This is a genomic window from Arthrobacter sp. AG367 (genome assembly GCF_007828995.1).
In the GTDB taxonomy this organism is placed as follows: domain Bacteria; phylum Actinomycetota; class Actinomycetes; order Actinomycetales; family Micrococcaceae; genus Arthrobacter.
Genome location: NZ_VIVE01000007.1, coordinates 1 through 57,671, shown reverse-complemented (window position 1 = coordinate 57,671; position 57,671 = coordinate 1). Strand labels below are relative to the sequence as shown.

The window sequence follows — 57,671 nt, the reverse complement described above, 5'->3', positions numbered from 1 at the left end:
TCGAACCGCAGCGCCTTCATCCTCTTGGAGGTGAGCTTGGCACCCACCATGTCGTGGTGCCGGAAGCTCACCGCGCCGCCCGGTTCGAAGCGGCGCGTAGCCGGCTTCCCGACGTCGTGCATCAATGCAGCGAAGCGCAGCACGAAGTCCGGTCCGGGCACCGGACCCTCCGCGTCGGTTTCGAGCTCGGCTGCCTGCTCCAGGACCTGGAGCGAGTGCTGGTAGACGTCCTTATGCCGGTGGTGCTCGTCGGATTCGAGGCGGAGGGCGGAAACCTCGGGCAGTACATGCTCGGCCAGCCCGGTTTCCACCAGGAGGTCGATTCCCGTCCGTGGCCGGGCACCGCAAATCAGCTTGACCAGTTCATCCCGCACGCGCTCGGCGGAGATGATTTTGATCCGTTCCGCCATGCCTGTCATTGCGTCCCGCACGTCATCGTGGACCGAGACGCCCAGCTGCGCGGCGAACCTGGCGGCCCGCATCATCCGCAGGGGGTCGTCGGAGAAGGACGCTTCCGGCGCGCCGGGGGTGGCCAGCACGGAGGCGTGGAGGTCGCGGACGCCGCCGAAGGGGTCCACCAGCTCCATGGAGGGCAGCTTCAACGCCATGGCGTTGATGGTGAAGTCGCGGCGCAGCAGGTCATCAGTCAGCGAGGAACCGAACGCCACCACGGGCTTGCGAGAATCGGGATCGTACGCCTCGGCCCGGTACGTGGTGATCTCAATCTGGAAGCCGGCCTTGCGCATGCCAATGGTGCCGAAGGCGCGCCCGATTTCCCAGAAGTTGTCCGCCCACTTTTTGATCAGGGCCACGGTCTGGTCCGGCGTGGCGTCGGTGGTGAAGTCAAGGTCGGGGGAGGTCCGCCCAAGGAACAGGTCACGCACCGGACCGCCCACCAGGGACAGCTCGTGGCCGGCGTCCACGAAGCGCCGGCCGAGCTCCAGGACCACCGGGTCCACCTTGAAGTCGACAGTGTGGGAATCAATCTTGTGATGTGCGTGCGACATAGTTCCTTAAGCTTGGCAGAAACCAGCGCCGCGGCAGTCCAAAAAGCGTCACGATCCGGGCCAATTGACCTTCGCCGCCGGAAAGTGCGTCATATCCTGTCCATGTTGGTGTCATGTTCCGGTCATCACGGAAGGGCAACAGTCGTTAGAGTGGACTCCATGGCCCATCCAGTACCGAGCGCTCCAGGCAGGAGGACGAACGCACCATTGCCGTCGGCAATCGGGGCGCACGTTGCCCCTGCCCAGCAATCGGCACCGGCGTCGCTGCCTACGGTCGAGGAAGTCTCGGCCGGCGGTGTCGTGGTGGATACGTCCGACGCCGGGTTGAGGGTTGCGATCATCGCCCGCCTTAATAGGGGTGGCCGCCTCGAGTGGTGCCTGCCCAAGGGCCATCCGGAGGGCAAGGAAAACAACGAAGAGGCCGCGGTCCGTGAGATTGCCGAGGAAACCGGCATCGAGGGCACCATCCTGGCGCCGCTTGGCAGCATCGACTACTGGTTCACCGTCAGCGGCCACCGGGTCCACAAGACCGTGCACCACTACCTCCTGCGGGCCACCGGCGGCGAACTCACCATCGAGAACGATCCCGACCAGGAAGCCGTGGACGTGGCGTGGGTCCCCATCCAGGAACTTGCCCGGAAGCTGTCATTCCCCAACGAACGCCGCATCGCCGACCTCGCCCGTGACGTCCTGCCAGGACACCTCTAAGCCCGGACGCCGCCGTCGCCATTGCGGTGTTAAGTGCCGGTGGGTGAGACGATGAAGTCGATGTCAGCTACCAACTTTCCTTCCGACCGGTCCGGCCGGCCCGATGACGCGGCACCCGACGGCGTGCCCCCGGAGCCGGCCGCTCCGGACCTGGCCCAGCCCGTGGCCGCTGGCCCCAGCGAAACCCGTTCCAGCGCCATCATGGCCGCCGGAACGCTGGTTTCGCGTTTCCTGGGCTTCGGCAAGACCTGGATGCTCGGTACCGCCTTGGGCCTGGGCTCAACGGTCAATGACACGTTCATCAACGCCAACAACCTGCCCAACCTGATCTTCCTCCTGGTGGCCGGCGGCGTGTTCAACGCGGTCCTGGTCCCGCAGATCATCAAGGCCAGCAAGGCTCCGGACAGGGGAGCGGACTACATCAGCCGGCTGCTGACGCTGGCTGTCCTGCTCCTGTTCGGCCTGACGGCCCTGGTCACCCTGGCAGCTCCCGGCGTGATCGAACTGACCACCCAGGGCTATTCACCCCAGCAAAAGGCCCTGGCGGTCACCTTCGCGTTCTGGTGCCTGCCGCAGATCTTCTTCTACGGCCTTTACGCCCTGCTCACCCAGGTCCTGAACGCCAACGGCGCCTTTGGCCCTGCCATGTGGGCGCCCATCATGAACAACCTGGTGGCCATCGCCGGCCTGGGCATGTTCATCTGGATTTTCGGCAGCAACGAGGTCAACCCGCACAACCTGGACAACTGGGGATCAACGCAAACGCTCCTGGTGGCAGGATTCTCCACCATCGGCGTGCTGTCCCAGACAGCCATCCTGCTGGTCCCGGTCTTCCGGCTGAAGCTCGGCCTCCGGCCACGGTTTGGCTGGCGCGGCGTGGGGCTGGGCCACGCAGCCAGGCTGAGCGTATGGACGCTCCTGACGGCCGCCGTCGGGCAGCTCGCCTTCCTGTACGTCATGCGCATCGCCACCATTCCCGGCGCCGAACGCATCCGCCTGCAGCAGGCGGGGGACCCGTCGGCATACACCCTGCCCGGCAACGCGGTCCTTGAAGTGGCCAGCCAGCTGTACCTGCTGCCGCACTCGATCATTGCCCTGTCGCTGGCCACCGTGCTCTTCAACCGGATGACGCGGGCATCGCAGGACGGCAACCGGGCTGAACTGCGCGATGCCCTCTCCCACGGCCTGCGGACCATGGCCGTGGCCACTGTGTTCGGGGCGCTGGCACTGTTTGCCCTGGCCGGTCCGCTGGGCATGTTCTTCTCCGGCGGACTGCGGCAGGACGGCGTCATGCTGGCCCAGACGCTCACCATCCTGGCCCTCAGCACTCCGTTCATGAGTGCCAACTTCATGATGTCCCGCGTGTTCTACGCCAACGAGGACGCCCGCACGCCGTTCTATGTCCAGCTGCTGCTCGCCGTGGTGTACGTGGCGGGGGCGTTTGCCATCCAGTTCCTGCCGGTGGGCCAGATCATCTACGCCATTGCCGTCCTCTACATGGTGGGCAACATCCTCTCGGTGGTCATCAGCGCGTTCTTCCTGCGGCGCATGCTGGGCCACCTCGACGGCCCACGGATCGCCAACTCCTACATCCGCATGGGGTACGCGGCCCTCGGTTCGGCAATCGCCGGTGCGGGCGCCCTGTGGCTCATGGGCAGCTACAATCCGGACGGTTTCGCATGGCAGAACCGGATCACTGCCCTGGTCACCGTCATTGTGGTGGGACCCGTCATGCTGGTGGTGTACTTCGTCCTTCTCAAGCTGTTCCGGGTCTCAGAGCTCACCGACATGCTCCGGCCCCTGCTGGGCAGGTTTGGCCGCGGCAGCCAGGCCCCTGCTCCGGATGCCGGGGACGCGCCGTCGTCCCCTCCCGCTGAAGCTGTGGACGGGGAGCGCGGTCACCGCCCGGAGCGGGCCACCACGTCCGTTGATACCGGCCTTATCCCCCGTATCTCCGGTGAATTCGACGCCGTCTCCTTCCGTGCCGGCCCGGACCCGCAGCGTGGGACGCACCGTCCGCAGATGTACGACGGCGGCACGGCCCAGGGTGCCGAGGACGCCTACCTGCCGGGGGAGGACCAGCCCGGCACCGCCCGCGGCGGCCTGCTCAGGGAACAGATCCCGCTTCCCGGCCGCCGCACCTACCAGGGGAAGCCCGGCGAGAACCCGTATTTCAAGACCAGGCGCAAGCGGAAAAAGTAAATTCCGTCCGGTCTGGCGCACGTCTTCTCCGCAGCCGTTTGGGGCGGATCGGCTAGGATCGAACAGGTACAGGGGTAGTTGCATTACGGGTTTGCCGTGCGCGGCACCCGAACGGCGGTTGCGTCATCAGACCGGCAATCCCGGACAGTCTAGGAGGAACACGTGTCCAACCCGATCGACGTCGGATCAGTACTGGGCGGCCGCTACAAGGTCACCGCCACAGTGTTGGCCTCGCACGACCACGATCTGGTGCTGGACGGTGTGGACCAGGTCCTCAACCGCCCGGTCAGCATCCTGGTTGCCGGCCCGGAGAACACCGAACAGGTTGCGCAGAGCGCCCGCGAAGTCGCCACCGGCGAACGTCCCGGCACCGTTCAGGTCCTGGACCTTGGCGTCACCGAGGACGCCACCTACCTCATCACCAACCACACATCCGCCGCCGACCTGCTGGACTTGGTGGTTGCGCCCAATCCGCCGTACGTGGAGCCATTCTTCACGGACACGCTGGGCAGTGAAATCTTCGGCCAGCCGCGGTCGCACGAGCCGGAGCCGTACGACGAGGAAGACCACGTCGACGCCGGATACATCAACTACGCCGATTCGCACCCCAGCCAGGTTGATCCATACCGTTCAGCGCCGGCCGTACCGCCCAGGCCGTCCGTTCGTCCCGCTGCCCAGCAGCCCGCCGCACCAGTGCGCGCTGCCGGGGCCGCTCCGGGCGCTGGTGCGGCCGCAGCGGCTGCTGCTGCAGCGGCCGGTGGGGCTGCAGGTGCTGCTTCGAACAAGGGAAACGGGTCCTCCCGGACGGATCCGGATGCCACTGCAGCGCAGCCGGTGGCAACCAATGCCCAGTCCCCGTCCGGACGCGCCAGCGCTGCGGAGGCGGACACAGGACCCAACGATACCGCTGCCGCAAGCACCCTACGGCAGCAGGTCCAGCCAACCGCTGAGGACCGGACGCCCAAGGTTTCCCTGTGGTCCGACGACGACTATGCGCAGTCAGGGGATCAGGACCACTACGAGGAAACCCACGAATCCCCGCAGGAATCGCATCCAGTCAAGGGGAAGGCAGCCCTCTTTGCACGTGCGGCTGCGCCCGCTGCCGCCGGCGTCGCCTTCGCGGACCGTGCCGAGGATGACGACGACGATCGTGATGAGTCCGAAAACCAGCCCCGATCCATGCGCTGGCTGGTGGGCGGGCTCCTGGCCGTTGTGCTGATCGCCGGCCTGATCTTCGCCGTGACCAACCTGGGCAGCCTCTTTACGCCGGGGCCTCAGGCCAAGCCGACAGCTGGCCCCGCAACCACCAACTCCCAGGCATCAGCGCCTGCTACTCAGGCAGCACCGTCGGCGCCGCCCGCCGTTCCGCCGGCCATCGAGAGCGTCAGCCGGCAGGGGAACTTCGACTTCGCCGCCACCTTCGATGGCGATCTGGTCAAGGCCTACGACGGCAATGCCGCCAGCTACTGGTCCGATATGGAATTCGCCACGGAAAACTGGGGTGGCCTGGCCCCGCAGGGCGTCCCCCTCGTTGTGAAGCTGAAGAGCGCTGCCACTGTCTCCTCCATCACGCTCTCCCAGCTCGGGGGATCGGGGGGCAACATCACGGTCTACACCAATGACCGGCCCACCATGGACGGAGCCAAGGCAGTAGGAACCAACAGCTTCACGTCCACAGACCTGAACATGCCCCTTCCGGAACCGGTGCAGGCACAGTACGTGATTGTCTCCATCAATTCCCTTCCCAAGCTGGCGGCTCCCAAGACCCGCTACGGCTACGGTCTCCGGCTGGCTGAAATCAAGGTCCAGTAGGCGTCTTTCCGCCTACGGGTGTTACCGGCGCTGTTACTGCCGCCCACCGGCACCCGCAGCGGGAATGTAGTCTGGAAAGAGCGCCCTGCGACGGCTGGTCCTCTGACTTCCCCGATGGTTCACCTTGCCCGGGCGCTGGAATATTCAGCACGCGGGCACAGTTGTGCCATGTGGCCGGCCTCCACGGGGAGGCGAGTCGAACAAGGAAGAGGTTCACGGTCCAGTGACCATCGAAGAGAAGACGGCGTCCGGCGTTCGTGACGTCATCATTGTGGGCTCCGGCCCGGCGGGCTACACGGCCGCCGTCTACACAGCCAGGGCGAACCTCAAGCCTCTGCTGCTGGCGGGGTCAGTGACCGCCGGCGGGGAGTTGATGAACACCACCGACGTTGAAAACTACCCCGGCTTTCCGGAAGGGATCATGGGGCCGGACCTCATGGAGAACTTCGAGAAGCAGGCGGCACGCTTTGGTACCGAGATCCAGTTCGAGGATGTAACCACGCTCGAACTTGAGGGCGCCATCAAGACGGTGACCATCGCCACGGGGGAGACCTTCAAGGCGAAGGCGGTCATTCTCTCCACTGGTTCCGCATACAGGGAACTTGGCCTGCCTAACGAGAAGCGCCTGTCCGGGCACGGTGTCAGCTGGTGCGCAACCTGTGACGGTTTCTTTTTCAAGGATCAAGACATCGCCGTAATCGGCGGTGGCGATTCCGCCATGGAGGAGGCCCTGTTCCTCACCAAGTTTGCGAAATCGGTAACGGTTGTTCACCGTCGCGATTCGCTGAAAGCCTCAAAGATCATGGCGGACCGGGCACTGGCACACGACAAGATCAACTTTGTGTGGAACAGCACCGTGGACGATGTGCTGGGAACGGACAAAGTGACGGGTATTCGGTTGAAGAACCTGTTGGACGGATCTTTGTCAGACCTCGCAGTGACAGGTGTCTTCGTCGCTATCGGCAACGATCCCCGTACGGACCTCGTCAAGGATGTCCTCGCGCTGACGCCTGAGGGAACCATCGCCGTGGAGGGTCGCAGCTCCCGTACCAGCCTTCCCGGCGTCTTCGCTGCCGGAGACGTTGTTGACCCTACCTACCGCCAGGCCATCACTGCCTCCGGTTCCGGCTGTGTCGCGGCAATAGACGTCGAGCACTACCTGGCCGACCTGACGGCATAATCTGCCCCCACTGTTATCCGAAGAGAAAGATAAGGTTATGAGCAACGCTAAAGATGTAACTGACGCAAGTTTCGGCTCCGACGTTCTGTCCGCCGAAAAGCCGGTAATCGTGGACTTCTGGGCCGAATGGTGCGGGCCCTGCCGCAAGCTCGGACCTATCCTGGATGAGATTTCCGTGGAGTATGGTGAAAAGGTTGACGTCGTCAAGGTCAACGTAGACGACAACCCTGCCATCGCCGCTGAGTATGGAATCACTTCCATTCCTGCCGTTTACCTTTTCCAGGGTGGCGAAGTGAAGAGCACAGTTATCGGTGCCAAGCCAAAGCAGTTCTTCGAAAAGGAATTCGCAGACGTTCTCTCCTGAGCACCCGTCCCTGCGGTAGGCAGGAAGTGGGATCTGCACAAAGTTGGCCATCGCCCCGGGGCGGTGGCCAATTTTTGGTCTGCGCCCATTGAGATGGGACGGGTCAGACAGGGTTTCACGTGAAACATTCGTTCGACAGGGCATGAAACGCCTAGTCTGCACTATCAGGGCCTTTTCGCTGGCGACGAACTTCGTACGGGACTGTGGACCAACCATTCGGGCCGCACAACGGGTTACTGCCTCCAGCTACTAGTAGGTCGCGTTTCACGTGAAACATCCGTCTGGGTGGACTGGGTGGCGAACTTGAGCCATGCTGCCCTGGGTAAGCAGGACTAGGCGACCGTAACTTGCGTGGCAATGAATTTGTGCGTCCCCCCTTCTTGAGAGCGTGCGAGCCGTGTTCGCCTCGCTTGACCGCCCGAGAAATGGGGTGCCGGTGTGGAGCTTTAGCTGCCCACAATTCGGTGAGCAGCTCTGAATCACGCTTGTCGCGATCCGGTGGGTCATTTCTGGTTCCGATCCTCTACATGTCAGGCAGAGCACAACTATCGAAACTATTCCCAAGGCCGCGAAGCTTGTTCGACCAGAGAATTCATTACGTGCAGCCGGAGACCCTGACGCGCGGGGAGGGTGGAGCTGCGGTCCTCCCAGCACTTCCAGGTCGCTTTGGAGCGTCACGAGGGGACGAAGTTGCAACCGGACCGAAACCGGCACAGTAGGGCCAGGAATTGACCATCTTGACGCGGGGTGAAGGAGAACGGTGATAGTTCCCCGCTCACAAACTATAGGCACAGCCGATCCTGGCCCGACCACAGAGAGTTGGGCATGATGTGAGGTGCAGTTGTGGGCATGTACAGAATCTGACGTTTAGTGATGCTGGCCCAGCGAGACCGCTGCATCTGTTGTCGCCCATGTCCGGGCTACTGTCGGTGCACCCTGGTCCTGCGGCGGCCCGTAGAGGTCTCACGTACTCCGGAACACTTGGAAATTCTATGGCAGGTCGTTAGCCATATAGAGGCATCCGGGCTCCCGCGGAGCGCAGAAGTGTTTCACGTGAAACATGACAAGCACAGGGGAGTGCGCGGCGTTTCACGTGAAACATCTCCACTCTCGGCCCGCGACTCAGACCGGAGATGGGCAGTAAGGGCAGCCCCGCACCAGTGAAGGAGTAACGGAAACCCTACGGTGCAACGCGGTATGAGTATCGGTACGTAGGACCCCCTTGCTTCGTTTATCCAAGCGCTTATCCGACCTCGGTTACCGAGATGCCGCAATGACTTACTGGACAGTCGCGCGCTGATCGACGCGACCGTCCGCCCCCAGCTCGCGGTCGGCAAAGGCAACAAGGATCGTACTAAGGGCCAAGCGCGGCAATCTCACCTGGTTCACGACGCATTCACACTGTGTGTGCGTCTCGACACCACGGCCTGGGGGCACCAGCCGGCGGCACGAGCCGATGCAGCAGCAGCTAGACCGCCAGGCTGATGGCCCAGTGTGGACATGTGGATCGAAGCCTCCCGTTCAGCGTCCCACGAAACGATATCCACTGTGAATTGGAGCAGGGGCATGTCCCTGTCCCGGTCGGAAACTCCACGCATTCGCGCCTGCGGCCGAGCGCCCTGCGACCCGTCACCCCCACCGTGCGCGCAGAGTTATACACAAAGTTTTCCACATGCCAATCGCGTCAGTATCCACATACTTATCCACAGCCGCTGCAGCTTCCGCAGATCTGATCCCCATCACATGGCAGACTTTACTGCCGGCAGATCCGGAGTTGTCCCAGCGGTTATCCGCGTGAAAATGCAGGCCGAACGGTTCCGAGATGGGGAGGCGCGTCCACGAAAGCCACCAATCAACCAGTCGGGTGCTATCTCCAAGCGTACGCGGGGGCTGCAGACGACATTGAGGATCGTTTCACGTGAAACGCATACCCACGCTCCGAGTCGGATGGCGCGCGCGGCGGGAACGGTCGTCTTGGACCCCCGACTGACGGTTTAGCACATTGAGTCTTACCCACACCTGCCGCCAGAGTTATCCACACCGTTATCCACAATGATATCCACCGATGAAATTGGTCACACAAGCCCGTGGCATCCCAGTTCTGCTCCGCCGGCAACTGCGCCAAGGGGAGCCACGGGACCTCCTGCCGGCCAACAGGAAAGGGATATGTGCCACCCGCGATGGGGCTTTTGGTTAGTCACCTCTGGAAGCGCAAGAAGCCAGTACCGTGATGACCCTATCCAGCCCCTCTCCTGGTCCTCAAGAGCTTCGAAGCAGACCACCCTTTCGGCCGCGCCTCCCGGTACAGTGGCTGGTGCAAACTAACGCGCATACCAGTAGGACATTGCCGGTACCTGGCCACGACTGTGCCCCTTCCATTACGAGGTGACGCATCTGCAATCCGCGAGCCATCAACATCCAGGTGAATCCCAGCCCCGCACTCAGTGATCGGCGCCCACCCACTCACCTGCGGCGACACGTTCCGGAGAACAGCACCACATATGGCTCAGCTACCAAAAAAGGCGGACTCGTCACGAAGAGACGACCAGTGGTCAGGAGACAATTATGGCGCCCCAGATAAGGCCGGAGGCCAAGCAGGCATCGAACAGAGGTGTGGGAGCGAGCACGCGAGGCGAAGGCCATAGAGTCCGCTCTACTCTGGTGGGGCCCGCATTACTGCTGGGCTGACGGATGACGCCTTCCAGTCGGGGCCTGGTGCCCAAAGCAAGCGCGCATGTTTCACGTGAAACGCGGAGCGTAGCCTTCCCGCACGGCTCCAGCATCATCGGTATCAAGGATCCACGTCGTGGTCCACTGGCTCAGCGGGCAGCCGAACCCCATGGCAGCTGGCTGTTTCACGTGAAACGCCATGCTTGACTGACGCCCGCGAGCAGCCGCGTGACGGCATCAACGCGCAGGTGGACGCAAGCGCATTCCTAGATACGGTGGACCCTGACATAGTAGACTTTCGCCTGGGCCATGATTCCGGGCTATCACCAGGATTGAACAAGTCCCATGGCTATCGTGCATGGCTATAGAGCTATGACAGTCGGCCCAGGTCGTCCACGTCGAGGACGTCTACGAGATTCTCTGCGCACACTTGGTGTCGGGATCGGACGCGCTCCGATATGGCACTGGACATGTTCCCGCAGTTACCGAACCTGACGCCGATATGCCGCTGAAGCGGGAAAGGTCAAGAACCTGGGTCTTCCACGAATGGGGGCGTTCATCGAAACGCCCGGATTCTCGGTTACCAGCCGCGTATGCCGATCATTTCAACTCGGGCGGAAACCCCATGCAGAGCAAAATGCTCCAGCAATGGCACTACATTCACCAAGATCTGGCAAGTCCTCCACGCGAGCGTCCAGCAGAAGGGTGGAGTGTGGCCGAGCGTGCAGTTATCGGACTTTGGCGGCAAGCCACAGATCACCGCAGCATCGCACTAAGCGTCTTTGCGGGGTGATTTGCGGAGCGATTGCACCGCAGAAGGCGGCGGGACTCACCCTTGTTTCACGTGAAACAAGAACGAGGGTAACCAGCCCATGAGTCCTTGACCCACCAGAGACCACACCACAACTGGCCGACGCATAAAGGTCAGGAACACCGTTTTGTGACGCCGGCACCGACGCCCGCGTCTAGCGTGGACCCAGTATGGCGGATCTGCAACTTACCGCTGCGCACGTACATAGATGGAGTTGGGGCTGCTGTCCGGCCTCCCAGCGGCACTAAATCGGCCCCGTGCACGCCACCAATCTGACAGAACAAGTGCAGCCGCACGATGTACGCCGGCAACCCCGCGGAAGCCAGCCAGGAACAACCAGGAATAGGCAGGGTTCGGGGACTAGCTGGGGGAGGGTTGAACGACACAAGGGCCTGAAAACAGCCTCATCAACCAACCATGGGAACCACGGGCAATGATCACCAAAACAAAAAGGCCCGATTCGCAACGAACCGGGCCTTCTAACTTTGAATCAGTTGGTTGAACCTGGAGCCAAGACATCCATGATCCTGTTCAGGTCTTCGACGCTGGCGAACTCGATACTGACCTTACCCTTCCTGACACCAAGGGAGATTTTAACGTTGGTATCAAGGCGGTCCGACAGCGAGGATGCCAGGTAGTCCAGGCGTTCGTGCCGTGCTCCGGGACGCGGGATATTGTTCTTGGCGGGCTTGGCCGGATCCTGGTAGAGCGTAACCGCTTCTTCAGTAGCGCGGACAGACATTCCCTCTGCGACAATTTTCTGCGCAAGCCGTTCCATGGCTGCAGCATCGGGAAGGGAGAGAAGCGCCCTGGCATGGCCGGCGGACAGCACACCCGCCGCAACTCGCCGCTGAACCAGCGGGGGCAGCTTCAACAGGCGGAGCGTGTTGGATACCTGGGGCCGGGAGCGGCCGATGCGATCCGCCAGCTGCTCGTGGGTGGTGCCGAAGTCTTCGAGGAGCTGCTGGTAGGCCGCCGCTTCTTCGAGGGGGTTCAGCTGGCTGCGGTGCAGGTTTTCAAGCAGCGCATCCCGGAGCAGGTCATCGTCCGTTGTGTCACGGATAATGGCGGGGATGGTTTCCAGGCCCGCTGCCTGTACGGCGCGCCAGCGGCGCTCACCCATGACCAGTTCATAGGGCTCGCTACCGGATTCGGTTGAGGTGCGGACCACAATTGGCTGGAGGACGCCGATTTCGCGCACCGAGTGCACCAGCTCAGCCATGTCATCCTCATCGAAGACATTTCGGGGCTGCTTGCGGTTCGGATGGATGTCTGACACCGGGATTTCCGCAAAGCGGGCACCGGGAACTTCCACCAGCTCAACACCGGATTCCTCCCGGAAGTCTGCACCGGCGGTCTCGGCAGGCACTGGACCGTCTTCGGCAGGGCTGTCCACAACCTCGGGGACTGCCGGGGTTTCAGCGGCGGGGGAGGATTCCGGGGACTCATTGGAGCTGGCCGCGGAAGTCTTCCTGGCAGCCGTCTTTTTCGCCGGAACTTCCGGACTTGAGGAAGCAGACTTCCTGCCGTCGCCGTCTTTGTCCGGCGCCGTCGTGGCAGCCGCTGCGTTGCCTGCCGCGGTGCGCTGGCCGGGAGCCGTGGCTTCCTTGTCCTGCATTTTCGCGGGGGCTTCGGCTGCGGGTTGTTCTACCGGCTCGGTTTTCTTCCGTCCTTCGGGAAAGAACAGATCCACAGGCCGGGATACCGTCCCACCGTTGCCCGACCCATTGGTTGCGGCGGAACTCGGAATCAGCGCGCCAAGACCGCGGCCTAGGCCCCGTCGCTTCTCGCTCATGGGTAAATCCCTCCAGTGGTAGAGCCCCGGACCAGCCTGGCTCCGTGCGTTGCGGTATTGAAGATTTTAGCGTTCGGCTATTTCAGCGGCGGCTTCCAGGTAGGACAGTGCGCCACTCGAGGACGGATCATACGTCATGACTGTCTGCTGGTAGCTGGGAGCTTCGGAAATCCGCACGGACCGTGGAACCACAGCCGCGAGCACCTGGTCCGGGAAATGCTGGCGTACCTCTGCGGCCACCTGGGCAGCGAGGTTGGTGCGGCCGTCGTACATCGTCAGGAGGATGGTTGAAACAACGAGGTCCGCGTTGAGGTGCTTCTGGATCATCTCGATGTTCTTGAGGAGCTGGCTCAGGCCCTCCAGCGCGTAGTATTCGCACTGGATGGGGATAAGAACCTCGCTGGCGGCGCAAAAGGCGTTGACCGTCAGCAGGCCCAGGCTGGGCGGGCAGTCAATGAACACGTAGTCCAGGCGTTCTTCACCGTTCTTCTCGCGGGTCTTCGCGTAGACATCGATGGCACGCCGCAACCGCTGTTCGCGGGCAACAAGCGAAACCAGTTCAATCTCGGCACCCGCAAGATGGATGGTGGCCGGGGCACAGATGAGCTTTCCAATGTCCGGGCACGGGGCAACCACATCCGCCAGCGGGACGTCATTGATCAGGACGTCATAGATGCTGTCCACGTCGGCATGGTGCTCAATTCCCAGTGCGGTGGAAGCGTTGCCCTGGGGGTCGATATCGATGACCAGGACGTTCAGTCCGGCAGCCGCCAGGGCCGCGGCAATATTCACGGTGGTGGTGGTCTTGCCCACCCCGCCCTTCTGGTTGGAAACCGTGAAGATGCGGGTCTTGTCAGGACGCGGGAGCTGACGTCCCATCAGGCGCTCACGGCGCTTCGTCTCGTGGGCAAGCTCGCGGGCGATGGGACTTGAATCATCGATGGCGTCAATGACGTTCGAACGACCTGAAGTGGTTGTTTCACGTGAAACCGCACTGCCGGCGGACGCGGCACCAACCGTTTTAGGGTGATTACCACCTCTTCCGGGTGCCATTGCTATACCGGCAAGCCCGGACCCAGCGACAGAACGTGCCGACCCCAAGGACACAAACGGCGGGATCCGTTGTGCGGAGGCTTCACTACTGGTCACTGGGGCACACTCACTCTCGTTCAGCCAATTTTGCTGCCGTTGTCTAGCCTAACTGCTCCGACCCGCTGACAGCCGTCAGCGGGCCCGCATTAGGACTTCTTTTGGGGCTTGTTTACAACGATGCGGACCACCGTGGTGGGTTCCTCAAGGAGGTTGTCGCCCACCGTCAGCACGGAAGTCTCAATACCACCCAACTTGCGGATGGTCTTGGCAGCCTTCTCGATCTCCTCGCCGGCGCTGCGGCCCTTGATGGCCACCACTTCACCGTGGCCACCAAGCAGCGGGATGGTCAAGCCGGCGAGGTTGGTCAACGCCGATACCGCACGGGCTGTCACCACGTCAGCCTCCACCTGCCCCACGGCGAGCTCGGCGCGGGTGCGCATCACCGTGACATTGTCCAGGCCTAGGTCATCAACCACTTCCTGGAGCCAGATCACGCGGCGCTCCAGGGGTTCAATGAGCGTGAGCTCAAGGTCGGGGCGCGCAATGGCAAGGCATAGGCCGGGCAGTCCGGCGCCGCTTCCGACGTCGGCAACGTGGCTTCCCTGGGCGATCTCGCTTTCGATGACGGCACAATTGAGCACGTGCCGGCTCCACAGCCGGGGAACCTCGCGCGGCCCGATCAGGCCCCGCTCAGTGCCGGACGTTGCGAGATGCTCCACGTAGCGCTTTGCCAGGTCCAGGCGGTCGCCGAAGATCTTCTCAGCAGCGCGAAGCTCTGCTGCCGTGATGTCAACCATGGTTATGGGGTCAGCATTCTCTAGTCTGCGGAAACAACAATGTGGCGTCCGGCGCCTTCGCCCTCGGACTCGCTGACCAGGCCGAGGTCGGCCACGGCGTCGTGCACGATCTTGCGTTCGTAGGCGCTCATCGGTTCCAGGGCGACGGACTTGCCGGTCTCCTTCACGGAAGCCGCTGCGTCTTCGGCGATCTTCTGCAGATGGCCGGTGCGTTCCTGCCGGTAGCCGTTGATGTCCAGGACAAGCCGGGAGCGGTTTTCCGTGGCGGACAGGACCGCCAGCCGGGTGAGCTCCTGGAGGGCCTCGAGGACCTCGCCGTCCTCGCCGACAAGGCTCTCCAGCCCCTCGGTTTCCTCGTCGACAACGATGGAAATGTACGTCCGGCCGTTGCGGACCTCGATGTCAATGTCGCCGTCGATGTCGGCGATGTCCAGCAGTTCCTCAAGGTAGTCGGCAGCCACGTCCCCCTCTTCCTCGAGGCGGCTGGCGGCGGAGACCTTGGCGGACGAAGCATCCTGGTTCACGGACTCGTCCTGATCTTCAATCTCTTCAGAAAGGGCGTGTTCGGTGCTCTCGGCTGACATTACTTCTTCTTCCTGTTCTTGCGCTGGGGCTGGACGCGCTGTCCCTTGGTCTCAAGTGCGGCGGCCGCGGCGGCGTCGGTTTCTTCATCCCGCTTGCCGGTGAGGACGGAAAGGGCGGGGAGGCCCTTGGCGGCACGGCGTTCGGCGAGGGCCTTGGCTGCGGGGGATCCCGGCGTCGGCATGCGGCGGATGACGAAGAACTGCTGGCCCATGGTCCACAGGTTGGTGGTGGTCCAGTAGATGAGCACACCGATGGGGAAGTTGATGCCGCCCACACCGAAGACGATGGGCAGGATGTAAAGCATCATCTTCTGCTGCCGCATGAACGGGCTGGCCATGGCCTCTTCGGACATGTTCTTGGCCATGATCTGCTTCTGGGTGATGAACTGCGAGGCCGTCATGGCCAGGATCATCACGATGGAAAGGATCCACACAGCAACCTGGTTGCCGCCACCCCCGCCATGCAGCAGGGAGGCAGACAGCGGAGCACCAAAAATGCTCGACGCGTCGAATTCCACAACCTGCTCATGGCTCATGGCACCGATGCCGGCGCCCTGGTCCTTTGCGGCGGAGATACCGGAGAGCACCTGGAACAGTGCAAAGAAGAACGGCATCTGGATCAGCATGGGCAGGCAGGCCGAGAACGGGTTGGTCCCGTGCTTCTTGTACATGGCCATCTGTTCCTGCGCCATGGCCTGGCGGGACAGCTGGTCGGTCTTGCCCTTGTACTTGTCCTGGAGCTTCTTCAGGTCGGGCTGCAGCAGCTGCATGCCGCGCTGGGCCTTGATCTGCTTGACGAATACCGGGATCAGGGCGGCACGGATCACCAGCACGAGTCCGATGATGGACAAAGTCCAGGTCCAGCCGTTCGCAGCAGGCATCCCGATGGCGCTCAAGCCATCGTGGAATCCGATCATGATGATGGAAACCAGCCACTTGAACGGGGCCATGATTGTTCCAAAGAAGTCCATACTTATCCCTATTCGTCAGGCCGCACTGCGGCCTTCTTCATCAGTCCGAGCAACCAGGTACCTGTCCGGATTGTTCAGCACAACAATTGTGGGGGTCTGGCCTGCGGGCCATTCCCTGTGGCCGGCGGGGACGTGGTCCACTCCGCCGGCATTCCATGGATGGCAATGGCCAAGGCGCCGGACCGCGAGCCAGCTCCCCTTGACGGCGCCATGGACAGTGACCGCTTCAAGGGCGTAGGCCGAGCAGGAAGGGAAGAATCGGCAGACCGGCCCGTACAAGGGAGAAACCACCTTGCGGTAGGCCATCAGCAGAAGAATGAGGACGTTGCGGGGCAGGTTCCAGAGGAACTTGCCGACGGCGGCAGGCACGTTGCGGAAACGGGCGACGACGGCGGTGGCGTTAGACACGCGTTGTCCCCTCCTGTGTTGTACCGGCCGAACCTGTCGCGGCAGCCCGTGGAGGGCGGCCAGCCAGCCGGTTCAGCGTGGATTCCAATGCAGCGTTGTAGTCCGACAGCAGCTGGTCCCAACTGGCGGACGCGGACGCCGGAAGCGCCCGCACCACAATAGCCAGTCCTGTACCGTGCTCTCGCAACGAGGCAGCAGCTGCTTCTCTCAGTCTCCTCTTAACGAGGTTCCTGACCACAGCGTTCCCTACACCCTTGGAAACAATGAACCCGATCCGGCTGGGTTCGTCGGCAGCAATGGCTGCCGCATATAACACTACGTTCCGGCGCCCATTGCGGACACCGGAACGTACGGTTGTTGAAAAATCGGTTGAGGTCCTCAAGCGGTTGCGGGCGGCCAGCACCTTAAACTCGCAAAGGGATGTCTACCGACAAGCCAGTTATCTAGGCCGACAGTTCGGTGCGGCCCTTGCCACGACGGGCTGCCAGGATGGCACGGCCGGCACGGGTACGCATACGAAGGCGGAAGCCGTGCTTCTTGGCTCGACGGCGGTTATTCGGCTGAAAAGTCCGCTTGCTCACGTTAGTTACTCCAGTGGATCAAAGGTGCGCCCACCCGATCAGTATGGGGAAGAACTGGCCGACGCTAAGTTTTGTATATGCACGCTTCCCCCGGCTGTCCGGACGCACTGCGCCTGGAGAGTTCAGATGGGGCCAAAAAGCGGACACAAAGGACTTCACAACGTTAGGGCAATCTGCAGGCCGGAGTCAAACCGGAAGGCGCCTTGGCGGCTGTCCCCAGCTGTGCCTAAGTATCCCCAACAGCCTGTGGATGAAGTGGCTCACAGGGGCGTTCCGAGAACCACAACAGTGTAATTATCCACAGCCGGATAGCCAGCTATCTTCTAGGCTTTTCATCCCCTAGAGTGTCCCAGTAGCCGATTATCCACGGACTGTGCATAACCCTGTGGATTAAGTGGGGCCAGCACCCTGGTTCCGGACTTGGGCTGCAGGCAATGCAGGCAAAGCAAGTTTTGAGGGAACCGATTGATGACAGTAGACGAAGCCAACCACGCCAATACTGTCGGAAGTTCCTGGCGCCGGGTTGTCAGCCTGCTGGAACAGGACCACCGCGTATCACCCCGCCAGAGGGGCTTTGTCATCCTTGCCCAGGCGCAGGGGCTCATCGGTTCCACCCTCCTGGTGGCCGTGCCCAATGAACTCACCCGGGAAGTGCTGCAGACCCAGGTCAAGGACGCCCTGGACGATGCCCTGCACAACGTCTTCTCCGAGGACATCCGCTGCGCCATCGACGTCGACACGGATCTGGTTCCCATCCATGAGGAGCCTGAGCCCGTCGTCGAGCCCGCCTACGCACCTGACCAGCTGATCGAGCAGAAGCCGCAGCCCATGCTGCCCAGCACGTCGCATGAATTCGGCCGGCTGAACCCCAAGTACGTCTTCGACACCTTCGTGATCGGTTCCTCGAACCGCTTTGCCCACGCAGCCGCCGTCGCTGTCGCCGAAGCTCCTGCCAAGGCGTACAACCCGCTCTTCATCTACGGTGACTCCGGACTGGGTAAGACCCACCTCCTGCACGCAATCGGCCACTACGCCCGGCGGCTCTACAGCGGGATCCGTGTGCGCTACGTCAACTCCGAAGAGTTCACCAACGACTTCATCAACTCCATCCGTGACGACGAGGGCGCCAGCTTCAAGACCACGTACCGGAACGTGGACGTGCTGCTCATTGACGACATCCAGTTCCTGGCGGGCAAGGACCGGACGCTGGAGGAGTTCTTCCACACATTCAACTCGCTCCACAACAACAACAAGCAGGTAGTCATCACCTCGGACCAGCCGCCCAAGCTGCTGGCAGGGTTCGAGGACCGCATGAAGTCCCGGTTTGAGTGGGGCCTGCTGACGGACATCCAGCCGCCGGAACTCGAAACCCGTATCGCCATCCTCCGCAAGAAGGCACTGAGCGAGGGCTTGTCGGCACCGGATGATGCCCTGGAGTACATCGCTTCCAAGATTTCCAGCAATATCCGCGAGCTTGAAGGTGCCCTGATCCGGGTAACGGCCTTCGCAAGCCTGAACCGCCAGCCCGTGGACGTGGCACTTGCCGAAATGGTCCTGAAGGACCTGATTACCGACGACGGCGCGCAGGAGATCACGTCCGCCCAGATCCTCCAACAGACGGCGGACTACTTCAAGCTCAGCATGGAAGAACTGTGCAGCAAGTCCCGGACCCGGACACTGGTCACCGCCCGGCAGATCGCCATGTACCTCTGCCGGGAGCTGACTGACATGTCGCTTCCCAAGATCGGGCAGGAACTTGGCGGCCGCGATCATACGACGGTCATCCACGCCGACCGGAAGATCCGCGAACTGATGGCCGAACGCCGTGTGATTTACAACCAGGTGACAGAGCTGACCAACCGGATCAAACAGCAACAGCGCGACTCCTGAATCCACACCGCCCCCGGCACTCCATACCTTATTAACAGGGGCATGTGGATAAGCCTGTGGATAGTTAAGGGGACAAGCGCGGTTAATGGGCTTAAAACCCTTAAGCCGTCTGTGGATCGTTAAAAACCGGCCTTCACGTTGTCCCCATCCACACCCTGTTTAAAACCCAGTTAACGCACAGTCCGTGAACAGGCCTTAACCGCGGAACGGTGGGGCAGGACAGGGTTATCCACAGTTTCCACAGCAGTTATTAACACTACGAATCCCAAAAAATTGAATTCCCTCAAACAACAAGATCGATCCGGACGCCCGGCGAGGGGGCCTGCCGGCCCCAAAGCGGGCCGGGCTGTACACCGGGGGATGGGTTAATCGAGGATCTTCCGGCTAAGCTGTCAGCAGCGCTCCCATCCCTGGGTTTCTGCGTGGTTGCGAGCTCGACGAACCATGCACCAGCCAGGGTGCGCCCCACTTCTTCCGGAGTTTCCCTGCGAAATTCCCGGGTTTACCTGGCAGCAGCAATGAAAGGCGGCACCCTTCCGTGAAGTTCAGAGTCGATCGGGACGTCCTGGCAGAAGCCGTCACCTGGACAGCCCGCTCGTTGTCTCCGCGGCCGCCGGTGCCTGTCCTCTCCGGCCTGCTGTTGAAGGCTGAAGCGGGAACGGTCAGCCTCTCCAGCTTCGATTACGAGACCTCGGCACGGCTTGAAATCACGGCGGACATCAGGGACGAAGGAACCATCCTCGTGTCGGGCCGCCTGCTCGCCGACATCTGCCGCAGCCTGCCTTCCGCTCCGGTGGATGTCGAAACGGATGGCAACAAAGTCACGCTCACCTGCCGCCGAAGCAGCTTCCACCTGGCCACCATGCCCGAAGCCGAGTACCCCCCGCTGCCTGCCCTGCCGGCCATCAGTGGAACCGTTCCGGGCGACGCCTTTGCCCAGGCCGTTTCCCAGGTCATCATCGCTGCGAGCAAGGACGACACCCTCCCCATCCTCACCGGCGTGCGGATGGAGATCGAAGACGACCTGATAACGCTTCTGGCAACGGACCGGTACCGGCTCGCCATGCGCGAAGTACCGTGGAAGCCGGTTACCCCGGGCATCTCCACCAGTGCCCTGGTCAAGGCCAAGACCCTCAACGAGGTGGCCAAGACGCTGGGCAACAGCGGTGACATCAACCTGGCCCTGTCCGACGACGACAGCCGGCTTATCGGCTTCGAAAGCGGCGGCCGCACCACAACGTCACTGCTGGTGGACGGTGACTACCCGAAAATCCGTTCGCTGTTCCCGGAGTCCACGCCCATCCACGCCACCGTCCAGACGCAGGAACTGGTGGAGGCCGTCCGGCGCGTCTCGCTCGTGGCCGAACGCAACACCCCGGTCCGGCTTGCTTTCACCTCAGGCCTGCTGAACCTGGACGCAGGCACCGGTGAGGACGCCCAAGCCTCCGAGGAGCTGGAGGCCCAGCTTTCCGGTGACGACATCACGGTTGCCTTCAACCCGCATTACCTGATTGAAGGCCTCAGCGTCATTGAGACCAAGTTCGTCCGTTTCTCCTTCACCACGGCGCCCAAGCCGGCCATGATCACGGCCCAGGCAGACGCCGACGGCGAGGACCAGGATGACTACCGCTACCTGGTGATGCCGGTCCGCCTTCCCAACTAGTCCCCATCGGCCGCCACCCCCGCCCCGCAAGCCCGGCCACGGAACCCTGGCGGCGTGGGCGCACGCAGTTGGGCTACACATCCCCCACCAGCGCAGAAAAGAGAACCCGCATAATGCACATTGGACTGATTGGCCTTGGCAAAATGGGATTCAACATGCGCGAGCGGCTGCGCAAAGGTGGCGTGGAGGTCACCGGCTATGACCGGAACCCGGACGTCACTGATGCCGCCAGCGTCGATGACCTGATCGCTGCCGTCCCGGTGCCCAGGATTATTTGGGTGATGGTGCCGTCGGGGGCCATCACGGACGCGGTAATCAGCGAACTCAGTGAAAAACTGGAACAGGGCGACCTGGTCATCGACGGCGGGAACTCCCGGTTCACCGAAGACCAGAAACACGGCGAACTGCTTGCCGCCAAGGGGATCCGCTTTGCGGACTGCGGCGTCTCGGGCGGAGTCTGGGGCCTGCAGAACGGCTATGGACTGATGGCCGGCGGTGACGCCGCCGACATCGAACGCGCACTGCCCGTCTTTGACGCCCTGCGCCCCGAGGGCGAACGGGCGGACAGTTTCGTCCACGTGGGCGGCATCGGTGCCGGCCATTACGCCAAGATGGTCCACAACGGAATCGAGTACGGCCTGATGCAGGCATATGCCGAAGGCTACGAACTACTCGCGGCCAAGGACATCGTCACCGACCTGCCCGGCACCTTCCGGGCATGGCAGAAGGGAACGGTGGTCCGCTCGTGGCTGCTGGACCTCATGGTCAAGGCACTTGACGAGGACCCGGGACTGTCCTCGATCGACGACTACGTGGAGGACTCGGGCGAGGGCCGATGGACCGTGGAAGAGGCCATTGCCAACGCAGTGCCCGCTCCGGCCATCACCGCCGCGCTGTTCGCCCGGTTCGCATCGCGCGAAGACACCTCTCCTGCCATGAAGATGGTTTCCGCGCTCCGCCACCAGTTTGGCGGCCACGCAACCCGTCCCGCCAAGTAGCACCCACCGGGAACCAGCAGCGTTCCCAGAATTGCCGAAAACCGCGTGTACCTGGAACACCTTTCACTGACCGACTTCCGCAGTTACGCCCAGGTTGACCTTGCCCTGGGCCCGGGCGTCACCGTCCTGGTGGGATACAACGGCATCGGCAAGACCAACCTCATGGAGGCCATCGGCTACCTGGCCACGCTCAGCTCGCACCGGGTGAGTTCCGATGCGCCGCTGCTGCGGTTCGGCACGGAGCGTGCCCTGGTGCGTGCCCGGCTGGTCCGCGGAACCCAGGTCACGGTCCTCGAGCTGGAAATCAATGCCGGCCGCGCCAACCGTGGCCGCATCAACCGCAGCAACCCGGTCCGTGCCCGCGATCTTCTCGGCATCTGCCAGACCGTCCTGTTCGCGCCGGAAGACCTGGCATTGGTCAAGGGCGATCCGTCCAACCGCCGCCGCTTCCTTGATGAGCTGCTGGCCAGCCTTATTCCGCATCATGCCGCCACCCGCAGTGACTACGACCGTGTCCTGAAACAGCGCAATGCCCTGCTGAAATCGGCCCGCGCCGGAAAATTCACCGCAGCGCATGAATCCACCCTCGACGTTTGGGACCAGCACATGGCCCGCGCCGGTGCGGAACTGTTGCACGCCCGGCTGGAGCTGGTGGAACGGCTCCGCCCGCACCTGGCCCGCGCCTATGCTGAGCTCACGGACGCCACCAAGCCCGCCGACGCCACCTACCGTTCAACGCTCCAGAACCAAATGGACGACGACGGCGTCCCGGCCGGCGGCGTGCAGCGCGCCGCTGCCGGGGGTACTTCGGACGGGCAGGATGACCTGCGACTTCTCTCGGTGGAACAACTCACGGAACGGTATGTCCAGGCCTTTGCGGAGTCGCGGAAGAAGGAACTGGAACGGGGCATATCGCTGGTCGGGCCGCACCGTGACGAACTGGAGCTGATGCTGGGCCAAGCGCCGGCCAAGGGGTATGCCTCGCATGGGGAAACATGGTCCATGTGCCTGTCGCTCCGGCTGGCCTCGTACTACGTGATGCTGGACGATGCCCGGACCGGAGGCTCGGCGCCCATCCTCATCCTGGACGATGTGTTTGCCGAACTTGATGTCCAGCGGCGGCGTAAACTGGCGGCAATAGTCTCCGGCGCGGAACAGGTCCTGGTGACCGCCGCCGTCGACGCCGATATTCCGGAAGAGCTGTCCGGGCGGCGGGTGAAGGTCATCCCGGGAGGTATCGATGAGCACTGAGCAGGGCGGCGGGCCGCAGCCCGGCCGCGAGCCTGACAACATCGATGCCCCGCAGGCTGCGCTGAACCGGATGCGCGAAGCCGCGGCCGCGCGCGGTGAAGTCCGGCGCAGGGTGGCCCGGCCTGGTTCGCAGAAGGCCAAGGGCGGTATCCGTGACACGCGCGGCTTCAGCCAGTTCCACTCCACGGGCCGCGACCCCCTGGGCCTGGGAAAAGTTGTTGGCCGGCTGGTGGCAGAGCGCGGCTGGACGTCACCGGTGGCCGTCGGTTCCGTCATGGCGGAGTGGGCCACACTGGTGGGGCCGGAAATCTCGGCCCACTGCACTCCCGAAAGCTTTACCGACACCACACTCCACGTGCGGTGTGATTCCACTGCCTGGGCCACGCAGCTGCGGCTTTTGAGCAGCAGCCTCCTCGATAAATTCCGCCGGGAACTGGGCGACGGCGTGGTGACCAGCATCCAGGTACTCGGCCCCTCGGCACCCAGCTGGCGCAAGGGTGGACGCAGCGTCAACGGCCGTGGGCCGCGGGACACGTACGGATAGCCGGCACCCAGCTCTTGAAACTGCGCCCGAGGGCGTGTAGGGCGCTGTAAGGACCGCAGCGTGTATAGGCACCCGGAGGGCGTACCGCGGGGCCGCCCTAGGCGGGACCCAGAGCCTCGGAGGGCCATGTTCACTGGCGGCGAAGGCCCTCCGAATGCAGGGATCTGGACCTGTTCGCGGTAGAATCGATGCAGATAACTGGGCGCGGATGAAACGTTGACACCAGTCCGTTCTCCGCGCGCTATCCGCGTGCGGAGCGTGGAGCACAAACCGTCAACAAGTCACCGGCGCCATAAGTTTGTGCCTGTTGGCGGGTGGCTTTTCCCTGGGAAAAGAAACCGGCCGGCCATCATCGAGAACAGAGGAGTCGCAGCGCCTGTGGCTAACGACAATACAGATATTCTGGCAGCAGATACAGCAGTCGAGGATGGCCGCACCCCTGATACCCCGGCTGCGCCCAGCACCCAAAGGGAATACGGCGCCAGCGATATCACTGTGCTTGAAGGCCTCGAAGCTGTCCGCAAGCGTCCCGGCATGTACATCGGCTCCACAGGGCCCCGCGGCCTGCACCACCTGGTCTATGAAGTGGTGGACAACTCGGTGGATGAGGCGCTGGCCGGCTACTGCAGCCATATCGAGGTGGTCCTTCAGGCCGACGGCGGCGTGAAGGTGGTGGACGACGGACGCGGCATTCCCGTGGACATGCACCCCACTGAACATAAGCCCACCGTCGAGGTGGTCATGACCATCCTGCACGCCGGCGGCAAGTTCGGCGGCGGCGGTTATGCCGTCTCCGGTGGCCTGCACGGTGTCGGCATTTCCGTGGTCAACGCCCTCTCCAGCCGCGTGGACACCGAAGTGCGGCGCCAGGGGCACGTATGGCGGATGTCGTTTGCCGACGGCGGCAAGCCCCAGGGCAGCCTGGTGAAGGGCGAGGAGACGGACGCCACCGGCACCACCCAGACCTTCTACCCCGATCCTGCGATCTTTGAATCCACCGAGTTCGATTTCGAGACGCTCCGCGCCCGTTTCCAGCAGATGGCCTTCCTGAACAAGGGCCTGCGTATCACCTTGACGGACGAGCGCACGGCAGCCGACGACTCGGACGGCGACCTGGACCTCGACGACCTCAGCACCGAGGGTGAGGTCAGCGCAGAGCACCGCACAGTGGTGTACCAGTACGACGAAGGCCTGCTGGACTACGTCAAGCACCTGAACTCGGGCAAGAAGGTGGAGGTTGTCCACGAAGACGTCATCGCCTTCGAAACCGAGGACACGGAACGCCGCATCGCCCTGGAAATGGCCATGCAGTGGACCAGCGCGTACTCCGAGAGCGTGCACACCTACGCCAACACCATCAACACCCACGAGGGCGGCACCCACGAAGAAGGTTTCCGCGCTGCCCTGACATCCCTCATCAACCGGTACGCCCGGGAGAAGGGCATCATCAAGGAGAAGGAAGACAACCTCACGGGTGACGACATCCGTGAGGGCCTCACCGCCGTCATCTCCGTCAAACTGGCTGAACCCCAGTTCGAAGGCCAGACCAAAACCAAGCTGGGCAACTCCGAGGTCAAGGGCTTCGTCCAGCGCGTTGTCACCGACGGCCTGGGCGACTGGCTGGAGCGCAACCCAGGCCCCGCCCGCGACGTCATCCGCAAGGCGATCTCCGCCGCCCAGGCAAGGATGGCAGCGCGCAAGGCCCGGGACAACGCCCGGCGCAAGAGCCCGCTGGAGTCCTTTGGCATGCCTGGCAAGCTTTCCGACTGCTCCTCCAAGGATCCGGAAAAGTGCGAGGTCTACATCGTGGAGGGTGACTCCGCCGGTGGTTCCGCCAAGCGCGGCCGCAACCCCGAGACACAGGCCATCCTGCCGCTGCGCGGCAAGATCCTGAACGTGGAACGCGCGCGCCTGGACAAGGCCCTGGGCAACGCGGAGGTCCAGTCCATGATCACCGCCTTCGGAACCGGCATCGGTGAGGACTTCGACCTCGCCAAGCTGCGGTACCACAAGATTGTGCTCATGGCAGATGCCGACGTGGATGGCCAGCACATCACCACCCTGCTGATGACCCTGCTGTTCCGCTACATGCGTCCCCTGATCGAGAACGGCTACGTGTACCTGGCGCAGCCGCCGCTGTACCGGATCAAATGGTCCAACGCGCCGCATGACTACGTCTACAGCGACCGCGAACGCGACGCCAAGCTGGTGGCGGGACAGGCCGCCGGCCGCCGCATCCCCAAGGATAACGGCATCCAGCGCTACAAGGGCCTGGGCGAGATGGACTACACCGAGCTGTGGGACACCACCATGGATCCCGACCACCGCACGCTGCTGCAGGTGACCATGGACGATGCCCTTGCCGCCGACCAGATCTTCTCCGTCCTCATGGGCGAAGACGTGGAATCACGCCGCAACTTCATCCAGCAGAACGCCAAGGACGTCAGGTTCCTGGACATCTAAGGACCCGCTCCAAAGTATTCAGAACCAGACATATACCTGAAACGGAAAATAAAGAATGAGCGACGAAACCCCCGAGATTCCCGCCCCCGAGGCCGGGACTCCGGACACCGTTCCTGAAGGCGACGTGCTGATCGACCGTGTGGAACAGGTGGACCTGCAGACCGAAATGCAGCGTTCCTACCTGGACTACGCCATGGCCGTCATCGTGGGCCGTGCCCTTCCGGACGTCCGTGACGGCCTCAAGCCCGTGCACCGCCGAGTCCTGTACGCGATGTTCGACGGCGGCTACCGCCCCGACCGGTCCTTCAACAAGTGCGCCCGCGTGGTGGGCGAGGTCATGGGCCAGTACCACCCGCATGGCGACACCGCCATCTACGACGCCCTGGTCCGCCTCATCCAGGACTGGACCATGCGCTACCCGCTGGCCCTTGGCCAGGGCAACTTCGGTTCGCCCGGCAACGACGGCGCAGCGGCACCCCGGTACACCGAAACCAAGATGGCACCGCTCGCCATGGAAATGGTCCGGGATATCGACGAGGAAACCGTCGACTTCCAGGACAACTACGACGGCAAGAACCAGGAACCCACCATCCTGCCGGCAAGGTTCCCCAACCTGCTGGTGAATGGCTCCTCGGGCATTGCCGTTGGCATGGCCACCAACATCCCGCCGCACAACCTCCGGGAAGTTGCCGACGGCGTGCAGTGGTACCTGGCCAACCCCGGCGCCACCCGGGAAGAACTGCTCGAGGAACTGCTGGTGCGGGTCAAGGGCCCCGACTTCCCAACCGGCGCCACCATCCTGGGCCACAAGGGCATCGAGGACGCCTACCGGACCGGCCGCGGTTCGGTCACCATGCGCGCAGTGGTTGCGGTTGAGGAACTGCAGGGCCGCACCTGCCTGGTGGTCACGGAGCTCCCGTACCAGGCCAACCCTGACAACCTGGCCATCAAGATCGCCGAACTGGTCAAGGACGGCAAGATCTCAGGCATCGCCGACCTCCGGGACGAAACCTCCGGCCGCACCGGCCAGCGCCTGGTGATCGTCCTCAAGCGCGATGCAGTGCCCAAGGTGGTGCTCAACAACCTTTACAAACACACAGAGCTGCAGAGCAACTTCTCCGCCAACATGCTCGCCATCGTGGACGGCGTTCCGCGGACACTCAGCCTCGATGCGTTCATCCGGCACTGGGTAACCCACCAGATGGACGTCATTGCGCGCCGTACCCGTTACCGCCTGCGCAAGGCGGAAGAGGAAGCCCACATCCTCCGTGCCCTCCTTAAGGCACTGGACATGCTGGACGAGGTCATTGCCCTGATCCGTGCCTCCAACACCACCGAAGCCGCACGCGACGGATTGATGGAACTGCTGGATATCGACGAGCTGCAGGCCCGGGCCATCCTGGACATGCAGCTGCGGCGCCTGGCCGCCCTGGAACGCCAAAAGATCCAGGACCGGCACGCCGAACTTGAAGCCCTGATCGAGGAGTACAACGCGATCCTGGGCTCCGAGCAGCGCCAGCGCGAGATCATCAGCGTCGAACTGGGCGAAATCGTTGACAAGCACGGTGACGACCGCCGGACCAAGATCCTGATGGGCTTTGATGGCGACATGTCCATGGAGGACCTCATCCCCGAAGAGGAGATGGTGGTCACCATCACCCGCGGCGGCTACGTCAAGCGCACCCGCAGCGACAACTACCGGTCGCAGCAGCGCGGTGGCAAGGGTATCAAGGGTGCCCAGCTTCGGGGTGACGATGTAGTGGAACACTTCTTCGTGACCACCACCCACCACTGGCTGTTGTTCTTCACCAACCTGGGCCGGGTCTACCGTGCCAAGGCGTACGAGTTGATGGAAGCGGGCCGGGATGCCAAGGGCCAGCACGTGGCCAACCTGCTGGCATTCCAGCCGGATGAGTACATTGCCCAGGTCCTTGACCTGAAGGACTACCAGCAGGCGCCGTACCTGGTCCTGGCCACCAAGAGGGGCCTGGTGAAGAAGACCAGGCTGGAGGACTATGACACCAACCGTTCCGCAGGCGTAATCGCCATCAACCTGCGCGACGGCGATGAACTGGTCTCCGCCCAGCTTGTGTCGGAAACCGACGACCTCTTCCTGGTGTCCCGCAAGGGCCAGTCCATCCGCTTCACCGCTACGGACGACGCGCTGCGCCCCATGGGACGTGCCACCTCGGGTGTGACCGGCATGAAGTTCCGTGAGGACGATGAACTCCTGGCTGCCGACGTGGTCACCGACGGCTCATTCGTGTTCGTCGTAACTGAGGGCGGCTACGCCAAGCGTACGGCCGTGGAGGAATACCGCCTCCAGGGCCGCGGCGGCCTGGGCATCAAGGTGGGCAAGTACCAGGAAGAGCGCGGGCACCTCGTGGGGGCGCTCATTGTCCAGGAGGAGGATGAAGTCCTGGTGGTCATGGAGGGCGGCAAGGTTGTCCGCTCCTCCGTTGCCGGTGTCCCGGCCAAGGGCCGTGACACCATGGGCGTCATCTTCGCCAAGCCGGACAAGAACGACCGGATCATTGAGGTGGCACGCAACAGCGAACGCGGTCTTGAGGACGAGGAATCCTCGGGGGATGACGTAACGTTGGCTGAAGATGGCGGGACCGCTGGGGAATCCGCCGAGCCAGCAGTGGTAGAAGAATCACCGGCCGTTGAGTCAGAGGACGCCTCGGGCGACGCTGAGCCGAACGAAGACAACACGGAGGTAACGAGTGAGTAATTCCGACTCATTTCCCAAGCCGAACAGTACTGTTCCCGACGGGAACCGGCCTGCAGGGGCTCCCCGCGTGAACGCCCCCGTACGTCCGCAGCAGCGGCCGGCAGCCCCTGCCGGCGCTCCCGGCCAGCGACCTGCTGTCCCGGGCCAGCGGCCGCAGCAGGGAGACCGTCCCGCGCAGCCCGGCCAGCGCCCCTTCCAGGGCCCTCAGGGGCAGCGCCCGGCACCGGCGGGGCAGCGTCCCGCCCAAGGGGCCCCGGGCCAGGGGACGCCCGGCCTGGTCAAGCCGGCGCCGAAGGCCAAGGTCCGCCGGGCCCGTCTTCTGATCAGCAAGGTGGACCCGTGGTCCGTCCTGAAGATGGCGTTCCTGCTCTCCGTGGCCCTGGGAATCGTTACCGTGGTGGCCGCCATTGTCCTCTGGACTGTCCTGGACCTGACCGGGATCTTCGACCAGGTGGACAGCCTGCTCGGTACGCTCGCAGGTTCTGAAAGCGGCGGCTTCGAACTGAAGAAGGTGGCCTCACTGGGACAGGTCGCCTCGTTCGCCACCATCATTGCCGTGGTCAACGTCGTCCTGTTGACGGCGCTGTCCATGCTGTCAGCTGTCCTCTACAACATTTCTGCCACCCTGGTGGGCGGCATTGGCGTTACCCTCACCGACGACTAGGAAGCCATTTCCGCCGGCCCAAAACCGGCGGAAAGGCCCGATTTGAGATCGGGCCGGGGTGTGCTGTAAAGTCATGTCTCGGCCCGATGAGGGATCGGGGCGTATAGCTCAGGCGGTTAGAGCGCTTCGCTGATAACGAAGAGGTCCCAGGTTCAAGTCCTGGTACGCCCACGGAACCTGTGCAGGTTTCAAACAAGGGTCAGGGATGGATTCATCCATTACCTGGCTGGAACGGGGAGCATGTGAAGAAGTTGCTTGTACTGGCAGCGGCAATCGCAGGCATCCTGGTCTACCGGAAAGCACAGGAATCCGAAGCCCGGAAAACAGTCTGGAGCAAGTCAACCGATACGGTGGATTAGCCCGGGAGCCCGCACCGGGAGCCTGTCAGGGGCTCCACGGTTCTAGGGTATGATTGACGGGTTGCTTCTTATGGGGGCATGGCGCAATTGGTAGCGCACCTGCTTTGCAAGCAGGGGGTTCGGGGTTCGAGTCCCCGTGCCTCCACCATAAGGAAGTCCCGGTCAGCGGAAACGCTGGCCGGGACTTTTCGCTTTCCATCTCTGTCAGGGACGAGCTTCAGGGGGTTGCCGTGAATCTGATCATCGCGGCCCTCGGCGTTCTCGGCGTCGCCTCATCGGGCCCCCTGATAGCGGCCACACTTGGCGCAACCAGCGTCAGCGCCCTGGCCATTGCCTTTTGGCGGAACGCCATCGGAGCGGCCGTCATGGCCACGCCCACCCTGGTCCGGGAGCCCCGCCAGTTCGGCAGGATTTCCCGCCGCGAGTTCGGCTGGTCGTCCCTGGCCGCGGTCGCCCTCGCACTGCACTTTGCCTGCTTCATCACTTCCCTGCAGCTCACCTCCGTAGCCGCTGCAACAGCCCTGGTCTGCCTGCAGTCGGCCTGGATTGCGGTCCTCCAGCTCTTCCGCGGCACCCGGCACCGCTGGCAGGTCCTGGCCGGTCTGGGCATCGCCTTCGGCGGGGTCGTTGCCATCACCGGCTTCGACCTCGGAACCTCACCGCAGGCACTCACGGGAGACCTGCTGGCGGTGGCCGGTGGGGCACTGGCAGGCCTCTACACCCTGGCCGGGGGCAAGGCGCGGCAAAGCATGACCACCGGAACCTACACCACGCTTTGCTACGGGATGTGCGCCGCCCTCGTGGCAGGACTGGCGCTGTTCGCCGGCCAACCCCTGGCCGGGTTCGAGCCCGCAGGCTGGCTGGGAATCGCAGCCATCACCGTCTGTGCGCAGCTGGTGGGCCACACCGCATTCAACCACCTGCTGGCCACCATGAGCCCGCTCATCGTCTCCATGATCATCCTCCTGGAGATCCCCGGGGCAGCGCTGCTGGCTGCCGTATTCCTGCACGAGACCCTGCCGGCCGGCACGTACGCCGGACTCGGCCTGATCCTGGCTGGACTCGCCGTCGTGGTCCTGGGCCAGAGGGCCGCAATGGCAACGCGGCGCGGAACGGCCCCGCCGCCGGACCGGCTCGCGGAGTTAGGGACGGACTGAGCTACTGCCCGCCGCGGCGCACGGGCTGGGCTGTGTTGACCGTGTGGATGGCCCGGAGGAGCTTGGCCGGGAAATATACCGAGAAGAAGACCACCATGGGGGCCTTCAACGCCATCTTCCTGACATTGTGGGCTTTATAGGTCCGGTCAAAACGGGTGACGTAGTAGCGGTAGTCGCGCGGGGAATCCTCCAGCCGGCGTGCCGACATCCCGGACACCATTTGTGGCCAGTACCGTACCGGAAGCTCATGATCGGCCAGGTGCAGGGACAAATCGATGTCCTCGTGCATTTCGTCCTTTTCGTCGCGGCAGGTCTCGGAGCGGATGGTCTCCCAGGCACTGGCCCGCAGGGCCATATTGGAGCCGAACAGGAAATGGTACTGGTGCTTGGCCAGCTTGAGCATCAGCTGGCGCATTTTATCGTCGGCCTTGAGCCCAAAGCGGCGCATCGGCATGTCGTAGTACACCACAGGGCCCGTGGCAGCCTGGACGGACCAGTCAGCGAAAGCCTTCTGGACCTGCTCAACCCAGTCCGGCTCCACGATGGAGTCCGCGTCAATGCGACCCAGGATGTCCCCGGTGGCGCTGTCCAGACCGAAGTTCCGGGTGGGGATCAGTCCCTGCTCCCGGTCCTGGCTCAGCAGGATGATGGGACTTTCCGGGTACTCAAGCTGCATCTGGCGGACAATGTCGGCAGTGCGGTCTTTGGAGAGGTTGTCCACCACGATGATCTCGTGGGCGGGAACGGACTGGTAGATGGCAGCGATGAGGCACTGCCTGATCACGCTTTCCTCGTTGTATGCCGGGATGACGATGGACACGCGGAGCTGTTCGGCTGCGTCGTTCAAGGCATCCCCAGAGGGTCGATTGGCTGGCATCACTACAAATCTAGCACCCGGGCCACCGCCTGCCTTATGCGGTGGCCGCGCTTCTGCGGCGGCTCGGGAGTCTGTGGAGGGCAGTCAGCAAAATCGGCGGGAGGAATGGCTCTGGTACGCAAAAGGGGCCCCGCGGTGAAACGGAGCCCCTTGGTGCGTTGCGGGAAAACTAGGCCTGGCTGCTGCCCTTGTCAGTCTCCGTGGCCGGCTTTGCGTCATCGGCTGTGCTCTTGGCAGCCTCCGAGGTGTCGGCGGCCACGTGCTTGGCCTTGTCAGCGGCGTCTGCGGACTTTTCAGTGGCCGTGTCCGCTGCCTCACCTGCCTTCTCCGCTGCGGCGGCTGAGGCAGATCCGGCAGCAGAGGCAGCGCCGCCGGCAGCGTTTGCCGTGCTTTCCTTGACATCACTGACAGTGGTGGCGGGCACCGGGGCAGGAGTCGGCGTGACCGGTGAAGGAGTCTTCCAGGGGTCCTCCACAGGCTTGGATGCCTTCCACGCGGCGACACCGGCGGCAACGGCAGCAGCAACAACTCCGAAGACCAGCCAGCCGCGCTTCTTGGGCTTTTCGGGCTGGGCCAGCTGGAGTTCAGCGGCACGGCCGGCACCTGCTGCGGCTGCCTTCAGCTGTGCACCGGTTGCCTGGGCCTGTTCCTGGAGGGCGTGGATGATTCCCACATCGCCCAGCTTCTGTGCGACGGCATCCACCCGTGCCGGAGTGTTTTCCAGGGTGCGGTGGACTGCACCGGATGCCACGCCGATCTGGTCCGAAAGCTTGGGCAGGTATTCCACCACCACCCGGTCGCGCGCATTCAGGACAACGGGCGTGGCTTTGTCCAAAGCCTCGTGCAGCCTGGGTGACGCGCCTTCGACGACGTCATTGATCTTGGGGGCCAGCTGGGCCAGACCGTCCTGGATCCGGGGAGTCACGGTGGCAACACCGTCGGCCAGGGAGTGCGCGGCCGTCTTCAGACCTTCCTGGATCTTGGGAGAAGCGGTATCCAGGCCGTGCTGGAGACGGGGAACAGCCCAGTCCACTGCAGCTTCCACCCGCGGCGCCGCCCAATCCTTGGCATTTTCCACCGCACTGGTGACCGACTGCTCAAGGTCACGGGTAATACGATCCGATTTCTTCACAACTACCTCCCGATTAATGTGACGGTTCTGTCGCTAGCCTACGTGCCCAGATCACCCCGGGCTATTCACTCTGCGGATTTTAGGGGGATTTCACCCAGCGCGGAACTGCCCCCGCAGCCGTGGCCGCAAATAACCGACATGGGAGAATGGGGCCTATGACTGCCATCGCAACTGCAAAAGCAACCATCCACACCAGCCTCGGCGACATCGTGGTTAACCTCTTCGGCAACCACGCGCCCAAGACTGTCAAGAACTTCGTTGGCCTTGCCACGGGTGAACAGGCATGGACCCACCCGGAAACCGGCGAGGACAAGACCGGCACCCCGCTCTACAACGGAACCATCTTCCACCGCATCATCAAGGACTTCATGATCCAGGCGGGCGACCCCCTGGGCCGTGGAACCGGTGGCCCCGGCTACCGCTTCGACGACGAAATCCACCCGGAGCTGAGCTTCAACCAGCCCTACAAGCTCGCCATGGCCAACGCGGGAATCCAGATGGGCAAGGGCACCAACGGTTCACAGTTCTTCATCACCACCATTCCCACTGACTGGCTCCAGGGCAAGCACACCATCTTCGGTGAAGTGGCTGACGAGGAATCCAGGAAAGTCGTCGACGCCATTGAGGGTGTCCGCACCGGCATGGGCGACCGCCCGGTTGAAGACGTCACCATCAACAGCATCGACATCGAGCAGCTGTAACACCCCAGCATGAGTTACGGAATTCCGTCGGCCGAGCCGTCCGCCCAGGTCCCGGTCTGTCCCCGGCACCCGGACCGGCCGTCCTACGTGCGCTGCCAGCGCTGCGGGCGCCCGGCATGCCCTGACTGCCAGCGGGCGGCCGCCGTCGGATTCCAATGCGTTGACTGCGTCAACGAAACAGGACGTTCGACGCCGGAAGTACGGACCGTCTACGGCGGCGCCGTTGCCACCGGCAAGCCATTGGCGACGTTCGGCATCATCGCGGCCTGCGTTGTTGTTTACGCACTGCAGATGCTCATCCCGGGCGACTTCGTATACAAGCAGTTCGCCTATAACAACATTTTTGTTGCCCCGCAGTACGGTGCTTTCGAGCCTTGGCGGATGCTGACATCAGCCTTCCTCCATTCCCCGGATTCACTGCTGCACATCCTCCTGAACATGTATACGCTCTGGATTTTCGGCCAGGCCCTCGAACCCGTTCTGGGCCGCGTCCGGTTCCTGGCGCTGTACCTGATTTCAGCGGTTGGTGGTTCAGTCGGCTACCTGCTGCTCAATCCCGTGTTGGTGCCCGGCCAAGGGCTCGTGGGGCTGGTAGGTGCTTCCGGAGCCATCTTCGGCCTTTTCGGCGCCATGCTGTTGGTTCAACGGCAGCGCGGCGGCGACACCCGCCAGCTGTGGGTCCTGATTGCCATTAACGGCGTCATTGGCTTCCTGATCCCCCACATCGCCTGGCAGGCCCACCTGGGCGGCCTCATTACGGGCGGACTGTGTGCGGCCGTCCTCGCCTACACTCCGCGCGGACGCCGCCAGGGTGTCATCCAGGCCCTGGGGATGGCGGCCGTGCTGGCCCTGCTCATCGCTGTGAGCTGGGTGCGGGTAACTCTCTAGGATCCCCCCAAACCGCAACGGCACTCTGCCCCCGCCACCAATGGTGTCGGGGGCAGAGTTGTTTTCCACAGGGCTTATCCACAATGTTGGTAACTTACACAGCTGTAGTTCATATGCGCATCCTCCCGTTTATGGCCTGCGTCCGGGGATGGGCTGGAAGGCTGCGCCGCTTTCTCCACATCTGTGGATAACCTGTGGGGATATTGCTGTGTGTAAGTGGATAAGCAGGGGATTCCACGGGATTTTGTGGACAACTACGCACCGGCAGCGTCATGTTGGCCCAGTGCACCACCCCGGAGGGGCGTTATCGACACCCTTATACACAGTGTTAATAACTGACAGAGGTGTAGTTTCCGCGTTGGAAAACCCGCGGGAGTAGGCGCAGCGCCCGGCGGCGGGAGGATTTCCACGGGCTTACCCACAGTTGTGGATAACTTGTGGGTATTGCGCTGTTGGTAAGTGGATAACATCCCCGGCGGGCTCTCCGCGTCCTGCCTATGATGGTTGCCTGCCAAGCCGTTCTATCGACAAGGACCCCCGTGAGCGTCACCGAGCATCTATACCTGGACAAACAGCACCCCGCTCTCTGGAAGTCAATCAGCAGCTTGGGCCTCAGGGTGCAGGAAGCAGCAGAGGAGGCTGGAATCGGGCGCGGCCTGCTGGAACTCCTCAACGTCCGGATCTCCCAGATCAACGGATGCGCCTACTGCCTGGACCTACACGTGCGAAAGGCGGGCGAGGCAGGGGAAACCCCGCAGCGGCTGGCAGTATTGCCCGCGTGGCGTGACACGGCCTTGTTCACCGGCAAGGAGCGGGCGGCCCTGGCGTTGGTGGAGAGCATCACTGAACTCCCGGACCAGCGGACGCAGGAGCATGCGGAGGCGGCCGCCCGCGAATGCCTCACGGCAGAGGAATTTTCGGCCGTGAGCTGGGTTGCGGTGACGATGAACGCGTTCAACCGGGTTTCCATTACCAGCCACCATCCCGTCAAGCGGGACCGCCTGTAGCCTCCCGGACCCCCGGACCCCCGGACCCCGCGGGTATCCACCGGGCACGTAGGGATTATCCACAGGTATTCCACACTGTTAATAACCGCATCTGCCCGGCAGACTTAGCCTTATCAGCACGGCCCCGGGGGCCGGCTGCCACATCTGGAGCTGCCAGGGAGGCTTTTCCACACTGTGGATAACTTTCCCAACAGTTGGGGATAACGGTGTGCCACGGACCGGTTCTGCCCCGACCGGCCTCACACCTGCCAGACGCCGGAAGATCCCCGCCGATGGCTCGCCAGGAGGTGGGTGTCCACGATTCCCACCGCCTCCATCAGGGCGAACATGGTGGTGGGTCCCACGAAGGAAAAGCCGCGCTTCCTAAGTGCCTTGGACAAGGCAATGGACTCTGCAGACTGGGTGGGAATCTCCGCGGCAACCCGGGGCTCCGGGGTGCTGTCCGGCCGGAAGCCCCAGACAAAGTCCACCAGGCCGCCGTCGTTCCGAAGCTCCAGGGTGGCCTGTGCGTTCTTAACCGTGGCAAGGATCTTCAGCCTGTTTCTGATGATGCCCGGATCCTGCAACAGCCGCTCCACGTCCGCGTTGCTGAACAGGGCCACAGCCTCCGGATCGAAGCCGGCAAAGGCGGCGCGGAACGCGGGGCGTTTGCGCAGGATGGTGGCCCATGAAAGCCCGGCCTGGAAGCCCTCCAGGCAGATGCGTTCATACAGGCCCTGCTCGTCGGTGACGGGCATGCCCCATTCCTGGTCGTAGTAGTTCCGCATGAGCGGGTCCGTCGCGGCCCACGCCGGCCGCGCGAGGCCATCCTCGCCGATAACTACGCCGGCGGATTCGGGAGCCACGGCAGTCCTCCCCGGAACAGTCGCGGGACGCCGCTCAGGAGCGCCAGCGGGTAGTCATCAGGAAGCCGACGATGGCAATGCCAAAGCCGGCAACGATGTTCCACGACTGCCAGGCCTGCACAGGGAAGCGTCCCTCGCTGATGTAGAACGTGATGATCCAGAAGAGGCCAATAATCATGAGTCCAAACATGACCGGCTTGAACCAGACGGGATTGGGCTTGTAAGCCTGGGGGGAAGCCGGCTGGGCGGTGCTGGCGGTCTTCTTGCGAGGCTTTGACTCGGGCACTGGCTCTCCTTGGCGGGCTGGGCAAGACCGGCGCCCCGGGCTTGGTATCCTGCAAGAAGGAAATTTCCAGCGGTCTGCGCGATCTTGGTCAAATCTGGATTCTTACTAGCAGCCAATTCTAGCCGCAGTTGATGGGCAGCCGGTGCCCAGGGTAAACGCCCGGAGGAGAACGCGTGGTATTGCAGGAGAAGGCGGGGCCCGCCACTGCGCCCGCCCCCCGTCGTGCCCTGCTGCGCGGCACCATCCAGCTTCTGGGCGAGCTGTTGATAACCGCCGGCGTCATCCTCCTTCTCTTTGTGGCATGGCAGCTGTGGTGGACCAACGTCGAGTCCGATGCCAGGCAGAGCCAGGTCATCAAGGAATTCGCCCAGGACCTGGGCACTGCCGCCCCCGCTCCCGCACCAACTGCGCCCGCCGCGGCACCCGCCGCCGGTGAGGATTTTGGCAAGCCCGTGGTGGGTACCGCCCCCGGCCACGCGGGAACGATCGGCATCATGTACATCCCCCGGTTCGGCCCCGGCTACACCCGCCCCATTGTCGAGGGGACCAGCCAGGATGTCCTGGACACCCTGGGCCTTGGGCACTACGGCAACACGGCCATGCCCGGTGCGGTAGGCAACTTTGCGGTGGCTGGGCACCGCCAGACGCACGGTGCAGTGCTGGATAACATCCACACCCTGGTGCCCGGCGACAAGATCTACGTCCAGACCAAGGACGGTTATTACGTCTACGTCTTCCGGAACAACCAGATTGTGATGCCTTCGCGCACGGACGTCCTGGAACCGGTACCCACCCAGCCCGGCGCCACGCCCACCGAAAGCTACCTCACCATGACCAGCTGCAACCCCCGCTTCGGGGCGGAAGAACGCATCATCGCCTACGCCCTCCTGGACAGCTGGCGTCCGGCTGCAGCGGGCCCGCCGGCCGAAATCGCGGCGCAGGTTGCGGCAGCCACCGGAAGGAACTGACTGTGTACGCCTGGATTTTCCGCCACCTGCCCGGACCGCTCTGGGTCCGGATCTTCATCTCGCTGGTTCTGATCTTCATTGCCCTGGTATTGATGGTCCAGTTCCTGTTTCCCTGGATGTCCCATTTCACCCAATTCACCGACTCGACGATTGGTTCCACAGACCAGCCATGACCACAACCAAGATCCTTGTAGTGGATAACTACGACAGCTTTGTCTACACCCTGGTGGGCTACCTCCAGGAGCTGGGCGCCGAGACCACAGTTGTCCGGAATGACGACGTGACGCTGGCGGAGGCGATTGAGCTTGCCAGCACCCGCGACGGCGTCCTCATCTCCCCGGGTCCGGGTAATCCTGCTGAAGCGGGCATCTGCATCGAGCTGATCAAGTGGTGTGGCGAAAACAGCGTCCCCATGTTCGGCGTATGCCTGGGCCACCAGGCACTGGCCGAGGCCTTCGGCGGCAAGGTGACGCACGCCCCGGAACTCATGCACGGCAAGACGTCCCAGGTGGAGCACATCGGCACCAGCGTTTTCGCAGGGCTCCCCTCCCCCATCACGGCCACCCGCTACCATTCCCTGGCCGCGGTCCGGGAGTCCATTCCTGACGTCCTGGAAGTCACCGCGCAGACCGCATCCGGCGTGGTCATGGGGCTGCAGCACCGGACCGCGCCGCTCTGCGGTGTGCAGTTCCATCCCGAATCGGTCCTTACCGAAGGCGGCTACCAGATGCTCGGCAACTGGCTGGAGTCCCTGGGCATGAAAGGCGCAGCCGCGCGGGCGGCGAAACTGAGCCCCCTCATCCAGCACTAGGCCGGCGCCCTCCACCAACCGAAAACAGGTCCAGGGAGGACGTCAGCCCTTCCTGGTGGGCTTCGGCGTGGGAGTGGGAGTGGGCGTCGGCGTCGCCGTTTCGGTCGGAGCCGGTGGGGGCGGGGCCTTGGCCACAACGATGCCGATGGTCTTTCCCTGGTCGACGGCGGCGTTGGCGGGGTCGCTCTGGTCCGTCACCTTGCCCGGCTCTACCTGGGAATTCTCCGCTTCCATCACCGACGGCACCAGGCCAAGCCCCTTCAGGGCCGCCTCGGCCTCATCACGGGCCAGGCCGCGCAGTTCGGGGACAACCACCTTGCCCGTGGAAACGATGAGTTCCACGCTGGTGCCGACGCCAACGCTTTGCCCGGGCGCCGGATTGGAGGTGATCACTATTCCTGCCGGAACGGTGGCGCTGTTGGCCGTGCTGGTTGACGGCGCGCCCACCAGTCCCACCTGCCGCAGGATATCCCGGGCGGCTGCCTCGGTCTTGCCGGGGATGCTGTCCGGGACCTTAACCGAACTGGGGCCCTCGGAGATGTTGAGGATGACCTCCGCCCCCGGCTCCAGTGACCCGCCCGCCGCGGGATCAGTCCCAATGGCGGTTCCCTTGGGCACTGTGTCATTCACCGCCCGCGCGATCCTGGGGCGCAGGCCGGCGTTGTACAGTGCCTGAAGCGCCGCGGTCTCCGTCATGGACGACACCGAGGGGATTGACACTTTGGGTGCAGCGGGGGCTGGGCGGTTGACCGTTTGGTAGAGCCACAGGCCACCGCCTGCCAGTACCAGCAGGGTGAAAATCACCAGGGTGGCGATCCACGCACGACGGCGGGACTTTTGCCGGGTGGTCCGCTCACGTTCCGGAGGGAAGCCAAGCGGGAGCGGCGCAGCCGACCCGTAATCGTCTGCCCTGTATCCGCCCGGCCTGTACCCGTCCATCTCCTGCTCATCCGCAAGTTCCAGCGGACCTGCTGCTCCGTCGTCATGGAGGGAGGTGGCTGCCAGGCGGCCGGTGGGCGCGTCATCAAGGAAGTTGGTCCCCGATGCGGCGAACGCCTCCGTTGGCGGGGACGCTTCGGGAACGTGGTCGTTGGGATCGGTGGGCGCCTCGGACACAGGCACGGCAGGGACAGGGACCCCGGCCTTTGCCGCCCTCAGGGCGCGCCGGAAGGCTGCGGCATCCTGGAACCTGTCGGCCCGGTTCTTTTGCAGGGCCTTGGCCAGTACGGTGTCCAGGGCCGGTGACACATCCGGATTCAGGCTGCTGGCGGGCTCCGGAATTTCCCGCACGTGCTGGTAAGCCACGGACACCGGGCTGTCCCCGACGAACGGAGGGCGCGAGGTCAGCATTTCGTAGAGCAGGCATGCGGCGGAATAAAGGTCACTGCGGGCGTCGACGGTTTCGCCCCGGGCCTGTTCCGGTGACAGGTATTGCGCTGTTCCCACCACTGCCTGGGTCTGGGTCATGGTGGCGGAGGAATCGGCAATCGCGCGGGCAATGCCGAAGTCCATCACCTTGACGGAATTGCTGCCCGGGCAATACATCACATTGGCGGGTTTGATGTCCCGGTGCACGATTCCGGCCTTGTGGCTGTATTCCAGGGCGCCCAGGACCCCCAGGCAGTACTCGATGGCCTGGTCGATGCTGACCTCATGGGCGCGGATCAGATCGCGCAGGGTCTTTCCCTCGACGTACTCCATCACGATGTAGGGCACGCGGACGTCCTCGCCGGTGCCGTCGTGGACCAGGTGTTCACCGGTATCGAAGATGGCCACGATCGAGGGGTGGTTCAGGGCCGCCACCGCCTGTGCCTCACGCTTGAACCGTGCCTGGAACTGCGGGTCGCGGGCCATATCCGGCCTGAGCAGTTTGATGGCAACAGTCCTGCCCAGGCGGGTGTCGGTTCCCCGGTAGACATCCGCCATGCCGCCCCGGCCAATGAGGCTGCCCAGTTCGTAGCGGCCGCTCAGGACACGCCGGTTGTCCACCGGCAGGCTGTCCTCCCGGTGCAACGGTGTGCGTGGTGACTCATTCACTGGTGGTCCCGACGTTTACGGCGTGCAGGTCGCAGGCGTTCCGGGCGTCTGGCCGGCCGCACAGGTTGGCAGGGGCGAGAGGGGCGTGGGGCCCGCCACGGGTGAGGACGTGGTGGGAGCAGGCGTGGGTGCCGCCGTCGTGGGCGCGGGTGATGGAGCGGTCGCGTAGATGACGGTAATCAGCGAACCCTTGGGCACCACGCCGGTCGGATTGAGCTCCAGGACGGTGCCGGGGGCGGCCGTCCGGCTCTCCTGCGGCAGGACCGTCACCTGGAGTCCCAGGTTGGCAAGGGCAGTCTGGACCTGGCGGTAGTCCTTGCCGAGGTAGGCGGCCGGGATCACGTTGACCGTGTCCTGGGTGGGCTCGGAAGTAGGCGTCGGCGTCGGTGTGCTGCGCGTCTGCGTCGGCGTGGCTGACGCAGTGGTCCGCGTGGGCGTTGCCGACGACGGCGGCGCGCTGCTGGTGGTGATGCCGGATGTCGGGTTGCCGGAGGGCGAGAAGAGTCCCATTTGGTTCAGCAGGAAACCCACCAGCGCAAACAGGAGCAGCAGGATCAGGGCGACCAGGGGCCAGGTCCATGGACTGCGTCCCTTGCGCCGGGGCTCATCGGAGGGACCGTCGTCGTACGTTTCCTCCTCCTGGTCCCAGTTCCGCTCGGCAGCCAGCGCATCGGCCCGGGCCAGTGGCCCCTTGGGAACATCCCCGTCGGCGGAAGCGCCCGCGGCGCCCGCAGCCAGCCCGGCCGCGGCGCCCGCCGCGCCGGCACCCAGCACTGGAAGGGCTGATGTGGCAGCCGGAGTGGAGTCATGCTGGGCGCCAATGACTCCGGTGGGGGCAGTGGCAGTGTCAACGGGGGCCGTGATGGGCCCTGTGTCGGCGTCGAAAAGAAGCATGCCGGGAACGGCGGCGCGTGCTGCGCTGATGTCGCCGTTGCGGATGGCCTCCGCAGCCTCGGCCAGCTTGATGGCGTTGGCGGGACGGTCCTTGGGGTCCTTGGCCAGCATTGACATCAGGAGGGCCCGGACCGGGGCCGGCAAGGTCTCCGAAAGAGGCGGCGGAGCGTCGTTCACCTGGGCCAGGGCAATGGCGATCTGCGATTCGCCGGAGAAAGGACGGTGCCCGCTGAGGCACTCGTAGCCGATAACGCCGAGCGAGTAGATGTCCGAGGATCCCGTGGCGGTTTGGCCGGTCGCCTGCTCGGGTGCCAGGTACTGCGCCGTTCCCATGACCTGGCCGGTCTGCGTGAGGGGCACCTGGTCGGCGAGGCGGGCGATGCCGAAGTCCGTGACTTTGACCCGTCCGTCCGGGGTGATCAGGAGGTTGCCGGGCTTGACGTCGCGGTGGACCAGGCCCTGGGCGTGGGCGACGGCCAGGGCGCGGGCGGTCTGCGCAATGATGGACAGCGTGCGGTCCGGCGACAGCACTTGTTCGTGCTCGATGATGCTGCTCAGGGGCTGGCCCGGGACCAGTTCCATGACCAGGTAGGCCGAGCCTTCTTCTTCGCCGTAGTCAAAGACGTTGGCGATTCCCACGTGGTTCAGCAGGGCAGTGTGGCGGGCCTCCGCACGGAAGCGCTGGAGGAATCCGGGGTCCCCCGTGTACTCCTCCTTCAGCACCTTGATGGCGACGATGCGGCCCAGGACGAGGTCTTTGGCTTTCCAGACTTCCCCCATGCCGCCGATCGCAATCCGCGTGGTCAGCTGGAATCTGCCGCCGAGGGTGATTCCGGTTGTAGGCCTCACTTATTCAACACCGCCTCAAAAATCTTCTTCGCGTTAGGACTGGTCAGCTGTGCGCCGGTGGTGATGTTCACGCCCTCCATGACGATCGTGACACTCACCTGCGGATTGTTTGCGGGCGCGAAGCCGGTGAACCAGGAGTTATTGGTTCCGTTCCCGAGCTCTGCGGTTCCTGTCTTGCCGGCCACCTGGACGCCGGGGACCGCTGCGCCCTTGGCAATGCCCTCGCTGACTGCGCTTGCCATCCACTCGGTGATCTGGCTGGCGATCTGCGGGGTGGTGGAGGTGCGCAGTTGCTGCGGCTGCGGTTCGTCGATGACACGAAGGTCCGGGGAGCGCAGGGTCTTGATGAGGTTGGGCTGCATCTGCTTGCCGCCGTTGGCGATGGCGGAGGTCATCATGTTGATCTGCAGCGGCGTGGCGCGGACATCCTTCTGTCCGATTGCCGACTGGGCAAGGCCGGGTGCGTCCAGGTTTCCGGGGAAACCATTGCCCAGCGCGTGGCCCAGCTTCAGCTGGCCGCCGACGTCCTCGCCGAAGCCGAACTTCTTGGCCTGGTCGGCGATGGCGTCGCGGCCAAGATCCAGGGCAATGCTGGCGAAGGGGGTATTGCAGGACTGCTGCAGCGCGAAGGCGAAGCTGGCGGTGTCCCTGGTGTAGCAGTTGCCGCCCGCGTAGTTGGGCAGTTTGTACTGGATGCCGTCAAAGGGCATCTCCGCCGGGTTGGGGAGGACACTGTCCTTGTTGTACTTGCCGGAGGCAAGCGCCGCCGCGGTGTCCACGAGCTTGAAGACCGATCCCGGTGCGAGCAGCTCCCCGGTGGGGCCGCTGACGTTCTGGTTCAGGTTGATGCCCGGAACCTTGACCAGCTCGTTCATGCCGGCGCGCTCCGCGGCAGCGTCCTGGGTGGCCACCACGTTGGGGTTGTAGGACGGCTTGGACACCATGGCCAGGATGGCGCCGGTCTTGGGGTTGGTCACCACAATCGAGCCGCGCTGTCCGTCCGGGATCAGGCTGTAGGCAAGCTTCTGGATCTGGGGATCGATGGTGAGTTCCACGGACGCGCCCTTGGGCTGGTTGCCCAGGAAGAGCTGGCCCACCCGGTCAAGGAAGAGCTGGTCCGAGTTCCCCGCCAGTTCGGCGCCCATGGCCTGTTCCAGGCCGGTGGCGCCATAGTTCTTCGAGAAGTAGCCGGTGATTCCCGCATACAGTTCCGGCTGCGGGTAGGTGCGCTGGAACTTGCAGGTCTCCGAACCGGTTTCCACCGACTCGGCAACGGGGGTGCCCCCAACGATGATGGCGCCGCGGTCGTTGCAGTAGTTCTGCAGGATGGCACGCTGGTTCAGGGGGTTGGTCTTGAGGTCGTCGGCGCCTACCACCTGCACGTAGCTGATGGCCCCGAACAGCAGTGCAAACATGGCCACTGCGGCTACCCATGAATGCCGGATTGCCTGGTTCATGCCTGCTTCACCGCCTCGGTTGGAGTGTCAATGCCTGTTGCCGCTGCCGTCCCGGCCGGCGGCAACGGTGTAGTGTCCACCGGCCCGCGGGCCGCATGCGAGATCATCAGGAGCAGTCCCACAATGATCCAGTTGGCCAGAAGGGACGAACCGCCGGCCGCCAGGAACGGCGTGGTAAGCCCGGTCAGTGGAATGAGCCGGGTGACCCCGCCGATGACCACGAAGCACTGAAGCGCCACCGCGAAGGAAAGGCCGCAGGCGAGCAGCTTTCCGAACGCGTCCCGTGTGCCCAGGGCGGCGCGGAATCCGCGGGTGATCAGCAGCAGGTAGAGCAGGACGACGGCGAACAGGCCGATGAGGCCGAGTTCCTCGCCCAGGGAGGCGATGATCATGTCGCTGTTGGCGAACGGGACCAGGTCCGGGCGGCCCTGGCCAAGGCCGGTGCCCACCAGGCCGCCGTTGGCCATGCCGAACAGGCCCTCGATGACCTGCCGGCTGCCGTTCTCGTAGACATCGGGGGAGAAGGCGTTGAGCCAGCCGTAGACGCGCTGCTGGACATGGGAGAACACCTGGGCGGCCACGAAACCGCCGCCGAGGATCAGGGCCAGGCCAATCACGACCCAGCTGATGCGGCTGGTTGCCACGTAGATCATGACGATGAACAGCCCGAAGAAGAGCAGGGAGGAACCAAGGTCCCGCTGGAAGATCAGGACACCGATGCTGACCAGCCACGCGGTGATCATGGGGCCCATGTCCTTGAACCGGGGAAACTGCAGGGGGCCGATCTTGCGGCCTGCCAGCAGGATGAGGTCACGGTTGGAGGAAAGATACCCGGCGAAGAATATGGCGAGCGTAATCTTGGCTACTTCGCCCGGCTGGAACGTCATGGGGCCAAACCTGATCCACACCCGTGCGCCGAGGATTTCGCCGGCGCTGATTCCCGGGACCAGGGGCAGGATCAGCAGCAGGGCGGACGCAGCCAGGGAAATGAAGGTGAACCGGCGCAGGATGCGGTGGTCCTTCAGGAAGAACACGACGGCAATGGCCACCGCCATGGCGATGAGGGTCCACCGGAGCTGGTTGTTTCCCGTGTCCTCGCCCGGAGCATCCAGGCGGTGAATCATCGCAAGACCCAAGCCGTTAAGGGCGACGACAATCGGAAGTATTACCGGATCAGCATACTTTGCGCGGAAGCGCAGGACACCGTGGAAGGCCAGGGCTGCCGCTGCCAGCAGGCTGGACTGGAACCAGAAGTCGGAATCGAAGGCCTTCTCCTGGTCCACGCCCACCATCATGTTGGCGCCGATGCCAACGGCAAGGGCCAGGAGCAGGAGGGCAAGTTCAACGTTGCGGCGGGGCTTGGGCAAAGTGCTTACCTGGCTCATTTGGCCGCCTCGCAGGTGATAGTCGGAGTGGGGGACGGAGAAGCCGCGGAGGGTGCGGGCGCGGCGGCATCCGGTGCGGGCGGCGGAGCGGCTGCGCTGGCGGGCGGCGCTGCACTTGCCGACGTGCCTGTGCTTGCCGACGGGGCAGGCGCAGTGGCGGAGGCAGATGGCCTGGGGCACTCCTCCTCGGGGGAGGTTGTTCCCGTGAGCTCCAGGTTCTTGACGATCCGCTGCGCGTCATAGAGGTCATTGGCGGGGACGGTCTGGCGGACCCGTTGCTGCGAGAACGGCGGGAGCGAGTCCATGCGGATATCCGTCACAGCCTCAAGGGAGGACAGCTGGATGGGTCCCAAACGTTGGGAGACCCCGTTGTAGATGGCCACCCGGGAATCGAACTCGCCGACGTAGTAGCGGGTCTGGGTCCAGGCGTACCCCAGCCACAGGCCGACGGCAACGACAACCAGCACGGCGGCTGCAACGGACCAGGCCACCCAGCGGCGCGGACGCAGCGTCGGCAAAGTGTCCTCGGGATCGACGGCCGGTTCTGCCTTATGGGTGAGGAGCGTGGCTGCCCGCCGTGCCACGGTACGTCCGGCCACAGTGGGGATGGAGCCCGATTCGGCGGCGGCAGCGGCAGCACCCACCAGTTCATGCGGGCGGGAGGCAAGTTCTTCGCGGAGGACTTCAGCGGAAAGATGTTCGCCCAGGTGGGGGTCTGTACTGCCGGCCTCGGAGGAGCCGGCCTCCGGATCCCTGGTGCCGCCGTCGGCGGTCTTCTTTTCGGGCGCCCGTTCCTGCCCGGCATCGTCAGTGGCTGAACCGGACTTGGCCGGTTCCGTCCCGCCGGCCGGAACAGGGGACGCGGCGGTGGCGCCTTGCCCGCCAGCTGCCGCGGCAGCGGACTTGCCGCCCTGCACCGGCGGAACGATTTCGACGGCGGCCGTGCTGACGTCGTCGGGCGTTTCCTCCACGATGTCCACCATGACCACGGTGACGTTATCCGGCGAACCGGCCTCAAGAGTCAGTTCAACGAGGGTGTCAGCGCATTCGTGCAGGTTGTGGGTTTCCCGGACCGTCCGCTCCACGGCGTGCGCGGCGACGTAGTTCAGCCCGTCGGAGCACAGCAGCCACCGGTCGCCGGGACGGGCGTCCAGGGTGTCCAGATCGAGTTCGGGGCTGGCATCGACGTCGCCCAGGACCCGCATGAGGACATTCTTGTGCGGGTGCGTTTCCGCTTCCTCAGGCCTGAGCCGGCCTTCGTCGATGAGCCGCTGGACGAAGGTGTGGTCCACGCTGACCTGCTTGAATTCGCCGTCGCGGAGCCGGTAGGCCCGGGAGTCGCCGATGTGCGCGAAGTGCAGTTTGCCGTCTGCCAGCAGGAGGGCCGTCACGGTGGTGCCCATGCCGGCCAGCTTGGGGTTGATGTGCACCAGTTCGGAGAGCAGTGAGTTGGCGGTCTGGATTTCGTCGGCCAGGATCGTCCCGGCCTCATCGCCGTGGTCGGGGCTGTCCAGGTGGATCATGTCCAGGACGGTCGCGGCTGAGGCAACGTCACCGCCCGCGTGGCCGCCCATGCCGTCGGCGACGACGGCGAGGTGGCGGCCCGCGTAGGCGGAATCGTCATTCTTCGAACGGATCCGGCCGACGTCGGACCGCGCCGCGAAGCGCATGATGAGGGGCCGCTGCGCCGGGCTGGAGCCGGTTGCGGGGTTTTCAGCCTCGGCCACGGTCACGGCCTCAATTCAATGACCGTCTTGCCGATTCTCACGGGGACCCCTGGCTCCACGGGCAGGGCACGGGTCAGTTGCTGGTCTCCCAGGTAGGTTCCGTTGGTGGAGCCAAGGTCTTCGATGAACCAACGGCTGCCCTGCGGGAAGAGCCGGGCGTGGCGGCCGGAAGCGTAGTCATCTTCCAGCACCAGGGTGGCTTCCTGGGCGCGGCCCAGCAGGATGGGGCTGGCCGCCAGGGGCAGGGTCCTGCCCTTGAGCGGGCCTTCGACCACCACCAGTTGCCGGGCCTGCTGCTTTACGGGCTGCGGGGTCTCGGCAAGTTCCGGGTTCCGGCGGACCTGGCGGGCGGTGGGCACGCCGGATGCGGCCTTCCGGCCCAACATGAGGTCCCGGCGCATGGCGGAGACGATGCTGAAGATGAGTACCCAGAGGAGCAGCAGGAAGCCGAACCGCAGCGCGGTGATGGTCAGGTCGCTCATGCGTGGCCACCCGGGTTGGCAGGAAGCAGGCGGAAGATGATCTTTGTCCGTCCCATCGTGATGGTGGAGCCGTCTGTGAGTTCGATGCTTCCGGAGACCTTCTGCCCGTTGACGTAGCTGCCGTTGGTGGATCCCAGGTCCACGGCGCTGGTGGCGCCGTTGGCCGTTCGGATTTCCAGGTGGCGCCGCGATACGCCTGTGTCATCAATGTGGATGTCCGCCTCGGACGACCTGCCCAGGACGATGGACGGGGCGTTCAGCGAATAACGCTGGCCCTCGATGTCCAGCACAGGCTGCAGCCTCACGGGCGGCCGGCTGGGAGCTGCCGGCACGTTCGGCCGGGGCGGCGTGGCGCCGCCGGAGCCTTGGGACTTTTCGGTGGAGGAGGCAATTTCGAAATCACCGGGGCGGAGTGCCGTTTCGCGGCGGAAGGAGATCCGGACGGGCCCCTGGAGGGTGTAGCCCTGGCTCCGGACGTGGTTGATGACCACGTCGCAGAGTTCTTCGGCCAGCGGCGTGCCCCACTCCTGTGCGCGTCCGAAGTCCTCATCGCTGAGCTGGACGTCGAAGACGTTGGGCACCAGCGTACGTCCGGCCGCAATGGTGATCGCTTTATGGTCCACCTCGCGGCGGAGCCTGCTGGCGATCTCCACAGGTTCGACCTGGGCCTTGGAACCGGTGGAGAAGACACCGCGGACGGCCTTTTCAATGCCACGTTCAACCTTGTCCAGCAGACCCATGGTTCTTCTCCTTTCCCCCCGGTTCCGGGGCAGTAGTTGTTGCTGACCAGCACCTGCAGGGCGGTCCGGCACTGCGCGGCATGCCCGCCGGCAGCGGCCACTCCTACATCCGATACTACTGGGCACCCCTGCGAATGACCTTAATCCACAACGGCCGGGCGCCGGCAAAAGTTCAGATCCGTGACTGGTCCGGTCCCAACCCGCGCAAACCGGCGGCGGCTCCGGCCCTCCGTCTCCGGCCGGTAAGGCCCCTCTGTTATGCCGCCTTTAAGGGCATGTGGAAAGGGTGCCGGCGGCCAATTGGTAATTTGCGGCATCTGTCCGTTATGCTTGATCTCGCTGCTTTTACGAGGCGCGGAAACGGGAAACCGGACCGGCTGAGTGGAAGAAGTTGCGCGCGAGTGGCGGAACGGCAGACGCGCTGGCTTCAGGTGCCAGTGTCCGAAAGGGCGTGGGGGTTCAAATCCCCCCTCGCGCACGCAAATGGTAAGGGCCCCAATCACACGATTGGGGCCCTTACCTATTTAACACCGGGCTGGGTCTGGAAACGTCAGGGGCTTGTTCGCAGATCCGGCCCTCGAGGGCCTGGATCCGCGAACAGGCTTAGGACCCGGCGGTCCTGGCTGCGTCCTCCTGACTGGACGGGCGCGCCGACGCCTTGAACCGGCGTCGTGAGTTTGCCAGGTGGCAGCGCATGGCTGCCGCGGCCCCAGCCTCGTCACCATCTGCGATGGCGTCCCGGATGGATCGGTGCTCCAGCACCACCTGGTCGAAATGGTCCCGGGCGTAGTGTTCGACGCCGGTCATCAGGCGGGTGCGCGGCATGGCGATCATGGTTTGCCCCAGCGCCGCCAGGCAATCTGAGTAATAGGGGTTGCCGGATGCCGCCGCCACAGCGCGGTGGAACTCGAAATCCGACTTCATGGCGTGGGCAGGGTGGCCTGCGCTTTCGGTGAAGGATTCCAGTGCGGCGCTGACGGCCCGCAACTGGCGGTCCGTGCGGTTCCGCGCCGCCAGTGCGGCGGCTTCGGCCTCCACTCCCATCCGGAATGCCAGCAGGTGCAGCCGGTCCTCCGTGGTGGCCACCGGGCGGCCACCCGGCACTGCCGGGGGCACGTCGGTGGGGGGAGTGAGGGCGAAGCTTCCCCGCCCCCGCTCGGTTTCGACAAGCCCTTCGGCCTGGAGCCGGGTGAGGGCGGCGCGGACGACCGTGCGGCTGACGCCAAAGTCGTTGATGAGCGTGTTTTCGCTGGGCAGCTTCTCGCCCGGCTGGATCACGCCGTCGACGATGCGGTTGCGAAGGTCAGCGGCAAGGTCCGCGGTGAGGTTCCGGCTCATGGCTCAAGATTACGCGCCGAACTCTACGCGCTCGGTGGTCCAGGCACGAGCCTGATCGCTGAGCGTGATGCCAAGGCCCGGGCGGTCCGGAACGATCATGCGGCCGTCTTTGGTTTCCAGCCGTTCATTGAACAGCGGGTCCAACCAGTCGAAGTGCTCCACCCAGGGTTCACGGGGGTAGGCCGCCGCGAGGTGGAGGTGGATTTCCATGGCGAAGTGCGGTGCCAGGCCCAGCCCGCGTTCGTCTGCGAGGGCGGCGAGGCGCAGGAACTGGGTGATGCCGCCCACGCGCGGGGCGTCGGGCTGGATGATGTCGCAGCCATTGGCGCTGATCAGGCCCTTGTGCTCGGCCACGGACGCCAGCATCTCGCCGGTGGCAATGGGCGTGTCCAGGACCTGTGCCAGATGGGCATGGCCTTCGAAGTCGTAGGCGTCCAGGGGCTCCTCGATCCAGACCAGGTCGAATTCCTCGAGGCGGCGGCCCATCCGCAAGGCGGTGGCACGGTCCCATTGCTGGTTTGCGTCCACCATGAGCGGCACGTCCCAGCCGATGTGTTCGCGGATCCCTGCCACGCGGCGGAGGTCTTCCTTGCTGTCGGGAAGGCCAACCTTGATTTTGATGCCACCGATGCCTTCCTCGACGGACTGCGTGGCCCGGGCCTTAACTTCGTCCAGGGTGGCATTCAGGAAGCCGCCGGAGGTGTTGTACGTCCGGACGGAGTCGCGGTATGAGCCCAGGAACTTCGCCAGCGGCAGGCCTGCGCGCTTGGCCTTGAGGTCGTACAAAGCAATGTCGACGGCGGCGAGAGCCTGGGTGGCGACGCCGGACCGGCCCACCGAGGCACCTGCCCACAGGAGCTTGGTGTAGATCTTCGCGATGTCGTTGGGGTCCTCGCCGATGAGGCCTTCGGCGACTTCCTTGGCGTGGGCGTACTGCGCCGGGCCGCCCGCGCGCTTGGAGTAGCTGAAGCCGATGCCGGAGTGGCCCAGCTCCGTGGTGATCTCCGCGAACAGGAAGACCACCTCGGTCATGGGCTTCTGCCGCCCGGTGAAGACCTTGGCGTCGCTGATGGGAACGGCGAGGGGAAGGCGGGCGGTGGACAGTTTGACGTGCCGGATCAGATCAACGGTGCTCATAAGTTCTCCTGGAGGCGGGATAGGGCTCCTTCGCCCCACCTGCTTAGGATATAAGTATCAGACTTGTATTACAAGTACATCCGCCGGAGGTGTGGTGCGACACTCCCGGGCCGGAGCAGGAATAGTGGCGGACCGCTGCGCCGTTGTCGCAGGCATGAAGGCAATTACCTACAGCGAATACGGAAGCCCGGACGTCCTTGAATTGACCGAGAGGCCGATGCCGAAGGTGGGGCCGGGGATGGTCCTGGTCAAAGTGAAGGCAGCCTCGGTGAACCCCGTGGACTGGAAGATCATGGCCGGTTACCTGGATGCGGCAATGGACCTGCAGTTTCCCGCGATCCCGGGATGGGACGTGGCGGGGGTCGTCGAGTCGGTGGGGATCGACGCCCGGGCGTTCCAGCCCGGTGACGAGGTCATTGCCTACGGCCGGAAAGACTATGTCCATGGCGGAAGTTTTGCCGAGTACATCGCATTGCCGGAACGGCTGCTGGCCCGCAAGCCCGAGTCTCTGGGATGGAACGAATCGGCGGGGCTTCCGCTGGCCGGACTGACTGCTTACCAGGTCCTGAACCGCCTGGGCCTCGAGTCCGGTGAGACTGTCCTTATCCACGGTGGCGCCGGTGGAGTGGGGTCGCTGGGCATCCAGATTGCGGTGGCACTGGGTGCGAAGGTCATTGCAACGGCCTCCGAAAAGAACCATGAATTCCTCCGCTCCTTGGGGGCCGAGCCGGTTGCCTATGGGGAAGGACTCGTGGAGCGTGTTCGTGCATTGCGTCCCGCCGGCGTGGAGGTCGTTGCCGACTTCGCTGGAGGCAATCTTGAGGCGACGCTGGCCGTACTGGCTGAAGGGGGCAGGCATGCATCCATCGCCGACAGCGAAGTGGAGGAGCACGGCGGCACCTGGATGTGGGTCAGTCCGGTGGGAGCAGACCTGCAGGAGCTCGCCGGGTTGGTGGACCGGAACAACATCAGGGTAGAGGTTGCCAAGGTTCTTCCGTTGGCTCAGTCCGCGGAGGCTTTCCGCCTGAACATGGAGGGCCATACCCGGGGCAAGATCGTGGTGGCCGTGAACGGAGAAGCCTGATTCAGGGCTTTTGCGGCACGGCGGCCAGCGCTATGAACCGGATGTGGCGTCCTGTGTCCGCAGAGCCCCCAGCCCGGAGATCAGCGCATCAAGCCCCAGGCTGAAGGCGGTGTCGGCAGGCCGGCCACGCTCCCGGCCGGCTGCCGAACTGCGCACCGCGGCGGAGAAGTTGGGGGTGGAGCCGGCCATGGAGCCGGAATCGAAAATGTCCTCCGGAGCGGTGACGTCGTAAGCGGAGCCGAAGATGAAGGACTCCAGCGCCACGATGGCGGGGATGATGCGCTCCTGGGGGAAGCCGGCGTCGAGGAACCCCTTGCTCACGGTTTCGTACATGGCAAGGGTCTGCGGCGCGTCCGTCACGGGCAGGACGGCGATCACGGGAATCAGCGGTGTGTGCTCGGCGAAGACATCCCGGTAGCTCCACGCCCAGGTCCGGACGGCGTCCTCCCAGCTCCCGCCGCCGAAACCCGTAACGTCCACCAGGGACATCAGGTGGTCCTCCACCAGCAGCAGGACGTCCTGCTTTGATGCCACATGGTTGTAGAGGGCGGAGGGAGCGACGTCCAGCACCTTTGCCAGGGCGGCCATGGTCAGCCCGTCATATCCCTTGCGGCTGATCAGTTCCAGTGCGGCTTCGGTAATTCCGGACTTGGCCAGCACGGCCGCAGACGGCCTGCCTGCCCGCCTCCTTTGTGCTCCGCCGTTGCTGGTGGAGCGTCCCTGTGCGGCTGATACTGCCGGCATTGCTGCCCTTTCGTCGATGTCCCCTGCATTATTCCACCCGGCACTTCCCCTCCCGGCAGGCACCCGCTATAGTTCTCATAAATGAATGGCATTCATTTAGTGGTCCCCGTCACTAAGGGGCCCAGAGAGGACATCATGCTGAACCTGAACCGCGACGTCGTGGTCGTCGGAGCCGGGCCGTCCGGACTCACCGCCGCCCGCGAACTGAAAAAGGCCGGCCTCACGGTCGCCGTGCTCGAGGCCCGTGACCGCGTGGGCGGCCGCACCTGGACCGACACGGTGGACGGTGCCATGCTCGAAATCGGCGGCCAGTGGGTTTCCCCGGACCAGACCGTACTCCTGGACCTGCTCCAGGAGCTGAACCTGGAAACGTACCCGCGCTACCGCGAAGGGGAGTCCATCTACATCGGCGCGGACGGCGCACCCGTGCGCTATACGGGTGACACGTTCCCGGTGGATCCGGACACCGCCGTCGAAATGGACCGCCTGGTGGCCCTGCTGGACGGCCTTGCGGCGGAAATCGGCCCCACAGAGCCCTGGGCGCATCCCAAGGCGCGTGAACTGGACACCATTTCCTTCCATCACTGGCTCCGGCAGAACTCGGGCAACGAGGAAGCGTGCAAGAACATTGGCCTCTTTATCGCCGGCGGCATGCTGACCAAGCCGGCCCACGCCTTCTCTGCCCTGCAGGCCGTCCTGATGGCAGCCTCCGCAGGTTCGTTCACCCACCTGACGGACGAGGATTTCATCCTGGACCGCCGCGTGGTGGGCGGAATGCAGCAGGTCTCGCTGCTGCAGGCGCAGCAGCTGGGTGACGACGTAATCCTTAACTCCCCGGTGCGCACCGTCAACTGGGAGCCGGATTCCGACGGCGGCCACCGGGTCACCGTTGAATCCGACCGGGCCACGGTCAACGCCCGGTTTGTGATCATGGCCGTACCGCCGAACCTTTACTCCCGCGTCTCCTTCAACCCGCCGCTGCCGCGCCGCCAGCACCAGATGCACCAGCACCAGTCCCTGGGCCTGGTGATCAAGGTGAACGCCGTCTACAGCACGCCCTTCTGGCGGGACAAGGGACTCTCCGGCACCTGCTTCGGGGCGGACGCCCTGGTCCAGGAGGTCTACGACAACACCAACCACGGCGATCCGCGCGGCACCCTGGTGGGCTTCGTGTCGGATGAGAAGGCGGACGCCGTCTTCGAACTCAGCGCCGAAGAGCGCCGGAAGGCCATCCTGGAATCGATCGCCGGCTACCTTGGCGACGAGGCCCTGGCGCCGGAGGTCTACTACGAGTCCGACTGGGGCTCGGAGGAGTGGACCCGCGGCGCCTACGCCGCCAGCTACGACCTGGGCGGACTGCACCGTTACGGCAAGGACCAGCATGCACCCGTGGGCCCCATCTACTGGTCATCGTCCGACCTTGCTGCCGAGGGCTACCAGCACGTGGACGGCGCGGTCCGCATGGGCCGGATTACCGCTGCACGCATCGCCGAGGTGGCAAAGGTGCCGGTGGCCGCTGGCTGGTAAATAAGCATGCTTACTAATAGGCTGGCGGCGGGGAGCGTCCCCGACTTTCGACGAACGAGGTGAGGCATGACTGACGCCCAGAGCATCAGCAAGGTTACTGAGATCATCAACGATTCCAGGATCGGGATGGTCACCACCATCAACGAAGAAGGCGCCCTCGTCAGCCGGCCGCTGGCCGTCCAGGAGGTAAAGGACGACGGCGACATGTGGTTCTTCACCGGCCTTGGCACTTCCCAGGTTGCGCATGTCCGGGCTGATCCGCGCGTGAACGTCGCCTTTGGCAGGAAGACCGAATGGGTTTCCGTGGCCGGGACCGCCGAAGTGGTCACAGACCGGGCAAAAATCCGTGAACTGTGGAACCAGGCGGTTGAAGCCTGGTTCCCTGATGGCCCGGATACCCCCGAGGTGTGCCTGCTGCGCGTCGATTCGGATTCTGCCGAGTACTGGACCAGCCCCGGCGGCACGGCCGCCACGGTGCTGCAGTGGGTGAAGGCAAAGGTCACCAACAGCCGGATGAGTGTCGGTGAAAGCGGCACCGTGGAGCTGTAGTTCCCGGGAGCGCCGGGTAAGCGAACGGGGCGGAGCGGCTAGGGCTGCTCCGCCCCTTTCAGTGCCTGCAAGACCGCCGGAAACAGTACGCCGTTCCTTCCCCAGACCGGATCCAGGATTTCCACGTACCAGGAGTCGGCCAGGAGCAGGGCCAGGGCATCATTGGTTTCCTCTGCCCAGTCCCGGATCTGTTCCTCCTCAACGGGGTTCTCGCTGGAGCCGAGCACGGTGGTGACTTCCGATCCGGCAAGGGTTACCGGGATGGCTGCACTGCTTGCCTCGCCCGGTGCATGTGCCACGGTCACCAGTTCGGTGCGGGTGGACAGCGCCAGCAGTTCACCGGCGGTGGCGGCGCTGCAGAATCCGGTGACGTACTCCCGTTGGGCCGCGGCCCCGTTACGGATGCCGGGCTGGGATTCCTTGGTGAACAACCCGTGACGGTTCAGCTCTGCCAAGTCTGTGGCGATGGGTTTGGTCTCGTCGTCGGAGCCCGGCGCAAAGTGTCCAGGCTGGTAAGAACTCCCGCCCTCCAGCCACCGGGCAGTCAGTTCGCCGGCCGCTTCCAGTGTGGTGGCCTGCCGCCAGACTCCGCGGTCCTCCAGCAGGCGGCCATACTGATCGTGGACAGGCAGTTCCTCAGGCTTCATCCTGGGATGCTACCGCCGGGCTCTCCGCTGATCCACCGCCGGCGACACAGCAGTTAACCTCAGGTGGCCTGCTCCGCAGGCAGCGCCGCCGGGATTCCCGCCGCCCGTTCCGCCGCTGCCAATGACGCAGCCAGCCTTCCGACGGCGTCCGGGTAACCCTTGTGCGCGGCCGTCCGCAACTGGTCCGCCGTCCGCATCGCCTTGATCAGTGCCGACGTTTCGGGCAGCCGCACGTCAGTCAGTGCCGGGTAGTCGATGCTGTACGCCGGATCAAGTTCGTAGCGCTGCCACCGGACCATGAGCTCGTCGTGATGCGCGCTGGCGGCCTGGTGGGCCGAACGCTGCCGCCGCCCTTCCCGGCGGGCGGTGCGCCAGGCCAGGAACCGGGGGCTGCCAAGGTAGGCGGCGATGCCGGCAGCGGCAGCTGCCCCTGTCAACAGCAGTCCAGCCCACGGCGAGACCAGGGCGGGGATAATCAACGCGGGAAGGGCGACACAGGCACCCAGGAACAGGTCCCAAAACAGCTGGTCCGGAGCCTCCGCTGCGCGGCCGGCCAGTGCGTTGCCGGCTGGTGCGCTGCCTCCGGAAGCCAAAGCCCGGCGTCGGACAACAAAGACCGTGGCGGCCACGCTGGCCACCAGCACGGGACCGCACAGCAGGACCGCCCACGCACCTTGAAGCAGCCCCTGCATCAGAGACTCCGCCACAACTGACATCCTGCACCTCCAGCGCCCAGCCCCCGGGCCGGAAGAGGCCGGGCTGGTCCTTCCATTGCACCGTCTCCCGGGCGCAGCGTCAATGGCGGAGAAGGCGTGCCACAACCTCACACCGTCAGAAGGGGCGGAAGAGGCGCTGCAGCCGCTGCTTGATCAGGTCATTTCCTGGTCCAAGGCACTGCAAACCGTCAGGAGCTGAGCGGTACGGTGAAGGCATGCGACTCAAAATGTGCAGCATCCACGTCCAGGACCCCGCCGCCGCCCATGCCTTCTATACGGGAACGCTCGGCTTTGACACGCTCATGGCCATGCCGGAGTACAACCTCTACATCATCAAAGACCCGGGAGCGGACGACAGTTCAGTAGGACTCCTCCTCGAGCCCAGCGACAACCCAATCGGCGCGAACTACATGAACGCCGTGCGCGAGGCGGGCCTACCCGCAATAGTCTTCGGGGTTCCCGATGTGCAGGCGGAATACGACAGGCTGGTGGCCGCCGGAGTCAGCTTCAAGACCCCGCCCACCACGGATCCGTTCGGGACCAGTGCAGTGTTCGACGACGGCTGCGGAAACTACATCCAGATCCACCAGGACTGAGGGCTAACGGGCCTGGGTGCGGTCCTTCTTCGCCTGCTTCTTCGCGGCCTCTTCCTTGACCCGCTGGGCCTCCGCGCGGACAGCCGCGTGGGTGGCACGTTCGGTGACCAGCCACTGCGGCGGAGCCTGCAGCAGCGCGGTGATTTCCGCCGTCGTCAGTGCTTCCTCCACGCCGCCGCGGGTTAGGCCGCTGATGGACACGTTCAGCTTCTGTGCCACCACGGGGCGGGGGTGCGGGCCGTTGCGGCGGAGCTCGGCGAGCCATTCCGGCGGGTTGGCCTGCAGTTCGGCGAACTCCTCGCGGGTGATGGTTGAATCCTGGAACTCCTGCGGCGTGGCCGGGAGATAGATGCCAAGTTTCTTGGCAACGGTGGCCGGCTTCATGGACTGGGAGTTTGCAGAGGTCATGCTTCAAGGGTATCCGGGCGGCGGGTACTGTGAAGACGTGCCCTCCGACAATACCCCCTCGCCTGATGCCCAATCCGCCCCTGACGGGCCGGCCGACCAGGCGGCACCCCGGGTGCTGCGCATCGCATACGTGGCCGGCGTGACGCCGGGCAAATGGATCCGCCGCTGGGAAGAGCGGATGCCGCATATTCCCCTTGAGGCATTCATGGTCGACGACGGCGCGCAGCTTGGGAAGCTGCGGGACGGCGCGGCGGACATGGGTTTTGTCCGCCTTCCCATCGAGCGGGAAGGGCTCAGCGTCATACCGCTCTACGAGGAACAGCCGGTGGTGGTGGCGCCGAAGGGGCACGAGATTTCAGTGTTCGAGGAAGTGGCCCTGGCCGACCTGGCGCAGGAGTCATTCCTCGATGTTGCTGCCCTGGGCGGACCGGAGGCCGCGCTCCAGGTGGTTGCCGCCGGCGCCGGCCTGGTGGTCCTCCCCATGTCGGTGGCCCGCCACTTCAACGTCAAGGACACGGTGGCGCGCAGGCTCACCGGCGCGGACGGAACTGAGATCGCGCTGGCCTGGCCGACGGAGGCCACGGATGAGGTGCTGGAGGAGTTCATCGGCATCGTGCGCGGACGCACTGCCCAAAGCTCACGCCAGCCCTCGGCCCAGCCGGTCAAGGTCAAGAAGGATCCGAAGCCGGACCGCCGCGGCACCGGCGCCAAAAAGGCGCCCAAGGTAGCCCAGAGATACGCCCCCAACCCGGACAAGGGCCGGGGGAAAGGGTCCCGAAAGAAGGGCAAGCGCTAGGCAGGAGTCCAGGCCCGGCAACGGCAAAGCCGGCCCGCGGGATGCGGAGCCGGCTTTGCTTTGGTACGTGGATACCCACGCGGGTTACGTGTTTTGGACGTGGTCTTTGGCGTCGGTAGCGCGGTCTTTGACGTCGGTGGCGGCTTGTTGGCCTTCGAGTTTGACGTTTTGGGCGGCGTCGGTGGCGGTGGCCTTGACGTTTTCCATGGCTTCCTGGGCTGGTTCCTTGAGGTCCTGGGCCACGGTTTTGGCGGCGTCGGTGACCTGGGTTGCCAGGGGCTGGGCTGCGGTTTTGAGCTGGTCCGCGGCTTCGCGTTCCTTCTGGCTTGCCGGGATCA

Annotated in this window: 52 protein-coding genes, 3 tRNA genes and 1 pseudogene (1 of these 56 running past the window's edge); 29 read left to right on the top strand and 27 right to left on the bottom strand. The window is 64.3% G+C overall.

All coding sequences use genetic code 11. From position 1 onward, the window contains the following. On the bottom strand, window positions 1-1,007 hold the 5' portion of the coding sequence (locus tag FB478_RS16505; protein WP_144601139.1) for a CCA tRNA nucleotidyltransferase. It extends 502 nt beyond the left edge of the window; the window shows 1,007 of its 1,509 coding nt (coding positions 1-1,007); its start codon is at window positions 1,005-1,007; its stop codon lies beyond the left edge, outside the window. A 207-nt stretch (window positions 1,008-1,214) separates the two neighbouring features. On the opposite strand from FB478_RS16505, the gene FB478_RS16500 reads away from it, so the two are divergent. The 5 genes from FB478_RS16500 to trxA all read left to right on the top strand — a co-directional run bounded on the left by FB478_RS16500 (window position 1,215) and on the right by trxA (window position 7,273). Next, window positions 1,215-1,715 carry an NUDIX hydrolase gene (locus tag FB478_RS16500; RefSeq protein ID WP_018769865.1) on the top strand — a complete coding sequence of 167 codons (501 nt, stop codon included), beginning with the start codon at window positions 1,215-1,217 and terminating at the stop codon, window positions 1,713-1,715. A 60-nt stretch (window positions 1,716-1,775) separates the two neighbouring features. Continuing rightward, window positions 1,776-3,917, top strand: coding sequence for a murein biosynthesis integral membrane protein MurJ (gene murJ / locus FB478_RS16495; RefSeq protein WP_144601138.1), 2,142 nt, complete (start codon window positions 1,776-1,778; stop codon window positions 3,915-3,917). Between the two features lie 162 nt (window positions 3,918-4,079). Continuing rightward, on the top strand, window positions 4,080-5,729 hold the full coding sequence (locus tag FB478_RS16490) for a discoidin domain-containing protein (protein WP_144601137.1): 1,650 nt from the start codon (window positions 4,080-4,082) through the stop codon (window positions 5,727-5,729). A 223-nt stretch (window positions 5,730-5,952) separates the two neighbouring features. After that, on the top strand, window positions 5,953-6,909 hold the full coding sequence (gene trxB, locus FB478_RS16485) for a thioredoxin-disulfide reductase (protein WP_018769868.1): 957 nt from the start codon (window positions 5,953-5,955) through the stop codon (window positions 6,907-6,909). Between the two features lie 37 nt (window positions 6,910-6,946). After that, a complete protein-coding gene (trxA, locus tag FB478_RS16480; protein WP_018769869.1) occupies window positions 6,947-7,273 on the top strand; it encodes a thioredoxin in 327 nt (108 codons plus the stop codon). A 3,971-nt stretch (window positions 7,274-11,244) separates the two neighbouring features. On the opposite strand, the gene FB478_RS16475 is transcribed toward trxA, so the two are convergent. The 8 genes from FB478_RS16475 to rpmH all read right to left on the bottom strand — a co-directional run bounded on the left by FB478_RS16475 (window position 11,245) and on the right by rpmH (window position 16,982). Continuing rightward, entirely contained in the window at window positions 11,245-12,549 is a 1,305-nt protein-coding gene (locus FB478_RS16475; RefSeq protein ID WP_144601136.1) for a ParB/RepB/Spo0J family partition protein, read from the bottom strand. A gap of 66 nt (window positions 12,550-12,615) precedes the next feature. Continuing rightward, window positions 12,616-13,698, bottom strand: coding sequence for a ParA family protein (locus FB478_RS16470; protein WP_315898351.1), 1,083 nt, complete (start codon window positions 13,696-13,698; stop codon window positions 12,616-12,618). 89 nt (window positions 13,699-13,787) lie between these two features. Further along, entirely contained in the window at window positions 13,788-14,438 is a 651-nt protein-coding gene (rsmG, locus tag FB478_RS16465; protein WP_056392334.1) for a 16S rRNA (guanine(527)-N(7))-methyltransferase RsmG, read from the bottom strand. Between the two features lie 20 nt (window positions 14,439-14,458). Then, window positions 14,459-15,022: a R3H domain-containing nucleic acid-binding protein gene (locus FB478_RS16460; protein ID WP_134164852.1), complete on the bottom strand. Its 564-nt coding sequence runs from the start codon at window positions 15,020-15,022 to the stop codon at window positions 14,459-14,461. After that, the gene (yidC, locus tag FB478_RS16455) at window positions 15,022-15,993 is read right to left on the bottom strand and encodes a membrane protein insertase YidC (RefSeq protein WP_018769874.1); all 972 of its coding nucleotides are present in this window, start codon (window positions 15,991-15,993) and stop codon (window positions 15,022-15,024) included. The genes FB478_RS16460 and yidC overlap by 1 nt, the downstream gene beginning before the upstream one ends. Window positions 15,994-16,008: 15 nt before the next feature. Continuing rightward, complete coding sequence (gene yidD, locus FB478_RS16450) at window positions 16,009-16,401, bottom strand: membrane protein insertion efficiency factor YidD (protein WP_018769875.1); 393 nt, start codon at window positions 16,399-16,401, stop codon at window positions 16,009-16,011. After that, window positions 16,394-16,804, bottom strand: coding sequence for a ribonuclease P protein component (gene rnpA, locus FB478_RS16445; protein WP_081620205.1), 411 nt, complete (start codon window positions 16,802-16,804; stop codon window positions 16,394-16,396). Before rnpA ends, yidD begins: the two co-directional genes overlap by 8 nt. A 40-nt stretch (window positions 16,805-16,844) precedes the next feature. After that, window positions 16,845-16,982 (bottom strand): 50S ribosomal protein L34, encoded by a 138-nt coding sequence (rpmH, locus tag FB478_RS16440; RefSeq protein WP_003800212.1) that lies wholly within the window; start codon window positions 16,980-16,982, stop codon window positions 16,845-16,847. A 468-nt stretch (window positions 16,983-17,450) separates the two neighbouring features. On the opposite strand from rpmH, the gene dnaA reads away from it, so the two are divergent. The 12 genes from dnaA to FB478_RS16385 all read left to right on the top strand — a co-directional run bounded on the left by dnaA (window position 17,451) and on the right by FB478_RS16385 (window position 30,705). Continuing rightward, a complete protein-coding gene (gene dnaA / locus FB478_RS16435; RefSeq protein WP_018769876.1) occupies window positions 17,451-18,872 on the top strand; it encodes a chromosomal replication initiator protein DnaA in 1,422 nt (473 codons plus the stop codon). A gap of 538 nt (window positions 18,873-19,410) precedes the next feature. Then, window positions 19,411-20,535 carry a DNA polymerase III subunit beta gene (gene dnaN / locus FB478_RS16430; protein WP_018769877.1) on the top strand — a complete coding sequence of 375 codons (1,125 nt, stop codon included), beginning with the start codon at window positions 19,411-19,413 and terminating at the stop codon, window positions 20,533-20,535. Between the two features lie 113 nt (window positions 20,536-20,648). After that, a complete protein-coding gene (gene gnd, locus FB478_RS16425) occupies window positions 20,649-21,533 on the top strand; it encodes a phosphogluconate dehydrogenase (NAD(+)-dependent, decarboxylating) (protein WP_018769878.1) in 885 nt (294 codons plus the stop codon). Between the two features lie 45 nt (window positions 21,534-21,578). Continuing rightward, the gene (recF, locus tag FB478_RS16420) at window positions 21,579-22,784 is read left to right on the top strand and encodes a DNA replication/repair protein RecF (protein ID WP_144601135.1); all 1,206 of its coding nucleotides are present in this window, start codon (window positions 21,579-21,581) and stop codon (window positions 22,782-22,784) included. Continuing rightward, window positions 22,774-23,328 carry a DUF721 domain-containing protein gene (locus tag FB478_RS16415; protein WP_018769880.1) on the top strand — a complete coding sequence of 185 codons (555 nt, stop codon included), beginning with the start codon at window positions 22,774-22,776 and terminating at the stop codon, window positions 23,326-23,328. The genes recF and FB478_RS16415 overlap by 11 nt, the downstream gene beginning before the upstream one ends. Before the next feature lie 378 nt (window positions 23,329-23,706). Continuing rightward, a complete protein-coding gene (gene gyrB / locus FB478_RS16410) occupies window positions 23,707-25,791 on the top strand; it encodes a DNA topoisomerase (ATP-hydrolyzing) subunit B (RefSeq protein WP_026265861.1) in 2,085 nt (694 codons plus the stop codon). Window positions 25,792-25,846: 55 nt separating this feature from the next. After that, window positions 25,847-28,525, top strand: coding sequence for a DNA gyrase subunit A (gene gyrA / locus FB478_RS16405; RefSeq protein ID WP_144601134.1), 2,679 nt, complete (start codon window positions 25,847-25,849; stop codon window positions 28,523-28,525). Continuing rightward, window positions 28,518-29,189, top strand: coding sequence for a DUF3566 domain-containing protein (locus tag FB478_RS16400; RefSeq protein WP_026265862.1), 672 nt, complete (start codon window positions 28,518-28,520; stop codon window positions 29,187-29,189). Before gyrA ends, FB478_RS16400 begins: the two co-directional genes overlap by 8 nt. A 97-nt stretch (window positions 29,190-29,286) precedes the next feature. Continuing rightward, a tRNA-Ile gene (locus tag FB478_RS16395) sits at window positions 29,287-29,360 on the top strand. 8 nt (window positions 29,361-29,368) lie between these two features. After that, entirely contained in the window at window positions 29,369-29,548 is a 180-nt protein-coding gene (locus FB478_RS21245) for a DLW-39 family protein (protein ID WP_395858355.1), read from the top strand. A 72-nt stretch (window positions 29,549-29,620) separates the two neighbouring features. Beyond that, window positions 29,621-29,696: transfer RNA gene (locus tag FB478_RS16390), tRNA-Ala, on the top strand. Between the two features lie 82 nt (window positions 29,697-29,778). Further along, window positions 29,779-30,705, top strand: coding sequence for a DMT family transporter (locus tag FB478_RS16385; protein ID WP_134164849.1), 927 nt, complete (start codon window positions 29,779-29,781; stop codon window positions 30,703-30,705). Between the two features lies 1 nt (window position 30,706). On the opposite strand, the gene FB478_RS16380 is transcribed toward FB478_RS16385, so the two are convergent. Next, complete coding sequence (locus FB478_RS16380; protein WP_026265863.1) at window positions 30,707-31,582, bottom strand: glycosyltransferase family 2 protein; 876 nt, start codon at window positions 31,580-31,582, stop codon at window positions 30,707-30,709. A gap of 169 nt (window positions 31,583-31,751) precedes the next feature. Then, window positions 31,752-32,714 carry a hypothetical protein gene (locus FB478_RS16375; protein WP_144601133.1) on the bottom strand — a complete coding sequence of 321 codons (963 nt, stop codon included), beginning with the start codon at window positions 32,712-32,714 and terminating at the stop codon, window positions 31,752-31,754. A 155-nt stretch (window positions 32,715-32,869) separates the two neighbouring features. On the opposite strand from FB478_RS16375, the gene FB478_RS16370 reads away from it, so the two are divergent. The 3 genes from FB478_RS16370 (at window position 32,870) to FB478_RS16360 (ending at window position 35,310) form a co-directional block, all read left to right on the top strand. Beyond that, window positions 32,870-33,415: a peptidylprolyl isomerase gene (locus FB478_RS16370; protein ID WP_018769888.1), complete on the top strand. Its 546-nt coding sequence runs from the start codon at window positions 32,870-32,872 to the stop codon at window positions 33,413-33,415. Window positions 33,416-33,424: 9 nt separating this feature from the next. Continuing rightward, complete coding sequence (locus FB478_RS16365) at window positions 33,425-34,303, top strand: rhomboid family intramembrane serine protease (RefSeq protein WP_144601132.1); 879 nt, start codon at window positions 33,425-33,427, stop codon at window positions 34,301-34,303. Between the two features lie 539 nt (window positions 34,304-34,842). Continuing rightward, a complete protein-coding gene (locus FB478_RS16360) occupies window positions 34,843-35,310 on the top strand; it encodes a carboxymuconolactone decarboxylase family protein (RefSeq protein ID WP_144601131.1) in 468 nt (155 codons plus the stop codon). A 239-nt stretch (window positions 35,311-35,549) separates the two neighbouring features. Here the strand turns inward: FB478_RS16360 and FB478_RS16355 are convergent, their stop codons facing one another. Next, window positions 35,550-36,155: a DNA-3-methyladenine glycosylase I gene (locus FB478_RS16355; protein WP_018769891.1), complete on the bottom strand. Its 606-nt coding sequence runs from the start codon at window positions 36,153-36,155 to the stop codon at window positions 35,550-35,552. 34 nt (window positions 36,156-36,189) lie between these two features. After that, the gene (locus FB478_RS16350; RefSeq protein WP_018769892.1) at window positions 36,190-36,441 is read right to left on the bottom strand and encodes a cell division protein CrgA; all 252 of its coding nucleotides are present in this window, start codon (window positions 36,439-36,441) and stop codon (window positions 36,190-36,192) included. A 173-nt stretch (window positions 36,442-36,614) separates the two neighbouring features. On the opposite strand from FB478_RS16350, the gene FB478_RS16345 reads away from it, so the two are divergent. From FB478_RS16345 to FB478_RS16340, 3 genes are read left to right on the top strand one after another with little or no spacing between them, the layout of a single operon-like run. Then, on the top strand, window positions 36,615-37,409 hold the full coding sequence (locus FB478_RS16345) for a class E sortase (RefSeq protein WP_056392318.1): 795 nt from the start codon (window positions 36,615-36,617) through the stop codon (window positions 37,407-37,409). A gap of 2 nt (window positions 37,410-37,411) precedes the next feature. Then, a complete protein-coding gene (locus tag FB478_RS21165) occupies window positions 37,412-37,582 on the top strand; it encodes a hypothetical protein (protein ID WP_186447823.1) in 171 nt (56 codons plus the stop codon). After that, the gene (locus FB478_RS16340; protein ID WP_018769895.1) at window positions 37,579-38,220 is read left to right on the top strand and encodes an aminodeoxychorismate/anthranilate synthase component II; all 642 of its coding nucleotides are present in this window, start codon (window positions 37,579-37,581) and stop codon (window positions 38,218-38,220) included. The genes FB478_RS21165 and FB478_RS16340 overlap by 4 nt, the downstream gene beginning before the upstream one ends. A 42-nt stretch (window positions 38,221-38,262) precedes the next feature. Here the strand turns inward: FB478_RS16340 and pknB are convergent, their stop codons facing one another. Genes pknB through FB478_RS16305 form a run of 7 tightly spaced genes read right to left on the bottom strand, consistent with a single transcriptional unit; the run spans window position 38,263 to window position 47,791 of the window. After that, window positions 38,263-40,257: a Stk1 family PASTA domain-containing Ser/Thr kinase gene (gene pknB / locus FB478_RS16335; protein ID WP_315898350.1), complete on the bottom strand. Its 1,995-nt coding sequence runs from the start codon at window positions 40,255-40,257 to the stop codon at window positions 38,263-38,265. A gap of 15 nt (window positions 40,258-40,272) precedes the next feature. Next, on the bottom strand, window positions 40,273-42,000 hold the full coding sequence (locus FB478_RS16330) for a protein kinase domain-containing protein (protein WP_056392312.1): 1,728 nt from the start codon (window positions 41,998-42,000) through the stop codon (window positions 40,273-40,275). Further along, window positions 41,997-43,457, bottom strand: coding sequence for a penicillin-binding protein 2 (locus FB478_RS16325; protein ID WP_056392311.1), 1,461 nt, complete (start codon window positions 43,455-43,457; stop codon window positions 41,997-41,999). Before FB478_RS16325 ends, FB478_RS16330 begins: the two co-directional genes overlap by 4 nt. Then, window positions 43,454-44,842, bottom strand: coding sequence for an FtsW/RodA/SpoVE family cell cycle protein (locus tag FB478_RS16320; RefSeq protein ID WP_056392309.1), 1,389 nt, complete (start codon window positions 44,840-44,842; stop codon window positions 43,454-43,456). Before FB478_RS16320 ends, FB478_RS16325 begins: the two co-directional genes overlap by 4 nt. Beyond that, window positions 44,839-46,569 carry a PP2C family serine/threonine-protein phosphatase gene (locus FB478_RS16315; RefSeq protein WP_395858358.1) on the bottom strand — a complete coding sequence of 577 codons (1,731 nt, stop codon included), beginning with the start codon at window positions 46,567-46,569 and terminating at the stop codon, window positions 44,839-44,841. The genes FB478_RS16320 and FB478_RS16315 overlap by 4 nt, the downstream gene beginning before the upstream one ends. A 2-nt stretch (window positions 46,570-46,571) precedes the next feature. After that, window positions 46,572-47,051, bottom strand: coding sequence for an FHA domain-containing protein (locus tag FB478_RS16310; protein ID WP_018769901.1), 480 nt, complete (start codon window positions 47,049-47,051; stop codon window positions 46,572-46,574). After that, entirely contained in the window at window positions 47,048-47,791 is a 744-nt protein-coding gene (locus FB478_RS16305; protein WP_018769902.1) for a DUF3662 and FHA domain-containing protein, read from the bottom strand. Before FB478_RS16305 ends, FB478_RS16310 begins: the two co-directional genes overlap by 4 nt. Before the next feature lie 395 nt (window positions 47,792-48,186). Here FB478_RS16305 and FB478_RS16300 point away from each other — a divergent pair. Further along, window positions 48,187-48,269 (top strand) — tRNA-Leu (locus FB478_RS16300). A 125-nt stretch (window positions 48,270-48,394) separates the two neighbouring features. Here FB478_RS16300 and FB478_RS16295 read toward each other — a convergent pair. Next, window positions 48,395-49,129, bottom strand: a complete 735-nt coding sequence (locus tag FB478_RS16295; protein WP_056392305.1) for a FadR/GntR family transcriptional regulator — start codon at window positions 49,127-49,129, stop codon at window positions 48,395-48,397. A gap of 9 nt (window positions 49,130-49,138) precedes the next feature. After that, the gene (locus tag FB478_RS16290) at window positions 49,139-50,266 is read right to left on the bottom strand and encodes an L-talarate/galactarate dehydratase (RefSeq protein WP_144601130.1); all 1,128 of its coding nucleotides are present in this window, start codon (window positions 50,264-50,266) and stop codon (window positions 49,139-49,141) included. A gap of 154 nt (window positions 50,267-50,420) precedes the next feature. Between FB478_RS16290 and FB478_RS16285 the strand changes: the two genes are divergently transcribed. After that, a complete protein-coding gene (locus FB478_RS16285; RefSeq protein ID WP_144601129.1) occupies window positions 50,421-51,350 on the top strand; it encodes an NADP-dependent oxidoreductase in 930 nt (309 codons plus the stop codon). Between the two features lie 30 nt (window positions 51,351-51,380). Here the strand turns inward: FB478_RS16285 and FB478_RS16280 are convergent, their stop codons facing one another. Beyond that, complete coding sequence (locus FB478_RS16280) at window positions 51,381-52,094, bottom strand: TetR/AcrR family transcriptional regulator (RefSeq protein ID WP_026265867.1); 714 nt, start codon at window positions 52,092-52,094, stop codon at window positions 51,381-51,383. Between the two features lie 135 nt (window positions 52,095-52,229). On the opposite strand from FB478_RS16280, the gene FB478_RS16275 reads away from it, so the two are divergent. Together FB478_RS16275 and FB478_RS16270 are read left to right on the top strand one after the other, a co-directional pair. Beyond that, entirely contained in the window at window positions 52,230-53,621 is a 1,392-nt protein-coding gene (locus FB478_RS16275) for an NAD(P)/FAD-dependent oxidoreductase (protein ID WP_144601128.1), read from the top strand. Window positions 53,622-53,687: 66 nt separating this feature from the next. After that, complete coding sequence (locus tag FB478_RS16270) at window positions 53,688-54,170, top strand: pyridoxamine 5'-phosphate oxidase family protein (RefSeq protein ID WP_018769908.1); 483 nt, start codon at window positions 53,688-53,690, stop codon at window positions 54,168-54,170. Between the two features lie 38 nt (window positions 54,171-54,208). Here the strand turns inward: FB478_RS16270 and FB478_RS16265 are convergent, their stop codons facing one another. Next, window positions 54,209-54,817, bottom strand: a complete 609-nt coding sequence (locus FB478_RS16265; RefSeq protein ID WP_018769909.1) for a DUF6919 domain-containing protein — start codon at window positions 54,815-54,817, stop codon at window positions 54,209-54,211. A gap of 59 nt (window positions 54,818-54,876) precedes the next feature. Continuing rightward, a complete protein-coding gene (locus FB478_RS16260; RefSeq protein WP_056392304.1) occupies window positions 54,877-55,533 on the bottom strand; it encodes a hypothetical protein in 657 nt (218 codons plus the stop codon). A 215-nt stretch (window positions 55,534-55,748) separates the two neighbouring features. Here FB478_RS16260 and FB478_RS16255 point away from each other — a divergent pair, with 215 nt between their 5' ends. Continuing rightward, on the top strand, window positions 55,749-56,129 hold the full coding sequence (locus FB478_RS16255) for a VOC family protein (protein ID WP_056392303.1): 381 nt from the start codon (window positions 55,749-55,751) through the stop codon (window positions 56,127-56,129). 3 nt (window positions 56,130-56,132) lie between these two features. Here FB478_RS16255 and FB478_RS16250 read toward each other — a convergent pair whose 3' ends face one another. Next, window positions 56,133-56,537 carry a DUF5997 family protein gene (locus tag FB478_RS16250; protein ID WP_026265869.1) on the bottom strand — a complete coding sequence of 135 codons (405 nt, stop codon included), beginning with the start codon at window positions 56,535-56,537 and terminating at the stop codon, window positions 56,133-56,135. On the opposite strand from FB478_RS16250, the gene FB478_RS16245 reads away from it, so the two are divergent. Continuing rightward, complete coding sequence (locus tag FB478_RS16245) at window positions 56,500-57,333, top strand: LysR substrate-binding domain-containing protein (protein WP_018769914.1); 834 nt, start codon at window positions 56,500-56,502, stop codon at window positions 57,331-57,333. The two genes, FB478_RS16250 and FB478_RS16245, sit on opposite strands and share 38 nt — an antisense overlap. Before the next feature lie 84 nt (window positions 57,334-57,417). Here the strand turns inward: FB478_RS16245 and FB478_RS16240 are convergent. Beyond that, window positions 57,418-57,671: pseudogene (locus FB478_RS16240) on the bottom strand (hypothetical protein); the annotation flags it as partial.

Coding starts and splice junctions, on each gene's coding strand:
- FB478_RS16295 (WP_056392305.1), bottom strand. CDS start 49,129: ATGAGCCGGAACCTCACCGCGGACCTTGCCGCTGACCTTCGCAACCGC.
- FB478_RS16310 (WP_018769901.1), bottom strand. CDS start 47,051: ATGAGCGACCTGACCATCACCGCGCTGCGGTTCGGCTTCCTGCTGCTC.
- FB478_RS16305 (WP_018769902.1), bottom strand. CDS start 47,791: ATGGGTCTGCTGGACAAGGTTGAACGTGGCATTGAAAAGGCCGTCCGC.
- FB478_RS16270 (WP_018769908.1), top strand. CDS start 53,688: ATGACTGACGCCCAGAGCATCAGCAAGGTTACTGAGATCATCAACGAT.
- murJ (WP_144601138.1), top strand. CDS start 1,776: ATGTCAGCTACCAACTTTCCTTCCGACCGGTCCGGCCGGCCCGATGAC.
- gyrA (WP_144601134.1), top strand. CDS start 25,847: ATGAGCGACGAAACCCCCGAGATTCCCGCCCCCGAGGCCGGGACTCCG.
- FB478_RS16415 (WP_018769880.1), top strand. CDS start 22,774: ATGAGCACTGAGCAGGGCGGCGGGCCGCAGCCCGGCCGCGAGCCTGAC.
- FB478_RS16380 (WP_026265863.1), bottom strand. CDS start 31,582: ATGCCAGCCAATCGACCCTCTGGGGATGCCTTGAACGACGCAGCCGAA.
- yidC (WP_018769874.1), bottom strand. CDS start 15,993: ATGGACTTCTTTGGAACAATCATGGCCCCGTTCAAGTGGCTGGTTTCC.
- FB478_RS16260 (WP_056392304.1), bottom strand. CDS start 55,533: ATGTCAGTTGTGGCGGAGTCTCTGATGCAGGGGCTGCTTCAAGGTGCG.
- FB478_RS16255 (WP_056392303.1), top strand. CDS start 55,749: ATGCGACTCAAAATGTGCAGCATCCACGTCCAGGACCCCGCCGCCGCC.
- FB478_RS16290 (WP_144601130.1), bottom strand. CDS start 50,266: ATGAGCACCGTTGATCTGATCCGGCACGTCAAACTGTCCACCGCCCGC.
- FB478_RS16475 (WP_144601136.1), bottom strand. CDS start 12,549: ATGAGCGAGAAGCGACGGGGCCTAGGCCGCGGTCTTGGCGCGCTGATT.
- gnd (WP_018769878.1), top strand. CDS start 20,649: ATGCACATTGGACTGATTGGCCTTGGCAAAATGGGATTCAACATGCGC.
- dnaA (WP_018769876.1), top strand. CDS start 17,451: ATGACAGTAGACGAAGCCAACCACGCCAATACTGTCGGAAGTTCCTGG.
- trxA (WP_018769869.1), top strand. CDS start 6,947: ATGAGCAACGCTAAAGATGTAACTGACGCAAGTTTCGGCTCCGACGTT.
- FB478_RS16370 (WP_018769888.1), top strand. CDS start 32,870: ATGACTGCCATCGCAACTGCAAAAGCAACCATCCACACCAGCCTCGGC.
- FB478_RS16340 (WP_018769895.1), top strand. CDS start 37,579: ATGACCACAACCAAGATCCTTGTAGTGGATAACTACGACAGCTTTGTC.
- FB478_RS16460 (WP_134164852.1), bottom strand. CDS start 15,022: ATGTCAGCCGAGAGCACCGAACACGCCCTTTCTGAAGAGATTGAAGAT.
- FB478_RS16285 (WP_144601129.1), top strand. CDS start 50,421: ATGAAGGCAATTACCTACAGCGAATACGGAAGCCCGGACGTCCTTGAA.
- FB478_RS16320 (WP_056392309.1), bottom strand. CDS start 44,842: ATGAGCCAGGTAAGCACTTTGCCCAAGCCCCGCCGCAACGTTGAACTT.
- FB478_RS16280 (WP_026265867.1), bottom strand. CDS start 52,094: ATGCCGGCAGTATCAGCCGCACAGGGACGCTCCACCAGCAACGGCGGA.
- FB478_RS16275 (WP_144601128.1), top strand. CDS start 52,230: ATGCTGAACCTGAACCGCGACGTCGTGGTCGTCGGAGCCGGGCCGTCC.
- rsmG (WP_056392334.1), bottom strand. CDS start 14,438: ATGGTTGACATCACGGCAGCAGAGCTTCGCGCTGCTGAGAAGATCTTC.
- FB478_RS16250 (WP_026265869.1), bottom strand. CDS start 56,537: ATGACCTCTGCAAACTCCCAGTCCATGAAGCCGGCCACCGTTGCCAAG.
- FB478_RS16365 (WP_144601132.1), top strand. CDS start 33,425: ATGAGTTACGGAATTCCGTCGGCCGAGCCGTCCGCCCAGGTCCCGGTC.
- FB478_RS16325 (WP_056392311.1), bottom strand. CDS start 43,457: ATGAACCAGGCAATCCGGCATTCATGGGTAGCCGCAGTGGCCATGTTT.
- FB478_RS16265 (WP_018769909.1), bottom strand. CDS start 54,817: ATGAAGCCTGAGGAACTGCCTGTCCACGATCAGTATGGCCGCCTGCTG.